Consider the following 56827-nt stretch of genomic DNA (forward strand, 5'->3'; position numbering starts at 1 on the left):
TTCAACCAAAGGATTTTCGTTCCAGAACACCAACCCACAACCAGAAAGGCCATGCAGCCGGCACCCCAGAGACGAGGTAATTGGCATCGATTTTTGACACGCTGTTGAGTTCTCAAGGATCGGACGCGCACCATTCACTCGCCGTTTCCGGCCGGAGTGTTTGGGGCAACCGTTCTAGGTTACTCGCCTCGCAACTTGGGCGTCAAATCCGTTCTCCCTGTGCAGGAAGCCTTGGATCGAGCGCGCTTGGCGTTCGGCGATGACTCAACTGTAGACCATGTTCGGCGAGAGTCCAAAATCGGCCTCGAGGCAGGCTCCTGGAGCCCCCCAGAGGTGCCTCGAGGGGGCCGTTGTCCCACGAGACCCGTTGTGCTGCAACGGATCCCGTGCACCATGCACCGTCACGGGCCCCTGCGAGGCCCTGATTCAGGCGCGAGGACGGCCCCAGGACCAGGCGTACGCACCGTCGTCGACCGCGCGTCCGCCCTCCCCCAGCTCCAGCGGGCGGAAGGTGTCGACCATGACGGCGAGCTCGTCGAAGTACTCGACACCGATGGAGGCCTCGCTCGCCCCCGGCTGGGGACCGTGCGCGTGGCCCCCCGGGTGCACGGAGATGGACCCCTTCCCGATCCCCGAACCCTTGCGGGCCTCGTAGTCGCCGTCGACGTAGAACATGATCTCGTCGCTGTCCACGTTCGAGTGGTAGTACGGCACGGGGATCGACAGCGGGTGGTAGTCCACCTTGCGCGGCACGAAGTTGCAGATGACGAAGTTCCAGCCCTCGAAGACCTGGTGCACCGGCGGCGGCTGGTGCACCCGCCCGGTGATGGGCTCGAAGTCACGGACGTTGAAGACGTACGGGTACAGGCAGCCGTCCCACCCGACCACGTCGAGCGGGTGGAACGGCAGCGTGTGCACCGTCCCCACGATCCCGCCGGGTCCGTTGCCGCGGTGCTTGATGTAGACCTCGGACTCCTCGTCAGCCCTCGCTCCCACGTCCTCGGCCAGCAGCGGCCCCTCCGGACCGCGCAGGTCCCGCTCGCAGTAGGGGGCGTGCTCGAGCAGCTGCCCGTACTTGGACAGGTAGCGCTTGGGCGGTGCGATGTGCGAGTTGGCCTCGATGGCGTACGCCCGCAGCGGGTCCTTCGTCGAGCGCCTCGGGATCCACCGGTGCGTGGTCGCCCTGGGGATGATGACGTAGTCGCCCTCGGCGACGTCGAAGCCGCCGAAGACCGTCTCCACGCGCGCGCGGCCACGCTCGACGTAGACGCACTCGTCACCCACGCCGTTGCGGTACCAGGGGCTCGGGGCGCCGGCCACGGCGTACGAGATGCGCACGTCCCCGTTGCCCAGCACGAGGCGACGGCCGGTCACGACATCGGTGTTCTTGACGTCCTTGGGCGCGAACAGGTCGTGCAGCCTCAGGTGGCGGGGCACCAGCGGGTGGTTGGGAGTCGTGGACAGGTCGCCGATTGACCACTCGCGAGCGCCGACCACGGTCGAGGGTATGTTGCGGTGGTAGAGCAGCGAGGAGTCCGAGGAGAACCCCTCCTCCCCCATGAGCTCCTCGTAGTAGAGCTCCCCGGTCCGGCCACCGCGCGCCGGTCGCCGGTGCTGCGTGTGCCGCTTGGGAGGGATGTCGCCCATGGCCTGGTAGTGCGCCACTGTCCACCTCGTCGTGGTCTCGTCGGCTGGTCCGGACCGGACCGCGGGCCGGGTCCTCGGCCCTTCGCCACCCTAGTAGCCTCGCCGCCATGACACCGACGTCGGAGGCCGCGTCCCAGCGCGTCGCCGACCCCGCCCTCTTCACCGCACTCGTGGACGACGCGGCGGTGTTCCCCCCGGGCAACGCCCCACTCGACGAGGCGGTGCGCCGGCACCGGTTCCACCGCGCCGCCGCGTACGCGCCGATCGTCGGCCCCCTGCTCGTCCCGGTGTCGGATGCAGCTCGCCTCGAGACGGTGGTGGACAGCACCGCCTCGGCGCTCAGCCCCGTCCTGGAGGTCGCGCTGGTCGCACGGCCCGGTGTCCCGACCGCGCAGACGGAAGCAGCCGTGGCAACCCTGTCAGCGGCCCGTGGGGTCGCTCCGGTGGGAGTCGAGACGGCCTGGTCGCCGGCCTGGCGCGACGCGGCGCTCGGCGGGCTCCCCCTGACCCTCGAGGTCCCGCGCAGCGAGGAGCAGCAGTCCTGCCTCGACGACGTACGGAGCGCGGTGCAGGCCGGGACGCGCGTCCAGGCCAAGTTCCGCACCGGCGCCACCCCGACCTGGCCGTGGCCGGACGAGGCGGAGCTCGCCGCGTTCATCGCGGCGGCGGTGGACCGCGAGGTCCCGTTCAAGCTCACCGGCGGCCTGCACCACCTCGTCCGCGGGACCCGGGCGGAGGGTGAGCAGCACGGGCTGCTCAACGTCCTCCTCGCGGTCCACCGGGCCCTGGCCGGCGACGGCCCCGACCTGCTCGTGCCCGTCCTCGCGGACCGGGACAGCGACACCCTCGCCCGCAGCGTCGGCCTCCTTGAGGGAGACGACGTGGGGGCACTGCGCAGGACCTTCACGGCATACGGGTGCTGTGAGGTCACCGACCCGATCAGCGAGCTCATGACGCGCCGCCTCATCCAAGGAGCCTGACCGTGCCCGACCAGACCACCGTGCCCGACCAGACCACGGGCGCCGTCGCGCCCTCGTGGCTGGACGTCCCCGCCGACCACCCCTTCGGCCTGCAGACGCTGGCGTACGGGGTGTTCTCGACCGAGGGCACCGCGCCGCGGGTCGGGGTCCGGGTGGGCGACCTCGTGCTGGACGCCGGCGCCTGTGCCGAGCGCGCCGGCATGGAGTCCGGTGAGGTGTGGCTCGCCCCGACCCTCAACCCGTTCCTGGCACAGGGTCGCCAGGCGTGGGGGGCGGCGCGCGCGTGGCTGACCGAGGTGCTCACCCAGGACACCCACCGCGACTGCGTCGAGCCCCACCTGCTGCCCCTCGAGCAGGTCCGCATGCACCTGCCCCTCGACGTGGCCGACTACGTCGACTTCTACGCCAGCGAGCAGCACGCCACCAACGTGGGCCGCCTGTTCCGTCCGGACTCCGAGCCCCTCACTCCGAACTGGAAGCACCTGCCCATCGGCTACCACGGCAGGGCCGGCACGGTCGTGGTCTCCGGCACGGACGTGGTGCGCCCGAGCGGGCAGCGCAAGGCCCCCACCCAGTCGGCCCCCACCTACGGCCCGAGCACCCGCCTCGACATCGAGGCCGAGCTCGGGTTCGTCGTCGGGGGCTCGACCGAGCTGGGGCAGCGCGTGTCCGTCGACGATGCCGACGAGCACCTCTTCGGGGTCGTGCTGCTCAACGACTGGAGCGCGCGCGACATCCAGGCCTGGGAGTACGTGCCCCTGGGGCCCTTCCTCGGCAAGTCGTTCGCCACGAGCATCTCCGCCTGGGTCGTGCCCATGGACGCCCTGGCCGCGGCGCGAGTCCCCGTCCCCCGCCAGGACCCCGAGCCGCTGCCGTACCTCGTCGGCGCGGGCGCGGCGTACGGGCTCGACATCCACTACGAGGTGGAGCTCAACGGCACCGTGGTCTCCCGCCCCGAGTACCGCGACCAGTACTGGTCCCCCGCCCAGATGCTCGCCCACCTCAGCGTCAACGGCGCCTCGGTGCGGCCGGGCGACCTCTTCGGCTCCGGGACCATCTCCGGCAAGGACCCGGGGACCCGGGGCAGCCTGCTCGAGCTGTCGTGGAACGGCGCCGAGCCCGTGGCGCTGTCCGACGGCTCCACGCGGTCGTTCCTCGAGGACGGTGACGAGGTCGTGCTGCGCGCCTGGGCCCCCGGACCGGGCGGCAGCACGGTCGGGCTGGGCGAGGTGCGGGGCACCATCCTCCCCGCGCGGCCCTGACGGCCTCGACCTAGCGGCGAGGAGCGCGACCCACGACGACGTTGGTGCGACCGACCTTGTCGTGCAGGGCCTGCTTCTGCGGGTCCCAGGACGCCCACAGCAGGTCGAGCACACGCGCCAGCAGGGCGAGCAGGCCCAGCACCGGCACGATCTGCCCGACGAACAGCGCCATCGGCAGGGCGACGCGACGCAGCGCCTCCGCCGTGGACAGGCGGCCCGGCCGGTCGCGCAGGCGCACGCTGATGCCGACGGCGAGCTTGCCGGGCGTCGCCCCCAGCCGCGTGAGGAAGAAGGTCTGGTAGGCGACGAACACCGCGATCGCGACCACGCTGTAGGCCAGCAGGGCGCTGGTGTCGATGCTGTTGGTGAGCGCCGTGAGGTCAGGCTGCTGGCCGTTCTCGGCGTTGCGCATCATCGTGTTGAACTGGTCGACGTAGTCGCCCATCGCCTTGGCCAGGAAGTAGTAGCCGACGATCGCGGCGATGACGCCCTGGATCACCCAGTCGAGGATGAAGGCGCCGACGCGCTGCCAGTACGACGCGAGGGGCTGGCCGTCGGGGGTGCTCGGCTGGGCCGTGGGGAGGCCGCCGTAGGCCGGGGGCGTCCACTGGCCGTGCTGCGGCGTCCCGGGGAACTGCTGGTTGGGGTGCTGCCACGGCGTCGGCGCGGGAGGCTGCACCGGTCCGGACGTGGGGCTGCCCGACGACCCTTGTTGGGGTCCGGGCCCTGACCCCGGCTGTGCCGCCCGGGGCGGGGTGACCTGCCCGGGGTACTGGGGCGGGTGCCCCTGCCCGGGGAACTGCTGCTGCCCTGGCAGGACGGGGGTCGACGCCGCCCGACGGGTCGAGCGCGGGGTGGTGTGCTTGGTCCAGACGACACCATCGAAGTAGCGCAGCTGCTCGGCGTCCTCCGGGTCGTCGAACCAGCCGGCGTGCGTGGGCGTCTGCATGGGGCCAGCCTCTCACGCGTGCTGGGGCGTCCCGCACACGCGCGGGCTGGCCGGCGCGTGTGCGGGACCGGGCGGGCTGGACCGGGCGGGCTGGACCGGGCGCAGTGCAGCGGCGCCGTGCTCGCCGGGCGGCGGCGTGCGGCCGACCCTAGGGTGGATGGCCATGAGCAGCCCCAGCAACTCAGTCCTGCGCACCAAACCCGTCGAGGACGTCCTCGCCCAGGCCGACGACGCCGGCACCGAGGCCGGCGGTGAGGTCACCCACCTGCGGAGGCGGCTCGGCGCCGTCGACCTCATGGGCTTCGGCATCGGCATCGTCATCGGCACCGGCATCTTCACGCTGACCGGCATCGAGGCCAAGAACCACGCCGGACCCGGGGTGGTGTTCTCCTTCGCCATCGCCGGGCTCGTGAGCCTGCTGGCCGCGCTCTGCTACGCCGAGATGGCGGCAGCCGTCCCCACTGCCGGCAGCGCCTACACCTACGCCTACGCCACGATCGGCGAGGTCTTCGCGTGGATCATCGGCTGGGACCTCATCCTCGAGTTCGCACTCGGCGCCGCGGTGGTCGCCCGTGGGTGGTCCGGCTACATGCAGGAGCTGTTCGGCCTGCCCACAGGGCTCTTCGGCGAGAAGGCGCCGGTCAACGTCGGCGCCGTCGCCATCGTCCTGGTCCTCGGCGTCGTCGCCATCATCGGCATCCGCGAGAGCGCCCGGGTCACCAACGCGCTTGTGGCCGTCAAGGTCGCCATCTGCGTGTTCGTCATCGTGGCCGGCGCGTTCTTCGTCAAGGCCGCCAACCTGACGCCGTTCGTGCCCCCCTCGCGGCCCGTGGCCGCCAACACCTCGGGCCTCAAGCAGCCGCTCAGCCAGGCGGTGTTCGGTATCGAGCCGACGGCGTTCGGCTTCGCCGGCGTCCTCACCGCCGCTGCCGTCGTGTTCTTCGCCTACACCGGCTTCGAGGCCGTGGCGAACCTCGGCGAGGAGACCCGCAAGCCCAGCCGCGACCTCCCGCTCGGCCTGCTGGGCACGCTCGGCATCTGCACGGTCCTCTACATCGGCGTCTCGCTCGTCATCACCGGCATGGTGCCGTTCAGCCAGCTCAACGAGGGCGCCCCGATCGCCAGCGCGTTCGAGTCGGTGGGGGCGGGTTGGGCCGCCAAGCTCATCTCCGTGGCAGCGGTCGCCGGCCTGACCTCGGTCATCCTCGTGGACATCGTCGCGATGGGCCGGATCGGCTTCTCCATGGGGCGCGACCGGCTCCTGCCGCCCGCGGTGGCCAAGATCCACCCCAGGTGGGGCACGCCGTACCGGATCACGATGGGCACCATCGTGCTGGTGGCCCTGCTGGCCGCGCTCGTCCCGCTCAAGGCCCTGGCCGACCTCGTCAGCATCGGCACGCTGTTCGCGTTCGTGGTGGTCTCGCTGGCGGTGCCCATCCTGCGGCGCACCCGCCCCGACATGAAGCGGCCGTTCCGCGTGCCGTTCAACCCGGTGATCCCGGTGCTGTCCGCCCTGGCGTGCCTCTACCTCATGACCAACCTGTCCCTCGAGACCTGGTCACGGTTCCTGGTGTGGATGCTCGTGGGCTTCCTCGTCTACTTCCTCTACGGCCGCCGCAACGCACGGCTGGCCCAGCGCGACTGACGCGGTCCACGACCCCACCGACACGAGTTGGGGGCCGGAGCGCTCGCGTCTGCGAGCGCTCCGGCCCCCAAGCTCGTTGTGGCGGGAGACCAGCCGGGCGGTCAGAGGTTGCCGCGGGCGTCCTGCTCGCGCTCGATGGCCTCGAACAGCGCCTTGAAGTTGCCCTTGCCGAACCCGAGCGAGCCATGCCGCTCGATGATCTCGAAGAACACGGTGGGGCGGTCACCGAGGGGCTTGGTGAAGATCTGCAGCAGGTAGCCGTCCTCGTCGCGGTCGACGAGGATCTTGCGCTTCTGCAGCTCCTCGATCGGCACGCGGACGTTGCCGATGCGGGCGCGCAGCTCGGCGTCCTCGTAGTAGCTGTCGGGGGTGTCGAGGAACTCCACACCCTCCTTGCGGAGCTCGTCGACGGTGCGCAGGATGTCGTTGGTCGCCAGGGCCAGGTGCTGGGCGCCGGGACCGTCGTAGAACTCGAGGTACTCGTCGATCTGGCTCTTCTTCTTCGCGATGGCCGGCTCGTTGAGCGGGAACTTCACGCGGTGGTTGCCGTTGGCGACGACCTTGGACATCAGTGCGGAGTAGTCGGTGGCGATGTCGTCACCGATGAACTCGGCCATGTTCACGAAGCCCATGACCTTGTTGTAGAAGGTGACCCACTCCTCCATCTTCCCCAGCTCGACGTTGCCGACGATGTGGTCGAGGGCCTGGAAGAGGCGCTTGGGCGCACCGTCGCGCTTCTCGAAGGTGGAGGTCTTCGCGACGTAGCCCGGCAGGTAGGGCCCGGTGTAGCGGGACCGGTCGACGAGGCTGTGCACCGTCTCGCCGTAGGTCGCGATCGACGCGATGCGCACCGTGCCGTGCTCGTCGGTGATGTCCTCGGCCTCGCGGACCACGCGGGCGCCGGCGGCCTTGGCCTGCGCGACGCACTTGTCGACGTCCGGGACCTCGAGGGCGATGTCGACGACACCGTCGCCGTGCTTGGCGTGGTGGGCGATGAGCGGGCTGTCGGGGGTGACCGCACCGTTGACGACGAAGCGGATCGAGCCGGACTTCAGCACGAACGACTTGTGGTCGCGCTGGCCGTTCTCGGGGCCGGAGTAGGCCACGAGCTCCATGCCCCACGCGGACATGTAGTAGTGCGCGGTCTGGGTCGCGTTGCCGACGACGAAGACGATGGAGTCCCAGCCCGTGACCGGGAACGGGTCCTTCGACTCGTCGTACTCGACGAGGCCGACGAGCTGCTTGAGCTGCTCGATGTCGAGGTTGGCCTCGCGCTCCTGCGGGGTCAGGTCAAGGGTGGTGTCCGTCATGGCTGCAGCGTGGCGGCTGCGAGGGATGTGGGCAACCGTACGCCGCGGGACTGAGCAGAGTGCGCAGAGTGCCTGCCATGGGGTTGCCATGGGTGGACAATGTGACCATGATCCTCGACGACCTCGACCGTCGCGTGCTCGCCCTGTTCGCCGACCAGCCCCAGGTGGGGGTGCTGGGGGCCTCGCGGGCGCTCGGCGTCGCGCGCGGCACCGTACAGGCGCGCCTCGACCGCCTGGTGTCCCGCGGGGTGATCAGGTCGTGGGCTCCCCAGCTCGACCCGGCCGCGATGGGCTACCCCGTGTCGGCGTTCTGCACTCTCGAGATCCGCCAGGGCCGCGGCCACTCCCCCGTCGTCGAGCACCTGCAGGGGATCCCCGAGGTGCTCGAGGCCCACACCATCACCGGCTCGGGTGACGTGTTCATCCACATCGTCGCCCGTGACAACGCCGACCTCCAGCGCGTCATCGACGCCGTGGTCGACGACCAGCACGTGGTGCGCGCCAACACGACGATCTCGCTGGCCACCAGGATCCCGCTGCGGACGCTGCCGCTCGTCCAGTCCGGCGGCTGAGGCGGCTAGCCCCGCCGCGGCACGCTGCCCGAAGTCCCAGACTTCGGGTCACCTTGGGGCGCGGAGGGCCGAAGTCCCGGACTTCGGGTCACCCGGGGTTGCAATGACCCGAAGTCCCGGACTTCGGGTCACCCGGGGGCGCGGTGGACCGAAGTCCCAGACTTCGGGGCATGGGCGTCGGCGGCGCGGGTGGTGACGGGCCGGTTGGGGTCAGGTGGCGTTGCCGAGGGCGAAGGACACCACGACCGAGGCAGCGACGACCACTGCGCCCCAGGCCATCGCCGCGCCACCGGACCCACCCTCGGTCGACGATCGCCGACGGCTGCCCACGAGGACGAGCGCGACGCCGACGGCGTTCATGGGCAGGGCCGCCCACCACCCCGGCTCGGGCACCGCGACGGCTCCCCAGGTGAACAGGCCGCTGACGAGGACCGCCAGCGTGACGATCATCGCCCGGGCGATGCTGATCCTGGTCTCGACGTAGGCGTTGGCCATGGCGTGGCCCTCAGCGGCGGCCGACGAACCAGGCGCGGATCTTCTCGATCCGGGCGGTCACCTGGTCGGAGGTGGCCTCCTCCAGGGAGGGTCCGCCGCAGGCGCGACGCAGGTCGTTGTGGACGACGCCGTGGGGGGCGTTGTTCTTGCGCGCGTAGGCAGCGACGAGCTTGTTCAGCTCCTTGCGCTGTGCGGCGAGCGCCCGGTGCGCGGACACCGGCGCCTCGGCCACCTTGGGCCGTCGCCCGTGCTGGGCGGTCTGCCGCTCGTGGAGCAGCACCGCCATCTGGTCGGGCTCGAGCAGCCCTGGCAGGCCGAGGTACTCCTGCTCCTCCTCGGACCCGACGACGGCGTTGAGCCCGAACTGCTTCGCGTCGAACAGCACGTGGTCGAACTCGGCGTCCGACTCCAGGGCCTCGAAGGTGAGCTGGTCGATGTCGGGGGTGCGGGTGGTGCGGTTGGCCGCCTCGAGCAGCGCGTCCTCCTCGGCCCACATAGCCGCGGCGCTGCCGTCGTCCTTCTGCGGCCGGTCGAGGGCGTGGTCGCGCTCGTCCTCCAGGCGGGCCGCGTGCTCGAGGATCACCGGCACGGACGGCAGGAACACCGAGGCGGTCTCACCACGGCGGCGGGCGCGGACGAAGCGGCCCACGGCCTGGGCGAAGAACAGGGGCGTCGAGGTCGACGTCGCGTAGACCCCGACGCACAGCCGGGGCACGTCCACGCCCTCGGACACCATGCGCACGGCCACCATCCACCGCGAGTCGCCCGCGGCGTACTCCTCGATGCGCTCGGAGGACCCGGCGTCGTCGGAGAGCACCGTGGTGACCTTCTCGCCGGTGATCGACTCGAGGATCCTCGCGTAGGCGCGGGCCGAGGTCTGGTTGGAGGCGATGACGAGGCCACCGGCGTCCGGGACCCCGCGGCGTACCTCGGTGAGGCGCTTGTCAGCGGCGGCCAGGACCGACGGGATCCACTCGCCCTTGGGGTCGAGCGCCGTGCGCCAGGCGTGGGCCATGGCGTCCTTGGTCAGCATCTCGCCGAGGCGGGCTGCGATCTCGTCACCGGCCTTGGTGCGCCAGCGCATGGCCCCGCCGTACGCGAGGAAGAGCACCGGTCGGACGACGCCGTCGCGCAGCGCCTCGGCGTATCCGTAGGTGTAGTCCGCGGACGAGCGACGGATCCCGTCACGGTCCTCGGCGTAGGTCACGAACGGGATCGGCGAGGTGTCCGAGCGGAACGGGGTGCCGGTGAGCGCCAGGCGCCGCGCCGCCGGCTCGAACGCCTCGCGGATGGCGTCACCCCACGAGAGGTTGTCGCCGCCGTGGTGGATCTCGTCGAGGATGACAAGCGTCGGCGCGGACTCCGTGCGCGTGCGGTGCAGCGAGGGACGGCTGGCGACCTGGGCGTAGGTCAGGGCCACCCCGTGGTACTCGCTGGAGTGCCGCGCCGAGGAGTTGGAGAACTTCGGGTCGATGTGGATGCCGACGCGGGCAGCCGCCTCGGCCCACTGGGTCTTGAGGTGCTCGGTGGGCGCCACGATGGTGACGGCCGAGATGGTGCCGCGGCCGAGGAGCTCGGTGGCCAGGCGCAGCGCGTAGGTGGTCTTGCCGGCGCCCGGGGTCGCGACCGCGAGGAAGTCGCGGGGGTCGGACTGCAGGTAGCTGCTCAGCGCGGCCTGCTGCCACGCGCGCAGCTTGGACGCAGTCCCCCAGGCCGCCCGCTCCGGGAAGGCTGGTGACAGGTGCGAAGCGGCGGCGGTACTCATAGGCGAGCCACGGTAGCCGCTGTCGCGAAACGACATGCCGAGGCCCCGGCATCGCTGCCGGGGCCTCGGGGTGTGCTAGGTCGGTGCTGCCTTCTCACCGGGACGGCGCGGCGCCGTCGGAGGTGCTGCCGCGCGGCTACCTGCCCTGGCGGTAGGTCACCCAGGAGTTCTGCATCCGGGTGGTCTGGCCGGTGGTGAAGGTGTTCATGCAGGCGTCGTCGGTGTAGTCCATGAAGTTCTTGATGGGGTCCAGGCCGGAGGACGAGGCGCAGCTGTCGCGACCGGTCGGGCAGCCGTAGGCGGGGGACGCCTCGGCCGGGGTGTCGGAGACGTAGTCGCCCTGACCGGTGCAGCCGCCCTGGAACGTGTGGTAGAGCCCGGCCCAGTGGCCGATCTCGTGGGTGGCGGTGTCACCGAGGTTGTAGGGGGACGCCGTACCGCCCGGCACGCTCTGGTCGAGGATGACGACGCCGTCCATGGCGTCGTAGCTCGACTTGGGGAAGGTGGCCCAGCCGAGCAGTCCGCCGGAGAGGTTGGCCGTGTAGATGTTGAGGTCGGCCATGGTGCCCTTGCGCAGCGTCGTCTTCATCGACCGCTCGGCGCTGCTGCCCTGCGACAGGTTGTACCAGCTGCTGTTGTTCGTCGTGTCCGTCCCGGCGAGCGTGAAGCTGAAGCCCGAAGAGGCGTAGGCGTTGTTGAGGACCGAGAGCTGGTTGCTGATCTGGCTGGAGCTGATCGCGCCCGCGGAGCCGCTGGTGATGACGTGCACGTAGACCCGCACGGTGGTCGCGGCGAACGCCCCGCCACCCCCGGGCTTGCGGGCCGAGCCGTTGGCCGCCTTGGTGTAGCCCTTGGCCGCCATCGCCTTGGCGAGGCCGGCCTCCATCGACTTGGCCTGGGCCGGGGACAGCTCGTTGCCGTCCTGGCGGTTGCCGCCCTGGGCGGACCTGGCCGCGTTCACCGAGTCGTGGTGGGTGGAGCACTCGGCGGCGACGGTGCTCTCGCCGGCCATCGGCTGCGCGGTGGCGCTGCCCTGGCCGAGGCCGAGCGCCGCGGCACCCAGCAGGAGGGACGAGAGTGCGATGCGGGATCGAAGCTTCATGGGCGTCCTTTCACAGGGCACCCGGCCTGCGGTGACCGGGGCCGACGCCGCGACGCTACGTTTCCGGCGCCGGACCTGGCCTCAACGGCAGGTAAAGACTCGTTCGCAAAAGGGCAGGTCAGGGAACCTGCGAGGGGTGAGTGTGCTCCTGGGTCGCCTGTGGCGACGGCGACCCGAGCGGTGTCAGCGGCGCGCGGCGCCGCTCACTCCCCGCCGTCCTGGGGGGCGCGGAGGCCTTCGTAGATCTCCTTGCAGGTGGGGCACACGGGGAACTTCTTGGGGTCGCGGCCGGGTACCCAGACCTTGCCGCACAGCGCCACCACCGGCTCCCCCGACATCGCGCTCTCGAGGATCTTCTCCTTGCGCACGTAGTGGGAGAAGCGCTCGTGGTCGCCGGGCTCCTGCAGCTGCTCCTCGACCTGCTCGCGCTCCAGCACGGCGGTCTGGGTGGAGGGCTGGGCCGACGGGGCCAGCGGGTCGTCCAGCGGGATCTGGGGCTCGCTCATGCCCACGAGTGTATGCCGCGGTCCCGCGCCCGCCGCCCCTGCGCGGGCGGCGTCCGCGGCCCGGCTGCCCCGCCCGGAGGCGTCAGTTCAGCTCGGGGTCGGCCGGGAACGTGGCGACGAAGGCGAGGTGGTCGCGCTGGCGCCGCAGCACACGTACCCAGAGCTGCTCGGGCTCTGCGTCGAAGGCGTCGCGGCCCTCGGACTCCACGACGTACCAGCTGCCCGAACGCACCTCGTCCTCGAGCTGGCCGGGCGACCACCCGGAGTACCCGGCGAAGATCCGCAGGCCCGCGACCTCGGGGACCACGATCGCCGGAGGGGCGTCGAGGTCCACCAGGCCCAGCCCGCGGAAGAGGCGCTTGACCCCCATGGGCTCGACGTCGCCGGGCACCGTCACCAGCCCGAGGGCGCTGTCGAGGCCCACCGGGCCACCCTCGAACAGGACCGCTGGCGCCGTGACGTGGGGCTGCCAGTCCGGGAGGACGGCGTCGACCCGGGCCTCCATCGGCCGGTTGAGCACGACGCCCTGGGCGCCCTCGGTGTCGTGGTGGAGCAGGAGCACGACGCTGCGGCAGAACACCCCTTCCTCGATCTGGGGTGTCGCGACGAGCAGGCTGCCCGACAGGTCGGTGTCCACGTCACCATCATGCCCACACACGCCGCAGCCCCGGTCGCCGGGACCGGGGCTGTGGCTGTTCGGTTGATGTCACGCCCGGGTGATCGGGCGCAGACGGTGGGGCGTCAGCCTCGCGAGTAGCTGCCGCGCTCGCGCTGGCCGCCGGGGCGGTCGCCGTAGGAGCGGTTGCCGCCCTGGCGCGGGCCACGGGGACCGCCACCGCGGGGGCCGCCGCCACGCGGGCCACCGTGTCCACCGGGACGACGGCCACCACGCTTCTCACCCTCGAGGACGCGACGGACCTGGTCCTCGGGGACCGGGATGCCGCTCGGGGTCACGGCGCCGGTCGCCGCGAGGCGCTCGTCGCCGGGAACCGCCTTGGTCGGGACCGCGTCGATGCCGGCCTCGCGAGCCATGCGCTCCATGGTGCGGCGCTGGTGCGGGAGGGCCAGGGTGACGACGGTGCCCTTGTCACCGGCGCGGGCGGTGCGGCCCGAGCGGTGCAGGTAGTCCTTGTGGTCGGCCGGCGGGTCGACCTGCAGGACGACGGAGACGTCGTCGACGTGGATGCCGCGGGCGGCGACGTCGGTGGCGACGAGCACCGGCAGGCTCCCGTCACGGAAGGCACCGAGGACGCGGTTGCGGGCGCCTTGGTTGAGGCCGCCGTGCAGCGCGGCCGCGAAGACGCCCTGCTCGCGCAGCTGGAGGGCGACGCGGTCGGCCCCGAGCTTGGTGCGGACGAAGACGACCGTGCGACCGGAGCGGTTGGCGACCTCGGCGGTGATGGTCTTCTTGTGCATCGGGTCGATGAGCAGCACGTGGTGCTCCATCGTCGTCACCGAGGCCTTGGCGTCGTCGGTGGAGTGCGTCACCGGGTCGGTGAGGTAGCCCTCGACGAGCTTGTCGACACCCTTGTCCAGCGTCGCGGAGAACAGCATGCGCTGGCCCCCGGCGGGCATCTGGTCGAGGATCGCGGTCACCTCGGGCATGAAGCCCATGTCGGCCATGTGGTCGGCCTCGTCGAGGACGGCGATCTCGATGGCGTCGAGGATGACGGCCTCACGCTCGACCAGGTCCTTGAGCCGGCCCGGGGTGGCGATGAGCAGGTCGACACCGCGGTTGAGGGCGTTGATCTGCGTCGTGTACGACAGGCCACCGGCGACGAGCTTGTGGCGCAGTCCGAGGACGTGCACGAGGGGCTCGAGCGCGTCGGACACCTGCATGGCCAGCTCGCGGGTGGGCACCAGGACCAGGGCGCGGGGGCGGCGCGGGGACGCCTTCTGGCCGTTGTCGAGGCGCGACAGCGCGGGAAGGCCGAACGCCAGCGTCTTGCCGGAGCCGGTCTGGCCGCGGCCGAGGACGTCCTTGCCGGCCAGCGCGTCGGGGATGGTGGCGGCCTGGATCGGGAACGGCGTGGTGATGCCGTCGCGGGCCAGTCGCTCGACGAGGCGGTCCGAGAGCCCGAGGGCGCTGAAGCCGTTGTCCTCGGCGACGGTCACGGGGCCGTCGACGCTCTTGCGGGTCGCCTTGACCCAGGTGTCGGCCTCCATGCGCTCGGCCTCGGGGTCGACCTGGTCCTCGAAGCGCGGGGCGCGGTCGAAGCGGTCGTTGCGGTTGAAGGAGCGCTGAGGACGGTCGTCACGGTTGAACTCGCGGCGCGGGCCACGGTTGTCGTCGCGGTCGAACGAACGGGCCGGGCGGTCGTCGCGGTTGAACTCGCGGCGCGGGCCACGGTTGTCGTCACGGTCGAACGAACGGGCCGGGCGGTCGTCACGGTTGAACTCGCGGCGCGGGCCACGGTTGTCGTCACGGTCGAACGAACGCTGGGGGCGGTCGTCGTTGGAGAAGCGGGTCACGGGGCGGTCCTCACGGGAGTAGGTGCTGCGCTGGGGGCGCTCGTCGCGGGAGAACTCGCGGCGCGGGCCACGGTTGTCGTCACGGTCGAAGCGACGGACCGGGCGGTCGTCGCGGGAGAAGTCACGGCGCTGGGGCCGCTGGTCACGGTCGAACTCGCGGCGCGGGCCACGGTTGTCGTCGCGGTCGAACGAACGCTGGGGGCGGTCGTCACGGTTGAACGAGCGCTGCGGGCGGTCGTCGCGGTTGAACTCGCGGCGCGGGCCACGGTTGTCGTCGCGGTTGAACGAGCGCTGCGGGCGGTCGTCGCGGTTGAACTCGCGGCGCGGGCCACGGTTGTCGTCGCGGTTGAACGAGCGCTGCGGGCGCTCGTCGCGGTTGAACTCGCGGCGCGGGCCACGGTTGTCGTCGCGGTTGAACGAGCGCTGCGGGCGCTCGTCACGGGAGTCGCGGCGCTGCGGCCGGTCGTCACGGTCGAACTCACGGCGGGCGAGGCGGTCCGCGTCGCGGGCCGGGCGGCTGCCGTACGAGGACTTGCCGGCGCCACCGGCAGCCGACTGTCCGCGGTGGGCCTTCTTGGGGCCCTTCTTCGCGGCAGCCTTCTGGTCAGGGGTCCAACGAGCCTTTTTGGGCGCGCCGGATCGCAGGTTCTTGGGCACAGATGTTCAACTCACTTCAGGTGCTCGAGGTAGACACGTCTCGAGCCACCTGGCGAGGGAAGCGATGAAGACGAGCCTCAGGCGCGTCAGCGCCCGCTGGACCGGACCAACAGTTGTCATCCGGTGGGGCTCAGTCGGAGTCGGGAAAACGTGGTGAGGCCACTGTGCCTCCGGTGGCGCTGCCAGGCGCCTGCCGAACTGAGCACCTTCATCCTACCAGCGCCAGCGACGCCTTCCGACCACGGCGAGGGTGACGCCGAGCACCACTCCCCCGAGGTCCGCCACCGCGTCCCACGGGTCCCCCGACCGGTGCGGCAGCAGGTAGTGCTGCAGCAGCTCGCTCACGGGTGCGTGCAGCGCGAGCGCACCGACGACCAGCGCGGGGTGCAGGCGCGTCGGCCGGGCCACCAGCAGCAGGACGGTCGGCACCCCGAAGAGCAGCACGTGCACGACCTTGTCGGTCCAGGGCACCGGTCCCACCACGTCGACCCGCGGCCAGTAGATCGCGGCGAGGTGGACCAGGACCGCGAGGACCGCGACGACCCGGACCGTGGAACGGCCGCTTCCCGTCGTGCCCGCGGGCAGGAGGGTGTGGTCGGTCCGCTGGGTCACCCGACCAGCGTAGGCGGCGTGGCTGGTGGCCGAGGAATCGGTCACCGGTCGACGGTGTTGGCCCCGAGGTGACCGTGACGACAGCACCGACGACAGCACCGACGACAGAACCGCAGACCAGTGAGCCCGACACCGAGCCGACCGCACCGCGTACCCGGCCGCTGTCCCTCCTCGACTTCGTGGACGTGCCCGCGGGGCTGAGCGCCCAGGACGCGATCGCGCGGAGCACGCGGGTGGCCCAGGCTGCCGACCGGCTCGGCTACTCGCGGTACTGGATCAGCGAGCACCACAGCTTCGCCGGCCTCGCGAGCAGCTCTCCCGAGATCCTCATCGCCCACCTCGCCGGCCAGACCACGGGGATCCGCGTCGGCGCGGCGGGGATCATGCTCCCCAACCACTCGCCGCTGAAGGTGGCCGAGTGGTTCAAGACCCTGGAGATGCTCCACCCGGGACGGATCGACCTCGGGCTCGGACGGGCGCCCGGCACGGACCAGCTCACGGCGTTCGCCCTGCGCCGCTCGCGCGAGGCGCTGACCGCCGACGACTTCCCGCAGCAGGCGGCAGAGCTGCTCGCGTTCCTGTCGGACAGCTGGCCCGGCGACCACCCCTTCAAGGCCGTCCTCGCGACCCCGGTGGTGGACACCTCACCGGAGCTGCTGATGCTCGGGTCGAGCGGGTGGGGGTCGGCCTTCGCCGCCGCGAACGGGATGACGACGGTCTTCGCCCACCACATGGCGCCGGAGCTGGCGGTCGACGCCCTGCGGGCCTACCGGCGCGACTTCCGCCCCGGCCTCGTGGGTGACACCCCGCGCGTCATCATCTCGGTGCTCGCGCTGGCGACCGAGGACGAGGAGGTGGCGGCCGACTTCCGTGCCGGCTGGGCACTGCAGATGCGGCGCATCCGCAGCGGCGACACCACCCGCCCGAGCGCCGCGGACATCCGCGCGTTCCGGCTGTCCGACGACTACGCCCGCCTGGCCCCGAGCCTCGAGGGCCGGGTGTTCGCAGGACCCGCGGCCGACGTGGCGAAGGAGCTGTCGGCGCTGGCGGACGAGGCCGGTGCCGACGAGGTCACCCTCGTGACCCCGACGCCCGACCTCGACGCCAAGCTGCGCAGCCTGGAGCTGCTAGCCGATGAGCTCGGCCTCGTCGCGCGAGGGTGAGGCCGCCTCGGCGACGGCTGCGCGCTCGGCCGCTTCCGGGCTCTGACCCAGCACCGCGGCCTTGACGGCCGCGGCGACCACCTTCGAGACGTCGGGGTGGAAGACGCTCGGGATGATGTAGGCCGGGTTGAGCTCGTCGGGGTGGACGACCTCGGAGAGCGCCTTCGCGGCTGCGAGCATCACGTCGAGGTCGATCGAGGTCGACGCCGCGTCGAGCAGGCCGCGGAAGACTCCGGGGAAGACCAGGACGTTGTTGATCTGGTTGGCGAAGTCGGAGCGGCCCGTCGCGACGACGGCAGCGTGCTGCGCCGCGGCGATGGGGTCGACCTCGGGCTCGGGGTTGGCCATGGCGAAGACGATCGCGTCGTCGTTCATGGTCGCGATGTCGTCACCGGTGAGGATGCCGGGGGCCGAGACGCCGATGAAGACGTCGGCACCGGCCACGGCCTCCTTGAGCGTCCCGGTCAGGCCGCGCCGGTTGGTGTTGGCCGCGACCCACCGCAGGTTGTGCTGGCCCTCGGCGGCGAGGTCCTCGCGCGCCGCGTGCACCACGCCGTACTGGTCGGCGACGACGACGTCGCGCGCGCCGGCCTTGAGGAGCAGCTTGAGGATCGCGGTGCCGGCTGCGCCTGCCCCGCTCAGCACGACCCGCGACTCGCTGAGGTCCTTGCGGACCACGCGCAGGGCGTTGCGCAGCGCCGCGAGGGTGACGATCGCGGTGCCGTGCTGGTCGTCGTGGAAGACCGGGATGTCGAGCTCCTCGCGCAGCCGCGCCTCGATCTCGAAGCAGCGCGGGGCCGAGATGTCCTCGAGGTTGATGCCGGCGAACACCGGGCTGATCGCCTTGACGGCGGTGATGATCTCCTCGGTGTCCTGGGTGTCGAGGCAGATCGGGAAGGCGTCGATGTCGGCGAACCGCTTGAACAGCGCCGCCTTGCCCTCCATCACCGGCAGCGCGCCGAGCGGGCCGATGTTGCCGAGCCCGAGGACCGCCGAGCCGTCGGTCACGACGGCGACCGTGTTGCGCTTGATCGTCAGCCGGCGGGCATCCGCGGGGTTCTCCGCGATCGCCATGCACACGCGGGCCACCCCGGGGGTGTAGATCAGCGAGAGGTCGTCACGGTTGCGGATCGGGACCTTGGACTCGATCTTCAGCTTGCCGCCGAGGTGCACGAGGAAGGTGCGGTCGGACACCTTGCCGATCTCGACGCCGTGGACGCCCCGCATCTGCTCGACGATCTCGTCGGCGTGCGAGGTGTCGCGGGCGGCGGCGGTGACGTCGACCCGGAGCCGGTCCGCCCCGGACGCGGTGACGTCCAGACCGGTGACCAGTCCCCCGCTCTTCTCGATGACCCCCGTGAGCTCGGAGACCGCGGTGGCGCGGGCCGGGAGCGTGAGGCGGACGGTGATGGAGTTGGACACGGAGGGCACGGCGGTCATGCCGTGCATTGTCCCGATTACCGCGCGGTACGCCGAACCGAGGTCCCGGCGGTCTCGCCGACCGAACCCTCCGAGCCGGTGCGCGGGCCGTCGCTCGTCGCGCGACCGCGGCCGCGGGCCACGCCGATGGCGAGGATGACCGCGGCGAGCGCGAGGCTCAGCCCCAGCTCGAGGCGGTGCCCCTCGCGCACGAGCATGAGGACGAGCACGGCGACGATGAACGCGATGGTGGCGTAGGTCAGGCCCGGGTAGAACCACATGCGCACGGCCGGACGGGCGCCCTCGGCGTCGAGCTGGCGACGCATCCGCAGCTGCGACAGCGCGATGACAAGGTAGACGAACAGGGCGATGGCGCCCGAGCTCGCCAGCAGGTAGCCGAAGATCTTCTCGGGCAGCAGGTAGTTGCCGACGACGCCCAGGAAGCCGACCACCGAGCTCGCGATGATCGCGTTGGCCGGCACGCCACGGGCGGTGACGCGCGACCACGCGGCCGGGGCGTCCCCCCGCGTGGAGAGCGAGAACGCCATGCGGGACGCGGTGTACAGGGCGGAGTTGAGGCAGCTGGCCACGGCCGTCAGGATGACCAGCTCCAGCACGGTGCTGAACCCGCCGAGCCCCATCCGCTCGAGGGTCACCTGGTAGGAGCCGGAGTTCGCGTCCACGAGGGCCGGGTCGTTCCACCGCACCAGGGCGACGACGACGAAGATCGAGCCGAGGTAGAAGAGGCTGATGCGCCAGATCACCGAGTTCACGGCGCGACGGATACCGGACTCCGGGTTGGGCGACTCCGCTGCGGCGATGGTGACGATCTCCGTGCCCATGAACGTGAACATCGTGACGAGCATCGCCGAGAGCACGGCGCCGAAGCCGTGGGGCATGAAGCCGCCGTCCTGCCACAGGTGGCCGACGCCGGAGGTGTGCGAGCCGGGCAGGACGCCGAGGATGGCGAGCACACCGGCCCCGATGAAGGCCACGATCGCGACGACCTTGACCAGCGCGAACCAGAACTCGAACTCGCCGTAGTTGCCGACGCTGAAAAGGTTGGTCACGACGAGCAGCCCGGTGATCACCAGGGCGAAGGCCCACTGGGGCACTGGGGGGAACCAGTCGCCCAGGATCAGGGCGCCTGCGGTCGCCTCGACGGGGATGACGATGACCCAGAACCACCAGTACAGCCAACCGATGGAGAACCCGGCCCAGCGGCCGAGCGCCCGGTCGGCGTAGGTCGAGAACGAGCCCGTGTCCGGCTGCGCGGTGGCCATCTCGCCCAGCATCCGCATGACGAGGACGACCAGCGCACCGGCGAGCGCGTAGGCGACGAGCACCGCCGGGCCGGCGGTCGCGATGGCCTTCGCAGACCCGACGAACAGGCCCGCCCCGATGACCCCGGCGATGGAGATCATGGTCACGTGGCGCGGCTTGAGACCCGCCTGCAGCTGGGTGGCGCCGGCGTCCGGGGAGCCGGGGTCGGCCGGGCCTTCGGTCGGGTGGGTCGCGGTGCGGCTGGTGGGTTCGCTCACCCGAGGAGGGTGACGGCTCAGGAGCGGGGGCGCAAACCGGGACGTCTCCCCCAGTGTCGGCGAAGGCGGCGGATGACGAGCTGGTGGCCGGTCACGGACAGCCACAGGCAGACGCCCGCGAGGGGCAGCTCCACGACCACCGCCATGGCGATCGCGACCCACCGCTCGTGCGCCGTCGGCGACATCACGACGTCGAACCAGGCGTCGGTGAGCAGCAACGTCCCGGTGACGGCGGCCAGCGGGGGAAGCGTGGTGTGCAGGCGCAGGGCGGACCAGGCGGTCGCGGCCAGCGACACGAGCATGGCTGCGTCGAACCCGCCCCAGGCCAGGTCGTAGTGGGAGGCGAAGTGGTGTCGGGGCAGGTTGACCGAGAGGTAGACCGTCCACGGGACCATGAGGCCCGCGAGGACGACGAAGACCCAGCCCACGACCTGCACGGCCCGGCTCGCCGAGCCCTCCGGCGCCGTACCGGGCCCTGTCGGCGCCGTACCGGGTGGTGTCGAGGGGCGTCCGGCGCCTGCCGCACCGTCCCGGACGGCCTCGTCAGCCATGGTGGGCGCTCACGGGGCGTCCGCCTGCCGGGCGGTCAACCGGGCGGTCAGCAGGTAGCGCTCGTGCTCGATCTCCTTGCCCCAGTAGAGGGAGTCGGTGAGCTGCACCACCGCAGGCTCCCCGACGAGGTCGCGCACTGCCGCGGCCAGCTCCTGCGAGGGGACCCCGGCGCGCCAGGGGGCCGGCGGCTTGCCGTCGGCACCCTCCAGTCCCCACCGTCCCTCGACGAGGACCAGCCTGCCGCCGGGCCGCAGGAGGCCCACCCATCGGCGCAGTGCCGCCAACGGGTCCGGCAGCGTCCACAGCACGTGCCTGGCGAGGACGACGTCGACGCTCCCCGGCTCCAGGGGCGGCTGTCCGGCGTCGCCGTGGAGCACCTCGACCGCCCGGCCGAACGGCGCGGACTTGGCCCGGGCGAGGGCCACCATCTGCTCGGAGAGGTCGACGCCGGTGACCTCGTGGCCCAGCTCGGCGGCGAGCACCGACAGCGTGCCGGTGCCACAGGCGAGGTCGGCCAGCCGGCTGGGTGTGGCCGGCAGCCACGTGCGCAGCAGGTCCTTCCAGGCGGCGCGCATGTCGGGGTCGAGCAGGCCGTGGTCGGGGTAGTCGTCGTACTCCGAGGCGAACTCGTCCCAGTAGCGGCGAACCTGCTCGAGGTCGATGTCCGCCGGGGACGGCGAGCGGCTCGCGGTGGCTGAGGGGGCCGAGGTCTCGACGTGCTGGGTCATGCGGTGGTTCCTGTCCTCTCCGACGGTGCGACACCAGCCAACCACGTCCACCCGACAAGAGAGGCCCGGTCGGCTCCCCCACGACCTAGGCTGGACCGGTGAGCAGCCACATCGAGGTGAGCGGCAGCGGTCGGGCCTCCGCGGTCCCGGACGTGGTGCGCCTGCGGGTCGGGGTCCGCTGCGAGGGCGACGACGTCTCGTCGGCACTGTCCGACGCGACCGGCAGGGCGGCTGCCCTGGCCCAGGCCGCACGGGACCACGGCGTCGAGCCCAGGGACCTGGCCACGACCGACACCGGCGTGCACCCGAGGCACGACCGTGAGGGGGTCGCGGTGGTCGGGTACACGGCGTACCAGAACCTCTCGGTCACCGTGCGCGACCCCTCACGTGCGGGGAGCCTGGTCTCGGCGTTCGCGGGGGCGGCCGGCGATGCCCTGACGATCGACCACCTCGGGCTCGAGGTGGCCGACCCACGCCCCCTGCTCGCGAGCGCCCGCGAGGCCGCCTTCGGCGACGCGAGGGCCAAGGCGGAGCAGTACGCCGCGCTCGCCGGACGCACGCTCGGGAAGGTCCGCACCGTCACCGACGTTGTCGACAACGGACCCCAGCCGCGGATGGCCCTGATGGCCGCGCGCACGACGGACGGCTTCGTCGAGCTGGGCGAGAACACCGTGACCACGACCGTCGTGGTCCGCTGGGACTGGAAGTAGGCACATGGCCAGCACGACCCTGACTGCGCAGAACTTCGAGAAGACCATCCTCGAGGAGGACACCGTCCTCGTGGACTTCTGGGCCGAGTGGTGCGGTCCGTGCAAGCGCTTCGGACCGGTCTACGAGGCCGCCTCCGAGCAGCACCCGGACATCGTCTTCGGCAAGGTCGACACCGAGGCCGAGCAGGCCCTGGCTGCCGCTGCCAACATCACCTCGATCCCGATGCTCATGGCCTTCCGCGACGGCATCCTCGTCTTCGCCCAGGCCGGGGCCCTCCCCGCGCCGATGCTCGAGGACGTCATCAGCAAGGTGCAGGGCCTGGACATGGAGGCCGTGAAGGCCGACGTCGAGGCCCAGCGCGCCGGCGCGGCGCAGCCGGGCAGCTGACCTGCGGGGCGCACCGTTGGGGCACGTTCCCGGCGGTGCGCCACACTGCACCCATGACATCGTGGTGGGTGCAGGTCCTCGGCTGGGTGGGTTCGTCCCTGCTCGTCTTCTCCCTGCTGCAGGCCCGCGTGCTGCGCTTCCGGCTGCTCAACCTCGTCGCGAGCTGCACGCTCACCGTCTTCAACTCGCTCCTGCACGTCTGGCCGATGGTCGCGATGAACGTCGTCATCGCCGGGATCAACGTCGTGTTCATCACCCGGCTGCTGCGCGAGCGCGGGGACGACAAGGTCTACGAGGTGGTGGCGGTCGGTCCGGACGAGGCCTACCTCCAGCACTTCCTCAAGGTGCAGGCCGCCGACATCCGCAGGTACTTCCCGCGGTTCGAGACCGTCGCGGCCAACGGCAGCCCGGCCCTGGGCGAGGGCCGCAGCGCCTACCTCGTCGAGCGCGGCAACGAGACCGTCGGGGTCGTCGTCGTGCGCGACGCAGGCGACGGGGTCGCGCAGGTCGAGCTCGACTACGTCACGCCCCGGTTCCGGGACTTCTCACCCGGCGAGTTCGTGTACCGCAGCAGCGGCCTGTTCCGCGGCAAGGGGATCCGGCGCATCGTGACGCCGCCCGGGATGCTCGACCCGTACTACGCCCGGCTCGGCTTCCGCGCCGAGGGCGATCACTGGGTGGCGGACCTGGCCTGAACCGCCGGGGCGGACTCGTGCACGTCCTTGCGCACGGTGAGGCGCAGCCGGTGGGCCGTCACCACCACGGCGACCCAGGCAAGGCCGAGCGCCCAGCCGGCCACCACGTCGGTCAGCCAGTGGTGGCCGAGGAAGACCCGGCTCAGGCCCATGGTCAGGACGAAGGCGACGCCGGCAGCCACGACGGCGACGCGCCCCCGCCGGGACTCGACGCGACGCAGGACGAGGTAGACCGCCACCCCGGTGAGGACCGTGGCGTTGAGGGTGTGCCCACTGGGGAACGACGGGGACGTCTCGAAGGGCGGCACCGCCAGTGCCTGCGGCGGCCTGGCCCGGGCGACGAGGTCCTTGCCCGCGATGGTCATCGCCAGCGACCCAGCAGCCGCGATCACCATGAGGACGACCGGGGTCCGTGAGCGCCACCGGATGACCATGACCAGCGTCGCCAAGAGGGCCAGCACCGGCATGCCCACCGGACCGCCCACGTCCGTGTAGAGCGTGACGGCGTGGTCGAGACCGCTGCTGCGCAGGCCGACCGCGGCGTCGAGCACGGGGCGGTCGAGGCCCGCGAGCCCGTCGGCCTCGACCACCGACTCGTAGACCTGGGCCGTGAGCGCGACCATGCCGACGACCACAAGGCCGCCCGCGAGCGCGGTCAGGACGAGGACGAGGTTGGCGGCTCCCCACGAGCCGAGGCGTGCCGCTCCCCGGCCGGCGACCACCGCGGTCCGGGCGAGCGCGCGGCCCACCGGGGTGGGCCAGGCGGTCAGGTCGCGGGGACCGATCCGCTCCTCGGGTGGGGTGTCGTCGTGCAGCACCACGCCATCCTCGCAGGTCACGCCGGGGGTGCACGGGACGCCGCGTGGCGCGGGGACGACGAGGGACCCGTGGCCGGCGACGGACGCGGGGACGACGAAGGGCCCGGCGCCTGAGCCGGGCCCTCCTGACAGCTGGTGCGCGTGTGTTGGCACGATGGTGGAGGTGGCGGGAATTGAACCCGCGTCCATTGACGGGAAACCAGGGCTTCTCCGGGTGCAGTGCGCTGTGGATTTTCTCGGCCCCAGCGCTCGCGCGCACACGTCCGCTGACGGGCCCAGTCGAGTGAGAGTCCCGCGCAGCCCCCCGACATGGCTGCGCAGCAAGTTCTCTAGCTGACGCCAGACACTGAGTCGAGAACTAGCTCAGGCTGACGGACTTCGTGGCTCGCTCAGGCGGCGAGGGCGAAGTCGGTGCGCTTGGAATTGGCACCTATTGGTTTGCCGGGAGCGTTTACGAGATAACCAGGCATCCTCGACCCGCTTCCCCTGACATGCCGACCAATGTCGAAACCGATCACCCCCATGCTCCGGTGCTGCTCTGGCGCACGGGGTGCTCACACACACGCTGTTCAGTTGTCTCGTCGATCGTAGCGTCCAACGCCGGCACCTCCTGCATCTATTTCCCGTCGAGGAGGTTGTCCAAGGTTTGTCCAATCCGGTTCCCGACCCGCTCCGAAACACGGCTGCAGGGTCCGGACCGTGGCGACGCGGTGACCGCTGTCCGGGTCAGTCCACACCGCAGTGGATCAAGGAGACACGCATGTCCGTACGACGCATCACCACCTCCGTGGCCGCCCTCGGCCTCGCCGTGGCCAGTGCCCTGGCCGTCGCCCCTTCCGCCTCCGCCCACGACGCGGACCACGGACCGAGCGGAACCCGCAGCCTGGCGGCCGTCCTCGCCAAGGACGGCTCGGGTTTCGACCGCAACTGGGACGACTTCGACATCGTCGACAACGCCGTGCACGCCGTGCTCGCCGCCAAGCCGGACTCCCCGGTGGCGGTGCTGGCCGACGGCACGGTGCCGTTGACGGCGTTCCTGCCCACCGACCGAGCCTTCCGCCGGCTCGCCTCGGACCTCACGGGCAAGACGTACACCTCGGAGTCCGCGGTGTTCGCCGACGTGGCCTCGCTGGGCATCCCCACGGTCGAGGCCGTGCTGCTCTACCACGTGGTGCCCGGCGCCACGGTCACCTACCGTCAGGCCCTGCGCTCTGACGGGGCCACCCTGACCACCGCCGGTGGCGGGACCCTGACGGTGAAGGTCGTCTCGAAGCACGAGGTCCGACTCAAGGACGCCGACCCCAACGACCTCAACGCCCGCGTCGTCGCCCCGGACATCAACAAGGGCAACGTCCAGATCGCCCACGGGGTCTCCGAGGTGCTGCGCCCGCTCGACCTCTGACCTGCGGTGACAGGCCGACCGCACGGCCGTGGTGCTTCCTGCCACGGCCGTGCGGCCGCGTCGTGCCACCACCGGGACGACACCACGGCTGGCGCCATGGACCCTCCCGCGGCCTTGTCCGGGTGGTGGTGTGGCGCATCCCACCTCCCACCCCGAACGGGAACAGGTCCACGGGAGGGCAGGTTGCGACCAAGGGCCTGTTTCCTCGGCCCTCCCCCTCGTGAAAGGCACTTCTCCGTGACGACCAGCACCCAGTGGCACCTCGTCCGCCGCCCCCACGGCGAGCCCGTCGACGCCGACTTCTCCCTCGTGGAGGCGGAGCTCGGCGCCCCGGCACCCGGCCAGGTCCTCGTGCGCAACACCTTCCTGTCCGTCGACCCGTACATGCGCGGCCGGATGAACGACGCGAAGTCCTACGTGGCCCCCTTCGAGCTGGGCCAGCCCATGACCGGTGACGCCGTCGGTGTGGTCGAGGCGGTCGAGGGCGACGTCGCGGACGCGACCGGCCGCTCGGTCCAGGTGGGCGACACGGTGCTGCACCCGTACGGCTGGCGCACCCGCGCCCTCGTCGAGGGCCGCCACGCACGCGTCGTCGACACGAGCCTCGCCTCGCCGTCGGCCTACCTCGGCGTGATGGGCATGACCGGCCGCACGGCGTACGCCGGCCTGCTCCGCACCGCCGAGCTGCGGGAGGGCGACCGCGTCTTCGTGTCGGCCGCCGCGGGCGCGGTCGGGTCCCTCGTCGGCCAGATCGCGCGGCTCAAGGGCGCCTCGCTCGTCGTCGGCTCGGCCGGCGGCCCGGAGAAGGTGCGCTGGGCGGTCGACGAGGCCGGGTTCGACCGCGTCGTCGACTACAAGGCCCAGCCGATCGCGCAGGGGCTGCGCGAGGCTGCTCCCGACGGCATCGACGTCTACTTCGACAACGTGGGAGGCGACCACCTCGAGGCCGCCATCTCCTCCCTTCGCCCGCAGGGTCGGGTCGCCATGTGCGGCGCCATCTCGGCCTACAACGCCACCGAGCCGGCCCCGGGCCCGCGCAACCTCTTCCAGGCCATCGGCAAGCGGCTCACCCTGCGCGGCTTCCTGGTCAACGACCACGAGGACCTGCGCCCGGAGTTCGAGCGCGAGATGGCGGCGTGGCTCGCCGACGGCCGGATCGCGTGGCGCGAGACCGCCGTCGAGGGCATCGAGAGCGCCGTCGAGGGTTTCCGCAGCCTGCTCAGCGGCGGAAACACCGGGAAGATGGTCGTCCGCCTCTGACCCTCGGCCGGGCGGGGCCACCGCGCCCCGGCCCGCTCAGGGCCGGCCGGTGGCAGCCTCGAAGCGGTCCCTCGCGGCGAGGATGTCGGCCACGTGGGTCTCCGCCCAGTCGGTCAGGGTGGCGATGGGCGCCCCCAGCGACCGGCCCAGGTCCGTGAGCTCGTAGTCGACCCTCGGGGGCACCTGGGCGCGGACGGTCCGCGTGACCAGCCCGTCGCGCTCGAGGGCCCGCAGCGTCTGGGTGAGCACCTTCGGCGCGACCCCGCCCACCGCGGCGCGCAGCTCGGAGAACCGGAGCACGCCACCGGACAGCGCCCCGATCACCAGCGCGGTCCACTTGTCGCCGATCCGGTCGAGCACCACGCGGGTCGGGCACTCGGGGTCGAAGGCGTCGCCGCGCCCCCGCACCCCGGCTGTGGGGTCCGGTCGCAGCGTAGTCTTGGTAACCATGAGGTACTTATAGCACGTTGAAGTACTCAGTAACTACTGGTTACCGTCGGAGTCTCCACCCTCTCGCGACCACAGGAGCAGCACCCATGAAGATCGCCCTCTTCGGAGCCACCGGCACCATCGGCACCCGCATCGCCCGCGAGGCGGTCGCGCGCGGCCACCACGTCACCGCGCTTTCCCGGCGCGGAGCCGACACCGGCATCGAGGGTGTCGAGTCCGCGGCCGGTGACCTCGGCGACCCTGTCTCGGTCGGCGAGGCCGCCGCGTCCCACGACGTCATCGTTTCCGCGACAGGACCGAGCCGCACCGGCGGCAGCCACGAGCCCTGGCTGGCCGCCACCCAGAACCTCATCGAGCACGCCGGCGGCGCCCGGGTGGTGTTCGTGGGCGGCGCCGGGTCGCTCCTGCTGCCCGACGGCACGCGGCTGCTGGACAGCGACGGCTTCCCGGCCGAGTACCTCGCCGAGGCGCGTTCGGGCGCGGCGGCCCTCGACCTGTTCCTCGCGGCCCCCGAGGACCTCGACTGGACGTTCTTCTCCCCCGCCCCGGTGATCGCGCCCGGCGAGCGCACGGGCACCTTCACCCTGGGGCTGGACAACCCGGTAGGCGACCACATCAGCGCCGAGGACTACGCCGTGGCCCTCGTGGACGAGCTGGAGCAGCCGCGGCACCGGCGTCGTCGCTTCACCGCAGCGAGCTGACCGCACGGCGCACAGGCGCCGCGCCAAGACCCGCCGAGGGCGGACCGGACACCCGGTCCGCCCTCGGCGCGTCCGCATAGCGGTCAGTCGATCTCACCAGCCGGGCGCTCAATAGACTCCTCGTGCACGCTCGTCCCAGTGGTCTTCCCCGCAGCTCCCGCAGGAGGTCTCGTGTTCAGCAAGGTGCTCGTCGCCAACCGAGGTGAGATCGCGGTCCGGGCCTTCCGGGCGGCCACCGAGCTCGGGGCGAAGACCGTCGCGGTCTTCCCCTACGAGGACCGCAAGTCCGAGCACGTGCTCAAGGCCGACGAGGCCTACGAGATCGGCGAGCCCGGCCACCCCGTCCGGGCCTACCTCGACCCCGAGGGCATCGTGCGGACCGCGGTCGAGGCCGGCGCCGACGCCGTCTACCCGGGCTACGGCTTCCTGTCGGAGAACCCCGACCTGGCCGAGGCCTGCGCCGCTGCGGGGGTCACCTTCGTCGGGCCCCCGGCCTCGGTGCTCCACCTGACGGGCAACAAGGCGCGAGCCATCGCCGCGGCCAAGAAGGCCGGCCTGCCCACCCTGCGCAGCGCTCCCCCGAGCACCGACGTCGACGAGCTGGTCGCGGGCGCCGAGGAGATCGGCTTCCCCGTCTTCGCCAAGGCCGTGGCCGGCGGTGGCGGACGCGGTATGCGGCGCGTGGAGCGCCGCGAGGACCTGCGCGACGCGCTCGAGGCGTGCATGCGCGAGGCGGAGTCCGCGTTCGGCGACCCCACCGTGTTCCTCGAGGAGGCCGTGGTCAGCCCGCGCCACATCGAGGTGCAGGTCCTCGCCGACGCCGAGGGCAACGTCATCCACCTCTTCGAGCGCGACTGCTCGGTCCAGCGGCGGCACCAGAAGGTCGTCGAGATCGCCCCGGCGCCCAACCTCGACCCGGCCCTGCGCGAGCAGATGTGCGCGCACGCCGTCGCGTTCGCCCGCGAGATCGGCTACGTCAACGCGGGCACGGTGGAGTTCCTCCTCGCCCCCGACGGCCGCTACGTCTTCATCGAGATGAACCCTCGCATCCAGGTCGAGCACACCGTCACCGAGGAGATCACCGACGTCGACCTCGTGAGCTCCCAGCTGCGCATCGCCAGCGGCGAGACCCTCGCCGACCTCGGCCTCTCGCAGGAGTCGCTGCAGATCCGCGGCGCCGCGCTGCAGTGCCGCATCACCACCGAGGACCCCGCCAACGAGTTCCGCCCGGACACCGGCCGCATCACGACCTACCGCTCGGCCGGCGGCGCCGGCGTGCGCCTCGACGGCGGCACGGTCTTCGTCGGCGCGGAGATCGGTGCCCACTTCGACTCGATGCTCGTCAAGCTCACCTGCCGGGGCCGCGACTTCCCCACGGCCGTACGGCGCGCCCGCCGGGCGCTCGCGGAGTTCCGCATCCGTGGCGTCTCCACCAACATCCCCTTCCTGCAGGCGCTGCTGGAGGAGCCGGACTTCCAGGCCGGTCGCCTGTCGACGGCCTTCATCGACGAGCGCCCCGAGCTGCGGACCGCGCGCATCTCCGCCGACCGGGGCACCAAGCTGCTCACCTACCTCGCCGAGGTCACGGTCAACCAGCCGCACGGGCCGGGTCGGACCCGCATCTCCCCGCGCTCCAAACTGCCCGCCATCGACGCCACGGCACCGCTGCCGCCGGGTGCCAGGGACCGCCTGCTGCGTGAGGGGCCGCAGGCCTTCGCCGACGCCCTGCGCGCACAGGAGGCCGTCGCCGTCACCGAGACGACCTTCCGCGACGCCCACCAGTCGCTGCTCGCGACGCGCGTGCGCACCCGCGACCTCATGCACGTGGCACCCCACGTCGCCCGGCTTACCCCCCAGCTGTTCAGCGTCGAGGCCTGGGGTGGCGCGACGTACGACGTGGCCCTGCGCTTCCTCGCCGAGGACCCGTGGGACCGCCTCGCCCAGCTGCGCGAGGCGATGCCCAACCTGCCGCTGCAGATGCTGCTGCGCGGGCGCAACACGGTCGGCTACACGCCGTACCCCACCGCGGTCACGGACGCGTTCGTCACCGAGGCCGCGGCCACCGGCATCGACGTGTTCCGCATCTTCGACGCGCTCAACGACGTCAACCAGATGCGCCCCGCCATCGACGCCGTGCGCGCGACCGGCACCGCCGTCGCCGAGGTCGCGCTCTGCTACACCGGTGACCTCACCAGCCCGGGCGAGAAGCTCTACACCCTGGACTACTACCTTCGCCTCGCCGAGCAGATCGCGGAGGCCGGCGCGCACATCATCGCCATCAAGGACATGGCGGGCCTCCTGCGGGCTCCGGCTGCGCGCACCTTGGTCACCGCCCTGCGCGAGCGGTTCGACCAGCCCGTGCACCTGCACACGCACGACACCGCGGGCGGCCAGCTCGGCACCCTCCTCGCGGCGATCGACGCAGGGGTCGACGCGGTCGACGCCGCGAGCGCGGCGATGTCCGGCACGACCAGCCAGCCGTCGCTGTCCTCCCTCGTGGCGGCGACCGACGGGACCCCGCGCGCCACCGGCCTGGACCTGACGGCGGTCAACGACCTCGAGCCCTACTGGGAGGCCGTGCGGCAGGTCTACGCGCCCTTCGAGTCGGGCCTGCTCGCCCCGACCGGTCGGGTCTACACGCACGAGATCCCCGGCGGCCAGCTGTCCAACCTGCGCCAGCAGGCCATCGCCCTCGGGCTCGGCGACCGCTTCGAGGCCGTCGAGGACACCTACGCCGCGGCCAACCGCATCCTCGGCAACATCGTCAAGGTGACCCCGAGCAGCAAGGTCGTCGGCGACCTGGCCCTCGCCCTCGTGGGCGCCAAGGCCGACCCCGACGACTTCGAGGCCAACCCCACGAAGTACGACATCCCCGACTCGGTCATCGGCTTCCTGTCCGGCGAGCTCGGCGACCCGCCCGGTGGCTGGCCGGAGCCCTTCCGCACCAAGGCGCTGGAGGGCCGCAACCCCAAGCCGCGGGTGACCGAGCTGTCGCCCGAGGACGCCGAGGCGCTGCGGGCCGCGCCGCGCCAGACCCTCAACCGCCTGCTGTTCCCCGGGCCCACCAAGGACTTCGAGAAGTCCAGGGACGCCTACTCCGACCTCGCCGTGCTGGGCACCCGCGAGTTCCTGCACGGCATCGAGGTCGGCCACGAGCACGAGATCGACCTCGAGCCCGGCAAGCGGCTGCTCATCGGCCTGCAGTCGGTCTCCGACGCCGACGACCGGGGCATGCGCACGGTCATGTTCACCATGGGTGGCCAGCTGCGCCCGATCCAGGTCCGTGACGAGAAGGTCGCGGTGGACGTCAAGGCAGCCGAGAAGGCCGACCCGTCCGACCACCGGCAGGTCGCGGCCCCGTTCGCGGGTGTGGTGAGCCTGGCGGTCGAGGAGGGCGACGCCGTCGAGGCCGGCGCGGTGGTGGCCACCATCGAGGCCATGAAGATGGAGGCCAACATCACCGCAGCCGTGGCGGGGACGGTCTCCCGGTTGGCCATCGGTTCCCAGCAGCAGGTGGAGGGCGGCGACCTGCTCCTCGTCCTCGGGTCGTAGCCCTCGGGTCGTAGTCCTCGGGTCGCAGCCTTCGGGCCCCAGCCCACCACCGCTGACCTGCGGTTTCGTGGGGTTCGGGTTACGGTCGAAGGGCACGGGGGTCAAGAAGCGGCCGTTGACCGTGCTGTCCGAGAGCACCACAGGCCCGACGAACGGAGTGCAGTCATGGGACTCACCGACAAGCTGGACAACAGCAAGGACGACGCCATGGGCAAGGCCAAGGAGGCGGCCGGCAAGGCCACCGACAACGAGCGCCTCGAAGCCGAGGGCCGTGCCGACCAGGCCGAGGCCGACGTCAAGCAGGCCGGGGAGAAGGTCAAGGACGCCTTCAAGCACTGACGGCGCGCCACCGCACCGCGGGGGTCGTCCAGCACCTCGGATCCGTCAGGGTCCCGGGTCGCCGGACGGCCCCCGTCGTGCTGTGCGGCCGTCGGTGCGTGGGGCGGCGGACCTACCAGGAGCCGCCTGACGAGCCGCCGCCACCGCCGCCCGAGAACCCGCCACCGGCGGAGAAGCCCGAGCCGCCGGAGCTGCCCGGGGTGCTGGTGAAGGTGCCGCCCGCGGTCGTCGCGAACGAGTCCATGCCGTCGGCGATGCCGCTGAACGAGCCGAAGTTGCCGCCGAGGTACCACAGGGGTGGGGTCACCACGTGGCCGGCGGCGGCCGCGGCCTCGGCGACCTTCTCGAAGGTCGCCGCCCACTGGGACGCCACCCCGAACACGATCGCGTAGGGCAGGTAGCGGCTGAAGACGTCCTGCGCCTCCTCCCAGCGGATCTGGGCGGCTTCGGCCGTCACGAGGTACTGCTTGAAGCCCTCGGACTGGGCCAGCACGGCGCTGCCGGCCGCGGTGCGCGCCGCCATCCGGCGCCCGAGGAACACCACGATCGCGCCGGCGAGGGCACAGCCGCCGGCCAGGGCGAACCCGGGCGGCACCGGGGAGCCGCTGCCGGCCCCGAGGCGCGAGACCGCTCCCCCGAGCCACACCGAGGCGAAGATCGGCCCGAAGATCATCAGGCTGCCCAAGGTCGTCCAGGCACCGCGCTGGGCGGCGGGCGAGCGGCGGAACCAGCCGCGTCGCACGACCTCGTCGTACATCAGCCCCTGCACGCGGCTCAGGGTGGGCTTGAAGTGGTTCTTCAGGGAGGACAGCCGCACCGACGAGGCCGTCGAGAACACCCCGTTCAGCAGGGCCTCCTCGTAGGGCTGCAGGGGCGTGCGCGCCTGCTCGGCCGTCGGGGCGGTGCGGGTGAGCTGCCAGTCCTTGCTGCGGAACGCGCCCTTCTCGGTCTCCTCGATGGTGAGGTAGCCGCGGACGGCGAGGTCGACCAGCGTCGCCGAGACGTCGACCGTGTTGGCCGTCTCGTCGATGACGGTGCCGACCAGCCCCGGTTGCACGCCCTGGGGAGGGGTGAACTGCACGGCGGTGACGCGCTTGCCCCCGCGCACCACCGGGGCGCTCTCCCCCGCGCCGGGGGCCAGGCCGGGGGTGAGGCCGGCGTACTGCTCGTCACGGCCCCGCGTGTAGACCAGCGTCCCCATGAGGCCGGCCGCGAGGAGCGGCAGCGCGGCGCCGGTGCCGAGGGCCAGTGCCCCCAGCGCCCTCGAGGTCTGCGTGGTGACGACCCCTCCGTCGCTGCTGACCTCGCCCTCGTGCAGCACCGGCTCGAGCGCCCCGAACCCGTCACGCGGCAGGGACGCGAGGATGGAGACGCCCTGGCCGGGCTCGACCCGAGGAGCGCTGAACTGCGCCGTCGCCCCGGGTGTGGCGGTGCAGCGGTCGGTCGACCCGAGCTCGCCGTAGAAGCACTCGGCCCGGTCGGCCGGGCCGGGCCCGGTGACCGAGGCGCTGACGTTCTCGTAGAGGGCGTCGTTCGCGGAGCCCACGAGGTTGTAGTAGAGCTCGGCGTGGTCGGGAAATCCGTTGACGATCGCCTCGAGGGTGTAGCGCACGACGTAGCGCTGGGTGCCGGACACCGTCTGGTCGGGGTTGCCGACGCGGATCCGCACCGAGGCGCCGTCGGCCGCGTCGCTCACGGACACGTCGCTGGGTGCACCCGAGGGGGACGACGCCGACACCTTGCTGATCGGGTACTCGCGGTAGGTGTTCTCGCGGTCCTGGTAGCCGGCGCGGACCACGACGTAGCGCTCGATACCGTGCCGGGCCTCCCCGTCCGGGAAGTGCCAGGCGATCGTCTCGGCGACGTCGACCGAGCCGTCCTGCTTGATGGTGAAGTCGACGTGGAAGGAGCTCGCGTAGTCGTCCGACGACGCCGCGGTCGCGCTCGCGCCCCCCAGGACGAGCGCGGCCAGTGCCAGCACGAGTGCCGCGACCGCCGCCGGTTCCCGACGTCGCCCGCCACGTCGGACCGTCCCCCCGAGCTGGCTCATGCCTGCGCGCGCCCCTTGCTGCTCAGCGCGCGCTGCGCCTCGCGGTTGTCCTGGCGCTCACGCAGGGCGTGGCGCTTGTCGTACTGCCGCTTGCCCTTGGCCACGGCGATCTCCACCTTGGCGAGCCCGTCCTTGAAGTAGAGCTGGAGCGGCACGATCGTGTGCCCGCTCTCGGAGGACTTGCGCTCGATCTTGGCCAGCTCGGAGCGGTGCAGGAGCAGCTTGCGGCGCCGGCGCGGCGTGTGGTTGGTCCAGGTGCCCTGGATGTACTCCGGGATGTGCACGCCCTCGAGCCACAGCTCGTTCCCCCGCCACGCGGCGTACCCGTCGATCAGCGAGGCGCGGCCCATGCGCAGGGACTTCACCTCGGTGCCCATGAGCGCGATCCCCGCCTCGTAGGTGTCCTCGATGATGTAGTCGTGGCGCGCCTTGCGGTTGCTCGCCACCACCTTGCGACCCTGTTCCTTGGCCACTGCCCGTCCTGTCCGTCGTCCTGCGCCGGTCGGGGAAACCGACCCAGCATCCCAACGCTACCTGTTGGACGGGGTGGCCCCGCCAGCGGTTTCGCCTGGTGCCCGGGTTCCGCCGACCCCTGCGTGGACCCGTGGGTCCGGCCCGGGGCGCGTCAGAGCCAGCGGCGCGGGTCCTTCGGGACGCCGTCCTCGTAGGTCTCGAAGTGCAGGTGGCACCCGGTGGACTCCCCGGTGGTGCCGACGTAGCCGATGACCTGCCCACGGCTGACGTGGCCGCTGCGGACCACGATCCGCTCCATGTGGTTGTAGGCGGTCACGAGGTCGACGCCGCGCAGGATGCCGTGGTCGACCTCGACCCGGTTGCCGTACCCGCCGGCCCAGCCCGCCGAGATGACGGTGCCGGGCGCCGCGGCGCGGATGGGGGTGCCGCAGTCGGCGGCGTAGTCGCGCCCGGCGTGCAGGCGCCAGTAGTGCAGGATCGGGTGGAACCGCATGCCGAACTCCGACGAGATCCAGCCGTCCGACGGCGCAGACAGGAACCCGTTGGCGCTGGGTGCGGAGGGTACGTGGCGGCCGGCCCTGCGCGCGGCGGCGGCGCGGCGGGCGGCAGCGGCCTTGGCGGCCCTGGCCCGCGCGACGAGCACTGCCTGCAGGCGGGCCTGCTCCTTCTGGGCGCTGGCGAGCTTGGTCTTCTCCCTCGCCTTCTGCGCCTCCAGGGCCCGGGACTGCGCCGCCTGCTGGCGCGCGAGGGCCTCGAGCTTCGCCTTTGCCGCGGCTGCGTCGGCGCGGGCCGCGGTGGCCTTGGCCAGCGCCGCCTCGGCCTGCTGCTTGGCAGCGTCGACCTGCGCCCGCAGGGCCTTGATGTGCGACTCCTGCGCGGTGGCCGCGGCCCGGGCGGTGGCCAGCTTGGCCAGCGACTGGTTCTGGACGTCCATGACGGTGTCGCTGATGGCGACCCGGTTGGCGAAGTCCTCGGGCGTGGTCGCGCTCAGCGCCACCGACAGCTGCCCCATGCCCTGGTCCTGGTAGAGCTGCGCGGCGAAGCGGGCGACGCGGGTCCGGTTGTCGGCCAGGTCACGGCGCGTGGTCGCCAGCGCGTCGACGGCCCGGTCCTCGTTGGCCTGCGCGACCTCGAGGGCGACGGTCATCTCGTCGTTGTGGGCGTCGGCCTTCGCCTGCACCGCCGTCGCCCTGTCGAGGACGGCCTGGGCGGCGGGGAGGGCGAGCTGGGTGCGCCGCAGCGCGAAGTAGGCGTCCTGGAGGCTGGCCGAGGTGCCCTCGAGCTGCTCCTTGAGCCTCGCGACGTCCTTGTCGGCCTGCTTCTTCGCCGCGTTGGGGTCGCTGGCGGCGGGGGCACCGGCGGGTCGCCCGGAGGTCTGCACGACCGGCGCCGAGGCGATCGACGGGCCGGCCAGGCCGACCGTGCAGGCGACAGCGACACCGAGGGCGGTGAGCCGCAGCGAGTGGGACGCGCGGCGACGCGGCGAAAAGACGCTCATGGGCCTCATTGGTAACACACGCCTCACGGGTTTCGGGGGACGTCGGGCCGGTCAAATCCGGGTCGCCGCGGGTCAGACGCGCAGGTAGCGCCGCAGGGTCGCCCAGCTGGTCAGCACCGCCACCACGAGCATGAGCCCGGCGAGCCATGGTGCGAGCACCCACACCGCGCCCTCACCGATGAGTGGCGCGGCCGGGAGGACGCGCGCGACCCGGGGCAGGAGGTAGCCGGTGGCGCCCCACAGGCCTCCCACGGCCAGGCCCACGCCGATCAGGGCGGCGAGCACCGTCTCCAGGACGAACGGCAGCCGGATGGTCAGGTTGGAGGCGCCGACGAGCTTCATGATCCCGGTCTCGCGGCGCCGGCTGAAGGCGGCCTGGCGGATCGTCGTGGCCATGAGCAGCACCGAGCACAGGACCATGAGCCCCGCGAGCACCAGAGACCCCACGGTGACGACGTTCATGACCTTGAACAGCTTGTCGAGCGTCTTCTTCTGGTCCTGGACGCTGGCCACGCCGGGGGCACCCTCGACCGCACTGGCCACCACCGCGAACTTCGTCGGGTCGGACAGCTGCACGCGGTAGTTCTGGGGGATGTCCCCCACCTGGAGGTAGTCCGAGATCGGCGAGTTCTTGTACTGCTCCTTGAAGCGGTCGAACGCCTGCTGCTCGGACTCGTAGTAGACGTTCTTGACCAGCGGCTTCATCTCACCGAGCTGGGTCTTGATGGACTCGCGCTGCTCGGGGGTCACCGTGCCGCTCGCGCAGGCCTTCTCCGGGGAGTTCGGGCCGCACATGAAGACCGTCACCTGGACCCGGTCGTACCAGAAGCCCTTGAGGGTGTCGACCTGCTGCTGGACGAGCAGGCCGATGCCCAGCAGGAAGACCGAGACCATCGTCACCAGCATGACGGAGACGGCGATCGAGAGGTTTCGGCGCAGGCCGATCCAGATCTCGCTGAGCATGAACTGCAGTCGCATGGGGTGGTGTCTCTTCCGGGTTCCGTGGCGTCGGTCGTGGTGGGGCGGGGCGAGGGTCAGCGCCCGCTGCCGTAGACGCCCTTGTTCTCGTCGCGGATCATGTGGCCGTTCTTCAGCTCGACGACCCGCTTGCGCAGCTGGTCGACGATGTCGTCGTCGTGGGTGGCCATGACGATCGTGGTGCCGGTGCGGTTGATCCGGTCGAGCAGCCGCACGATGTCCAGGCTCGTCGTCGGGTCGAGGTTTCCGGTGGGCTCGTCGCAGAGCAGGATCGGCGGCTTGTTGACGAACGCGCGGGCGATGGCGACCCGCTGCTGCTCACCACCGGAGAGCTCGTGCGGCAGGCGCTTCTCCTTGCCGTCGAGGCCGACCATCTCCAGGGTCTCGGGGACGACCTGGCGGATGGCGTGGCCGGAGCGGCCGAGAACCTGCAGGGCGAAGGCGACGTTCTGGTAGACGGTCTTGTTGGGCAGCAGCCGGAAGTCCTGGAAGACCGTTCCGATCTCGCGGCGCAGGCGCGGGACCTTGCGCGACGGCAGCCGGCCGACGTCCTGCCCGGCCACGAGCACGTTGCCCTTGGTGGCGCCCTCCTCCTTGAGCACGAGCCGCAGGAGGGTGGACTTGCCCGAGCCCGAGGAGCCGACGACGAAGACGAACTCGCCGCGCTCGACGTCGAGGTCGATGTCACTCAGCGCAGGGCGGGTCGACCGGGGGTAGACCTTGCTGACGTTCTCGAAACGGATCATGCGCGGGTGCTGAGCCTTACCGGGGGGCGGATGGGACGGCGTACGCGTGCCCGGGGGCGGTCACGCACGACCACCCGAGAATAGGTCGCCGACCCCGCGATGCCGCGCAGCAGCGCCCGCTCGGCGTTGCGTCCTGCTCGGCGTTGCGTCCTACTCGGCAGCCTTCTGCTGCTCCTTGCGCCAGCGCACGCCTGCTTCGATGAAGCCGTCGATGTCACCGTCGAAGACCGCCGAGGGGTTGCCCACCTCGTACTCGGTCCGCAGGTCCTTGACCATCTGGTAGGGCTGGAGCACGTAGGAGCGCATCTGGTCGCCCCAGCTCGCCTTGACGTCGCCGGCCATCTCCTTCTTGGCGGCGGCCTCCTCGGCCTGGCGCTGGAGGAGCAGGCGCGACTGCAGCACGCGCAGGGCCGCTGCACGGTTCTGGATCTGCGACTTCTCGTTCTGCATCGACACGACGATGCCCGTGGGGATGTGGGTCATGCGGACGGCGGAGTCGGTGGTGTTGACGCTCTGGCCACCCGGACCGCTGGAACGGAAGACGTCGACCTTGATCTCGTTCTCGGGGATCTCGACGTGGTCGGTCGACTCGATGAGCGGGATGACCTCGACGGCCGCGAAGCTCGTCTGGCGCCGGCCCTGGTTGTCGAACGGGCTGATGCGCACCAGCCGGTGGGTGCCCGCCTCGACGGACAGGTTGCCGAACGCGTACGGCACGTTGATCTCGAAGGTGGCCGACTTCAGCCCGGCCTCCTCGGCGTAGGAGGTGTCCATGACCTGCGCGGGGTACCCGTGGCGCTCGGCCCAGCGCAGGTACATGCGCATGAGCATCTCGGCGAAGTCGGCGGCGTCGACGCCACCGGCGCCGGCGCGGATCGTGATGACGGCCGCGCGCTCGTCGTACTCCCCCGACAGCAGGGTGCGGACCTCGAGCTCGCCGACGGCCTTCTGGAGCGAGGCCAGCTCGCGCTCGGCCTCGGCCATCGTCTCGGCGTCGCCGCCGTCCTCGGTGCCCATCTCGACGAGCACCTCGAGGTCGTCGATGCGCGAGTCCATGCCCGTGACCCGCTCGTACTCGGAGTTGGCCCGGCTGAGCGCGGACGTCACCTGCTGCGCCGCCTCCGGGTCGTCCCAGAGGTCGGGGGCGGAGGCCTTGGCCTCGAGGTCGGCGATCTGCACCTTGAGGGCGGCCAGGTCGGTCACCTCACGCACGGAGTCCATGGTGGTGCGGAGGTTCTTGATCTCTTGCTGGAAGTCGACGGCCACGAAGGTCAACTGTATGGCACGGCCCGACGCGCGCCGACCGCCCCCGGACGCGGGTGTGCCGCGCGGCGAGGCCGCGCGGCACACCCCTCGGTTCGACGGCTTCCGCCGTGCCGGGTCAGACGACCAGGCCGAGCAGGAGCACGAACACGAGCCCCGAGACCGACAGCAGCGTCTCCATCAGGGACCACGACTTGATGGTCTGGCCGACCGAGAGGCCGAAGTACTCCTTGACCAGCCAGAAGCCCGCGTCGTTGACGTGGGAGAAGAACACCGAGCCGGCCCCGATCGCGAGCACGAGCAGCGACACCTCGGAGGTGCTCATGCCGGAGGCCAGCGGGGCGAGGATGCCCGACGCGGTCACCGTCGCCACGGTCGCCGAGCCGGTGGCCAGGCGGATCAGCACGGCGACGATCCAGGCCAGCAGCAGCACCGACAGGCCGCTGCTCTTCACCCAGTCGGCGACGAGGGTGCCGATGCCGGTGTCGACGAGCGTCTGCTTGAAGCCGCCACCGGCGGCGACGATGAGCAGGATGCCCGCGATCGGGGGCAGCGACCGCTCGAGGGAGGTGGCGAGCTCCTTGCTGCCCATCCCGGCACCACGACCCAGCGTGAACATGCCGACCACGACGGCGATGAGCAGCGCGATCAGGGGCGTGCCGAGGAAGTCGAGCACCACGCGTACGGGGTTGCCCTCCGCCGCGAAGATGTCGGCCAGCGCCTTGCCCATCATGAGGACGACGGGGGTCAGCACGGCGAAGAGGGTGACCCCGAAGGACGGACGGCGCACCCGCGCCTGCGCCTGCTCGTCCGCGGCGTACAGCTCGGGGGCCGGCACGTCCACCCACCGGCCGGCGACCCGGGCGAAGAGCGGGCCGGCGATGGCGATCGTCGGGAGCGCGACGAGCACGCCGAACGCGAGGGTGATGCCGAGGTTCGCCTTGAGGGCGTCGATGGCCACGAGCGGGCCGGGGTGCGGCGGCACCAGGCCGTGCATCGCGGACAGACCGGCGAGGGCGGGGATGCCCACCTTGATCACGGACAGGCCCGAGCGCCGGGCCACCAGGAAGATGACCGGCATCAGCAGGACGAGGCCGATCTCGAAGAACATCGGCAGGCCGATGATCGCGCCGACCCCCGCCATGGCCCAGGGCAGCGTCCGCGCCGAGGAGCGGCCGACGATGGTGTCGACGATCTCGTCGGCACCACCGGAGTCGGCGAGGAGCTTGCCGAACATCGCGCCGAGCGCGATCAGCGTGCCGACGCCGGCGGCCGTGGAGCCGAAGCCCTTGGTGAAGCTGTCGAGGACGTCGCTCATCGGCACGCCCGCGATGGCGCCCACCGTGAGCGAGCCCAGGGTCAGGCCCAGGAACGGGTGCAGCTTGAACCGTGTGATGAGCACGACGATGACGGCGATGCCCACGAGGGCGGCCGGCACGAGCCTCGAGGCAGGGATGTCCGGGGTGTCGGCCGCGGCCAGCGCCGGGTGCAGCAGCGAGAAGAGGTCAGTGGTCATGCGAGCGACGCACCTTTCTTGGCAAGGACGTCGAGGGACTCCTCGACGAGGGTGTCTACGGGCTGGGCGACGTCGAGGGTCTGGCCGATCTCGTCGTGCTGGAGGGGCTCGAGGGTCGCGAACTGGGAGTCGATGAGCGCTGCCGGCATGAAGTGGCCGGGGCGTCCGGCGACCCGTGCCGCCAGGACGTCGCGGTCGCCGTGCAGGTGGATGAAGACCGTGCCGGGGGCAGCCTGCGTGAGGATGTCGCGGTAGGCGCGCTTGAGGGCCGAACAGCTGGCAACGCCTCCCGTGGCGGCGTGCTCGGCCAGCCACGCGGCGATGGTCCGCAGCCAGGGGCCACGGTCCTCGTCGTCCAGCGGGGTGCCAGCCGCCATCTTGGCGATGTTCTCGGGTGGGTGGAAGTCGTCCGCGTCGGCGAAGGGGACGCGCAGCCGCTGGGCGAGCGCTGCACCCACGGTGGTCTTGCCAGAGCCGGACACCCCCATCATCACGACGAGGGGTGGGTGGTGGGGCGTGGTCATGGTCCGTGACTCCTTTGTCCGGGGCTCGACGGTGAGGCTTCCGCGAACCAGAGTCGCTCATCAGATCCGGTTTGACAAGACGTTGGCGAAAACAAAACAGTTTTAACAACCTTGCGGTGCTCTTTCGGCGCTCCCTGCGCTCTCTCTGGCACCCTTGGCCCATGCCTGCCACCTCCGACCGCCCAGACCGCCCCGGCCGTCCGGACGGCTCGGACCCCGTCGAGCCCGACGACCGCTCCCCCGCCGCCACGGAGGAACCGTCGCGCGGCCTGCACGCGAGCGTGCTCGACGCCCTCGGCCAGGAGATCGTGTCCGGCGCCAACCCGGTGGGGTCGGTGGTGCGCATCGACCAGCTGGACCTGCGCTTCGGGGTGTCCCGGTCGGTGGTGCGCGAGGCAGTGCGGGTGCTCGCGTCGATGGGGCTGGTGGAGACCCGTCGCCGCCTCGGGGTGCGGGTCCGCCCCCGCTCGCAGTGGAACGTGTTCGACCCCCGCGTCATCCGGTGGCGCCTCGACGGCCCCGACCGCGAGGACCAGCTCGTCTCGCTCGGAGAGCTGCGCCGGGGGTTCGAGCCCGTCGCGGCGGAGCTCGCCGCGGCCCGGGCCACCCCCGAGCAGTGCGGCGCGATGGTGGGGGCGGTGATGCAGATGACGGTGCACGCCAAGGCGGGAGACCTCGAGGCCTACCTCGAGGCCGACAAGGTCTTCCACGCGACGATGCTCGAGGCCTCCGGCAACGAGATGCTCGCCGCCCTCTCGACGGTGGTCGCCGAGGTGCTCGCCGGTCGCACCCACCACGACCTCATGCCCGCCAGGCCCAACCCGGTGGCCATCCGCCTCCACGGCGACGTCGCCCAGGCGATCGGGTCCGGCGACGGGCCCGGGGCCGCCGCCGCGATGACTGCGATCATCGCCGAGGCCAGCGACGCCGTACGCGGCACCGCCTCCCCCGACGCCTGACCCGCCGCCGCCTTTGCCGCCCTCGCGCCGAAGTCTGGGACTTCGGCTCAAGAACGCCCGCATGGCCCGAGGTCTGGGACTTCGGCGCCCACGCTTGGTGCCTCGCCCCGTACCCAGCTCACCGAAGTCTGGGACTTCGGCGCCAGAGCGCCCGTATGGCCCGAGGTCTGGGACTTCGGCGGGACGGGGGAAGCCGTGGCGGCTCCCCGAGGGAACCGCCACGGCCAACCAGGTCCCGGCGGGTCGTGACGGCCGGCCCGCCCCTCAGAGGGTGCAGGTGTTGACGATGTCCCCGCCCGCGGGGCGGGCGACGAAGCCGTCCGCCGGCGGTGCCGTACCGCGCTCGACCCACGCCGTGAGGGCGTCGAACGCGCTGCGCGCGCAGGGAAGCAGGGGCCGCAGCCGGTCGGGGTAGGCGGAGTACAGGCCGTCGGTGTGGGTGCCGTCCTCGACCGAGTAGTAGCGGTGCAGCGCGCCGGAGCCCGCCTGGTCGATGAGCCGGTCGTAGACGTCGGCGTCGGTCTTCGCGGGGAGCAACGTGTCGAGCGTGCCCTGGACCGTGAGCATGGGCTTGCCGATCCGACCGGTCAAGGAGACCGACGCGACCGCATCCTTCACGGCCTGGGGGCGCGACGCGTAGTCGTAGTCGGCGTCGCAGCTCGGCGTGCCACTGGCGCAGAACGGCACCCCGGCCTCCAGCGAACCGTCCCACGTGGGGTCGAACTCCTCCCGGTAGATCCGCTGGGTCAGGTCCCAGTAGTAGGAGTAGTGGAACGGCCACAGGAACTCCGACCCCGGTGCGAACCCGGCGGCGATCATCGCGTCGTGCGCACCCTGGTCGCCCGTGGCGGCGTACCGGGGGTAGTTCTTCAGCGCGGTCGGCAGGTAGGTGAAGAGGTTGGGGCCCTCGGCGCGGAACAGCGTGCCCTCCCAGTCGATCCCGCCGTCGTAGAGGTCGGGGCGGTTCTCGAGCTGCCAGCGGGTGAGGTAGCCGCCGTTGGAGATCCCGACCATCCACGTGCGCTGTGGCGCCTTGGCGTAGACCTGCCGCAGGGTCGCCCTCGAGGCGAGGGTCAGCTCGGTGACGCGGGCGTTCCACTCGCGGATCGACCCGCCGGGAGCGCTGCCGTCACGGTAGAACGCGGCGCCGGTGTTGCCCTTGTCGGTCGAGGCGAACGCGTAGCCCTTGCTCAGCACCCAGTCGCTGATGATGAAGTCGTTGGCGTACTGCGCGCGGACGCCTGGCGCACCGCTGACGACGAGGCCGCCGTTCCAGTGGTCCGGGATGCGCAGGACGTACTGGGCGTCGTGGTTCCAGCCGTGGTTGGTGTTGGTCGTCGAGGTGTCGGGGAAGTAGCCGTCCACCTGGATGCCGGGCACCCCGGTGGGGTTCACCGTGCCGGCGGCGTTGAGTCCGGCCCAGTCGTTGGGGTTGGTGTGGCCCGAGGCGACCGTGCCCGCGGTGGTGAGGTCGTCCAGGCAGGCGACCTCCTGCACCTGAGCGCCCGGCACCCGGATCTTGGACTGGCGGGCGCAGTGACCGCCCTGGGGCTTGTCCGCCGAGGCGGGCGAAGCCGTTGCGAGCCCGCCGAGGAGGGCGAGCGTGGCCGTGGTGGCGAGGGCGGCGAGCCGCTGGCGTGACGTCGTTGTCGGGCGCATGCGCCTCATGGTTCGCCCGGCCGACGGCCCTGCTCAATGTGGGTGCGGCACACAAACTGGACGAACGGCGTGTGCGGGACAGGCTCCCGCGGCTCAGGGGGTGGTGCGGTCGGCCCCGGCCAGCAACACGTCCCGGGTGAGCTCGAGCTGCCCGCGGTGCTGGGCGAGCTCCTCGTAGACGTGCATGAGGACCCCACCCTGGGTCGCGGCGTACCAGTCCTCGCGGTCGTGGGTGGGGCTTGCCGGCGGCTCGTCAAGCACGGAACGGGACACCCAGTCCTGCAACGACATCCGCGTGCGGTCGGTGTCGGTCGCCAAGTCGGCCACGGCGCCGGAGGCGGTGAACTCGGCGTCGCGGTCGCGCGGCACGACCTCGCCGAGGTTGACGGTGGACGCCCAGCGGGCCGTGACGCCGAGGCAGTGCGTGAGGATCGCGAAGGGGGTGTTGGCGCCGGGGAGGTCGGGCCGCCGGTTGGCGAGGTCGTCGCCGAGCTCGACCACGATGTCCCGCATGGCCACGAGGGCCTCGTCGCAGAAGCGCAGGTAGGTGCGCGCGTCGATCACGGCTGCCCCGTCTCGAGCAGCCGGCGGAAGCCGGCCTCGTCGAGGATCGGGCGGCCCAGCTCACGGGCCTTGTCCTCCTTGGAGCCGGCGTTCTCCCCCACGACGACGTAGTCGGTCTTCTTCGACACCGACCCCGAGGCCTTGCCGCCGCGGGCGAGGATCGCCTCCTTCGCCTCGTCGCGGGAGAAGCCCTCAAGCGACCCCGTCACCACGATGGTCATCCCCGCGAGGGTGGGCTCGACGGACTCGTCCCGTTCGTCCTCCATGCGGACGCCGTCCGCGGCCCAGCGGTCGACGATCCGCGTGTGCCAGTCCCCGGCCGGGCCGTCGAACCACTCGCGCACCGCCTCGGCGATGACGCCACCGACACCCTCGACGCCGGCGAGCTCCTCGAGGGTCGCGGCGCGAATGCGGTCCATGGAGCCGAAGTGCTGGGCGAGGGCGCGAGCTGCGGTGGGCCCGACGTGGCGGATCGACAGGGCCACGACGACGCGCCACAGCGGCTGGTCGCGGGCCGTCCGGAGGTTGTCGACGAGGCGTCGACCGTTGGCCGACAGGACGCGGCCGTCGACGACGTCGCCCTCGGCGTCGGTCTTCTTCGCCGCCCGGGTGAACAACGGGACCCGGGCGATCTCCTTCTCCCCCAACGAGAACAGCCCCGACTCGTCCTCGAGCACACCCGACTCGAGCAGGGCGACAGAGCCCTCCCAACCCAGCGCCTCGATGTCGAACGCTCCCCGGCCGGCCAGGCCCGACAGGCGTTCGCGCAGCTGGGACGGGCAGGTCCGCGCGTTGGGGCAGCGGATGTCCTTGTCGCCCTCCTTCTCCGGCTTCAGCTCGGTGCCGCAGGACGGGCAGTGCGTGGGCATGACGAACTCGCGCTCGGTGCCGTCACGCAGCTCCACCACGGGTCCGAGGATCTCGGGGATGACGTCACCGGCCTTGCGCAGCACCACGGTGTCGCCGATGCGCACGCCCTTGCGGTGCACCTCGTCGCCGTTGTGGAGGGTGGCCCGCTCGACCGTGGAGCCGGCGACGAGCACGGGCTCCATGACGCCGAAGGGGGTCACCCGGCCGGTGCGGCCGACGTTGACCTGGATGTCGAGGAGCTTGGTGTTGACCTCCTCGGGCGGGTACTTGTAGGCGATCGCCCAGCGGGGCGCCCGGGACGTGGAGCCCAGCTGCCGCTGGACGGCCACCTCGTCGACCTTGACGACGATGCCGTCGAGCTCGTGCTCGACGCTGTGCCGGTGCTCGCCGAAGTGGACGACGAACTGCTGCACCTCCTCGAGGGTGTCGAGCACCTTGTAGTGGCTCGAGATCGGCAGCCCCCACTCGCGCAGCAGCTCGTAGGCCTGCGACTGCCGAGTGAGCTCCAGCCCCTCACGGAAGCCGATGCCGTGGACGAGCATGTGCAGCGGGCGGCTGGCGGTGACCCGGGGGTCCTTCTGCCGCAGCGACCCCGCGGCGGAGTTGCGCGGGTTGGCGAACGGCGCCTTGCCCGCCTCGACGAGCGAGGCGTTGAGGTCGGCGAACGCCTCGACCGGGAAGAACACCTCGCCCCTGATCTCGACGCGCGCCGGGTGCCCGCTGCCCGCGAGCTGGTGGGGTATGCCGTCGATCGTGCGCACGTTGTTGGTGACGTCCTCGCCCGTGCGCCCGTCGCCGCGGGTCAGCGCCCGCACGAGCCGCCCCTTCTCGTAGAGGAGGTTGACGGCCAGGCCGTCGATCTTCAGCTCGCAGAGGAAGTGCAGGTCGTCGGTGCCCGCGTCGCGCGTCACCCGGGCGGCCCAGGCCGCCAGCTCCTCGGGCGAGAAGCAGTTGTCGAGCGAGAGCATCCGCTCGAGGTGGTCGACCGCCTGGAAGTCCGTGGAGAACACCGCGCCGCCGACCTGCTGGGTCGGGCTCTCGGGGGTGCGCAGCTCGGGGTACTCGTCCTCGAGCTCGTTGAGCCTGCGGACCAGCGCGTCGTACTCCCCGTCGCTGATCGTCGGCGCGTCCTTGACGTGGTAGGCGAACTGCGCCGCCGTCGCCTGGTCGGCCAGGTCGGCCCACTCGTGCCGGGCCTGGTCGGGGACGGTGCTCGAGACGATCTCACTCACGTCGGCCATCCTGCCGCAACCCACCGACGACCGGGTGCCGACGGCACTCCCCCGCAGTGTCCGGCGTTGCCCGGGTAGCCGCACCACGCCCTACCGACGCGTAGCCAAACCCGTCGTGACGGGCGAGGATGTGCACGACCCGTTCCCCGACGATGCGGAGCCACCGATGACGAACCTCGCCACCAACCTGGTCACGACCGCCACCAAGCAGCCGGACCAGCCCGCCATCAAGTTCAGGGGCAACGACCTGAGCTACGCCCAGCTGCACGCCATGGCCGCCAAGGTAGCCGGCTCGCTGCGGGCGGCGGGGGTCGAGCCCGGCGACCGCGTGGCGATCATCCTGCCCAACGTCCCGGCCTTCCCGGTCGTGTTCTTCGGCTCGCTGCTCGCCGGCGCCATCGTCGTGCCGATGAACCCGCTGCTCAAGGCCGGCGAGATCGACTTCTTCTTCAGCAACTCCGGGGCCAAGGTCGCGTTCGTGTGGCCGGACTTCGTCGGTGAGGCCACCGAGGGTGCCAAGAGGTCCGGCACCCGCATCGTGGAGTGCGGGCCGCTCGGGCCGGCCGAGGGCGCCCTCGAGGAGGGCGAGCCGATCACCGAGCCTGTCGAGCGGGCGGACGACGACACCGCCATCGTGCTCTACACCTCGGGCACCACGGGTCGCCCCAAGGGCGCCGAGCTCACCCACAGCAACATCCACCTCAACGCCCACCGCAGCGCCGTGGACATCCAGGAGACCAAGCCCGACGACGTGGTCATGGGCTGCCTGCCCCTGTTCCACGTGTTCGGGCTCGTCGTCGGGCTCAACGCCGCCGTCATCGCGGGCGCCGCCCTCGCCCTCATCCCCCGGTTCGACCCCGCCGAGGCCATCAAGGTCATCAACGACGAGAAGGTCACGATCATGATGGGCGTGCCCACCATGTACGCGGCCATCCTCAACCACCCCGACTCCGACGCCATGGACGCGACGTCGCTGCGGACGTGCTGCTCCGGTGGGTCCGCCATGCCGCACGAGGTGATGAAGGCGTTCGAGGAGAAGTTCGGCTGCGTCATCCTCGAGGGCTACGGGTTGTCGGAGACCTCCCCGGTCGCGTCGTTCAACATGCCGACCCGCGAGCGGAAGCCGGGCACCATCGGCGTCGCGATCCCCGGGTGCGAGATGAAGCTCGTTGACCTCGAGGGCAACGACGTCCCGCCCGGCGACGGCGTCGGCGAGATCGCGATCCGGGGCGACAACGTCATGAAGGGGTACTGGCAGAACCCCGAGGCGACGGCCGAGGCGATCCCCGACGGCTGGTTCCGAACCGGCGACCTCGCCACGATGGACGAGGAGGGCTACTTCACCATCGTCGACCGCAAGAAGGACATGATCCTGCGCGGTGGCATGAACGTGTACCCGCGCGAGGTGGAGGAGGTGCTGTACGAGCACCCCGACGTCCTCGAGGCCGCCGTGGTGGCCGTGCCGGACGACCTGCTCGGCGAGGAGGTCGGCGCGGCGGTCGCCCTGCGCCCCGGGGCAGAGGCGACGCTGGAGGACGTGCAGGCGTTCGTGAAGTCGAAGATCGCGGCGTACAAGTACCCGCGGCACCTCTGGGCGGTCGACGAGCTGCCCAAGGGGCCCACCGGCAAGATCCTGCGGCGTGAGGTGCACCAGCCCTCCGCGTGAGGCGTGGAGGGGCGACCGTCGCCGGTCGCCCTGCACCAGCCCTCCGCTGGAGGAGCGATGACGGTCAGGCGGGCTGCCCGCCCGGTGCCCGACGGCGCCGGCCGGGCATCCCGACGACGACGGCCGACACCAGCACGATGGCGGCCCCGACCAGCTGCGGCCAGGCGAGGTGCTCGTCCAGCACGAGCACGCCGAGCACGACGCTCACGACCGGGATGAGGTAGGTGACGGTCGTGCTGACCGTGGCGCCCGCGCCGCGCACGACGTCGAACTGGAGCATGTAGGCGAGCCCCGTGCCCACGATGCCCAGCGTGAGGACGCACAGCAGGGGCGTCAGCCCGGCACCCCCGGTCGGGTCGGCGTGGCCGCTCCACGGCGCGGGATACGTGTCGCGGTGCAGGGCCCACCAGACGAGGATCACGGGGACCATGAGCACCGAGCCCACCACGAGCAGGGCCGTGGGCATGGACAGGCCACCGAGGTCGGCGCCGCCGAGGTGGCGACGGTTGTAGGTCCAGCCCAGGCCGTAGCAGGCGCCGGCCACCAGGGTCATGCCGAACCCGAGCAGGTCGGGGCGGCCGGTGGCCTCCCACGGCTGGAGGATGACCACGACGCCGACGAACCCGATGAGCACGGCGGCGACCTTGCGCGGCGAGAGCCGGTCGCTGGGCAGGAGCAGGAGGGCGAAGAACAGCGCGGCGATGGGCGTCGTGGCGTTGCCGATGCCGGCGAGCGCGGAGGACACCCGCTCCTCCCCCAGCGCGAACAGGCTGAACGGCAGGACGGTGAGGAAGATGCCGGAGACGGTCAGGTGGCCCCAGGTGCGTCGCTCGCGCGGCAGCCGGCCGCCGGTGGCGGCGAGCAGGGCGAGCAACGTCGCGGTGCCGGCGTAGATCCGCAGCCCCGAGATCTGCAGGGGTGCGAGGGTGCGCAACCCGACCTTCATGAGCAGGAAGCTCGAGCCCCAGATCAGGGCCAGCACGAGGTACTTCGCCTGCCAGGGCACCCGGGTGGTGCGCACCCCGGTCGGCTCGGGTGCGCCCGCGCGCACGGAGGCCCCGGGCGCGGTGCGCGCGGAGCTGCCGTGGGCGGCGCTGTTGGTGGTGTCGGTGCTGCTCATGCGGTTCAGCCCTCAGCTCGTTCGGTCCACTCGGCGGCCACCTCGACCGCCTTCCGTTGAACGCTCCAGGCCCCCTGGGGTGTGAGTCCGGCGAGTCCGCACGTGGGGGTGGCGACGAGGTCGGCGAGCCCCTTCGCGGACAGCCCGGCGTCGGACCAGCCCCGCTCGACGAGGGATGCCGCGGCCTTGCTCGTGCCGGAGCCGTCGGTCGCGAGGCACCCTGCCCAGAGCGCGACCCCCTGCTCGGTGGTCGCGGCGACCGACTCCCAGCGCTGGGGCGTGAGGTCGGTGACGTCCATCGCCACCGCGCCGACCCCGGTGGCACGCAGGAGGGGCAGGGGTACGGCGCGGTCGCAGCAGTGCACGACCGTGGCCCGCTCACTTGCGGCGGCGAGGACGTCGCGCAGCCCGTTCATGGCGCGCTGGGGGTCGACCGCCCGCAGGGAGCCGTAGCCGGACGCGGTCGGCAGGTGTCCCGCCAGGACCGCGGGCAGGGAGGGCTCGTCGACCTGCAGGACCAGGCGCGCCCCGGGCACGAGCCGCTGGACGGTGTCGAGGTGGACGCGGATGCCCTCGGCCAGCGAACCGGTGAGGTCACGGACCGCGCCGGGGTCGGCCAGGACCTTCTCCCCACGGGTCAGCTCGAGGCTCGCAGCGAGGGTCCACGGCCCGGTGCACTGCAGCTTGAGCTCGCCCTCCCACCCGTCGAAGGCCTCGGCCAGCTCGTCGAGGTCCTGACGCCACAGCGCGGCCGTGCGCCCCGCGTCGTGGCCCGGCCGCTCGACAAGGCGCCAGCCCGCGGGCTGGAGGTCGACGTGGAGGTCGACGAGCAGGCTCGCAGCCCGGCCGACCATGTCGGCACCGGGTCCGCGGGCGGGCAGCTCCGGCAGGTAGGGCAGGTGGTCGTCCACCGCCAGGATCTCGCGGACACCGCGCAGGGCCTCGCGGATGTCGGTGCCGGGAAGGGAGCCGATACCGGTTGCGCGAGCCACGGCCCGACTCTAGTCCGGGCCACCGACAGCCCCCGACCACCGCCGCTGGACGCTCTCCCCCTCGTGGCGGCACCGCCACCCCTCAGCCGTCGTCGTATTCGGCGACCAGTCGCCGTGGGGCGACCTGCCGCCACGCGTCCTCGATGACGCCCTCGACCCGGTCCCAGTCGACGTCCTCGATGTCGAGGTGGACGCCCACCCAGCCACGGCTGCCGACGTAGGGCGGCCGGAAGTACCGCGCCGGCTCGGCCGCCACCAGCACCCCCTGGACACCCTCGGGCGCCGCCGCCCAGAACCCCACCCGGTCGTCGTGGTGGTGCTGGGAGGTGACGACGAACATCTTGCGACCGCCGGCCCACCAGCAGGGCTCGCCGTGGGAGACCCGCTCCTGGGTCCCCGGGAACGCCAGGCACAGGGCCCGGACCCGGGCCAGCGGCGTCCCCTCACGGATCTCCCGCCCGGGGAGGACCTCACCGACGCGGGCCGCCGGGACCCCACGTGCGGCGTCCTGCGGCGGCATGCCCCTCAGCGCTCCAGCCAGCTCGACGCGATCGTGGCCGACCCGACGACGCGCGTGCCGTCGTAGAGCACCACGGACTGGCCCGGCGCCACCCCCCGGAGCCTGGACGACAACCGGACCTCGACGTCGGCACCGGACGCCCACGCCTGCGCGGGCACCTCCTCGCCGTGGGCCCGGACCTGGGCCCCCACCTGCACCACGCCCTCGGGGGCAGTCCCGCACCAGCGGGCGTGGTCACCGCGAATCGCGTTGACCCCCAACAGGTCCGAGGTGCCGATGGTCACGGTGTTGGTCGCGGCGTCGACCCCCACGACGTAGCGCGCCTCGCCGTCCTGGCGGGAACGGGGCAGGCCCAGACCGCGCCGCTGGCCGACCGTGTAGCCGTAGGAGCCGGAGTGCGAACCGACCACCTCCCCGCTCGCGGCGTCGACGATGTCGCCGGGCTGCTCCCCCAGCCGCTGCGCCAGCCAGCCGCGGGTGTCGCCGTCCGCGATGAAGCAGATGTCGTAGGAGTCGGGCTTGGACGCGACGTAGAAGCCGCGTTCCCTTGCCTCCGCACGGATCTCGGGCTTCCGGGTGTCGCCGAGCGGGAAGAACGCGCGGGCCAGCTGGTCGGCGTCGAGGACGCCCAGGACGTAGGACTGGTCCTTGTCGGCGTCCACGGCCCGGTGCAGCTCACGCACCCCGTCAGGGCGCTCGACCACCTGGGCGTAGTGGCCCGTGGCGACCGCGTCGAACCCCAGGGCGACCGCCTTGTCCAGCAGCGCCGAGAACTTGATCTTCTCGTTGCACCGCAGGCACGGGTTGGGGGTGCGCCCGGCTGAGTACTCCGCGACGAAGTCCTCCATGACGTCGCGCTTGAACCGCGCGGCCATGTCCCAGACGTAGAAGGGGATCCCGAGCATGTCGGCGACCCGGCGCGCGTCGCCGGCGTCCTCGATCGTGCAGCACCCCCGGGCCGACTCGCGCAGCGTCGCGGCGCTCTGCGACAGGGCCAGGTGGACCCCGACGACCTCGTGCCCGGCGTCGAGCATCCGCGCGGCGGCCACGGCCGAGTCGACGCCGCCCGACATCGCGGCGACGACGCGCATCAGCTCACCCCGCTGGCCCGTCGGGCCCGCTCGACGGCAGCCGGGAGGGCGGCCAGGAAGGCGTCGACGTCCGCGTCGGTGGAGGTGTGCCCGAGCGTGAGCCGTAGTGCGCCGCGCGCGCAGCTCTCGGGGATGCCCATGGCGAGCAGCACGTGCGAGGGCTGGGGCACCCCCGCCTGGCACGCGGACCCGGTCGAGCACTCCACGCCCGCGGCATCGAGCAGGTAGAGCAGGGAGTCGCCCTCGCAGCCCGGGACGAGGAGGTGGGCGTTGCCGGGCAGGCGGCGTGCGGCGTCGCCGGCCTCCCACGCGCCGGTCACCGTGGCGTCGTAACCCATCGCCAGCGCGGAGGTGATGAGCCGGTCGCGTAGGGCGACCAGCCGCGGGGTCTCGGTGTCGAGGCTGCCGACCGACTCCTCCATGGCGACCGCGAGGGCGCGGATGGCCGGCACGTCGAGCGTGCCGCTGCGTACCTGCCGCTCCTGGCCACCGCCGAAGGTCTGGGGCACCAGGACCGCGTCACGGCGGACCACGAGCGCCCCGACGCCGAGCGGGCCGCCGACCTTGTGCCCGGTCACGGTCATGAGGTCGAGCCCGGTCTCGGCGAAGTGCACCGGCACGTGGCCGGCCGCCTGGACCGCGTCGCTGTGGAAGGGCACGCCGTACTCGTGGGCCAGGGCGGCGAGCGCCGCGACGGGCTGGATGGTGCCCACCTCGTTGTTGGCCCACATCACCGTCACGAGGGCGACAGAACCCGGGTCCTCCTCGATCGCGGCACGCACGGCGTCCACGGTGACCACGCCGGAGGCGTCGGGCTCGACCCAGGAGACCTTCGCACCCTCGTGGCTGACCAGGTGGTCGACGCAGTCGAGCACGGCGTGGTGCTCGATGGCGCTGGCGACGATGCGGATGCGTGCGGGGTCCGCGTCGCGGCGGGCGGTCCACGTCCCGGCGACGGCGAGGTTGTCGGACTCGGTGCCACCTGAGGTGAAGACGACCTCGGAGGGCCGGGCACCCAGGGCCCTGGCGATGCGCTCGCGGGACTCCTCCACGACCCTGCGCGCGAGGCGGCCACTGGTGTGCAACGAGGACGCGTTGCCGGTGACGGCCAGCTGCTCGGTCATCGCCGCAGCGGCCGAAGGGAGCAGCGGCGTGGTCGCGGCGTGGTCGAGGTAGGCGGGCACCAGCCGAGTTTACGCGCCCGGAGTTCCTGACCAGCCCCTTACCCACGAGCGCGTAACGCCGCCCGGTGAGCCTCGTTGGACCGGGTACGGCCGACCACCACAGACGCTGGTCGCTCCTCGAAGGGAACTGCATGCGCACCGTGAAGAGATCCAGAGCCGCCCTCGCCGCCGCCGCACTGGCGACCGTAGCCCTCGCCGCCCCCGCCTCCGCCGGGCTGCTGCCCGCAGGCCAGGCCCTGGCCCCCGTCCAACCGTGGCTGTCGTCACAGCTCGGCGTGCTCAAGGCCGCCACCCCCACCACCGTGCTCGTGCACGGGACGGACACCGCCGCCGCACAGCGGGCCGTCTCCGCTGCGGGCCTGCGGAAGGTCACGACGTTCGACAAGATCGGCGTCGTCGTCGCGACCGGGCTGCCCGCCCAGGTCCAGGCCGTGCGCGCCCAGCCCGGCGTCACGTACGTCGAGGGCAACCAGCCGATCCAGATGACCCTCGCCACGTCCAACGTCGCCACCCGGGGCGAGGAGGCGCGCAACACCCTGACCGGCGCCGACGGCACCAGCCTCGACGGCAAGGGTGTCTCCGTCGCGGTCATCGACTCCGGCGTCGACCCGAGCCACCCGTTCCTCAAGAACCCCGACGGCTCCTCGGCCGTGGTGAAGAACCTCAAGATGGTCTGCGAGCCGCTCACCGAGAGCACGTGCGCCCCGGTGGACGCGGGCTCGCTCGACACCGACCTGCTGTCGGTCGGCGGCCACGGGATGCACGTCAACGGCATCGTCGCCGGTCGCGACGTGACCCTGTCGGACGGCACGAAGATGCACGGCGCGGCCCCCGGCTCGAGCCTGGTGAGCATCAGCACCGGCGCGGTGCTGTTCATCGTCGGCGCCGACGCCGCCCTCAACTGGGTGCTCGAGAACCACACCGCCCCGTGTGGCGCAGGTGTGTCCGCGGCGAAGTGCCCGCCGATCAAGGTCACGAGCAACTCCTACGGCCCCACCGGTGGTGGGGCGTTCGACCCGAACTCGGCGACCGTCAAGCTCCAGCGCCAGCTCGTCAAGGAGGGCGTGGTGACGGTCTGGGCCAACGGCAACGACGGCGGCGACGGCTCGACCTCGCTGTCCAACCCGCCCGGCATGGACCCGACCCCCGGCATCCTGTCGGTGGCGTCCTACTTCGACCAGAACACCGGCACCCGCAACGGGACCGTCTCCGACTTCTCGAGCCGTGGCAAGGCCGGCGACCAGTCCACCTACCCCGACATCTCCGCGCCGGGCGAGGACATCACCAGCTCCTGCCGCATCTACCTCCCGATCTGCAGCACCGGCATGGACCCGAAGGAGGCCGGTGACTACAACACGATCAGCGGCACCTCGATGGCCACGCCGCACATCTCCGGCATCGTCGCCCAGCTGTTCCAGGCGAACCCGTCGGCGACGCCGGCGCAGATCGAGGCGGCCATCGAGTCGACGGCGTACAAGTACACCGACGGCGCCCCCTACGAGAACGGCACCAACGGCACGACGAGCTTCGACAAGGGCCACGGCCTGGTCGACGTCGTCGCGGCCGCCAACGCCCTCCGCTGACCACCAACCCGGCGGAGTACGCCGGACGCCCCGGATCGCGCGTGGTCCGGGGCGTCCGTGCGCCCGGGGATCCGGTGCCGGTGGCTCGAGAGCCCGGGTAGCTCGTCCCTTCGGCGGAGCCCACCGTCGCGTCGCCGACCTACAGTGCCTGCTGAGCGCCGCGCGCGAGGAGGAACCATGGACGAGGGCACGCCGGCCACGTCGGCCACTGCGGCGTTCGGGGACGCGGAGACCGCCGAGGCGGAGTTCATGTTCGCGCTCGAGTCCGGCGCGCCGAGCGAGGTCAAGAAGGCGCTCGGCATCTCGACGACACGGGTGGCGGGAGGGGTCGCGCTGGCCATGCGTGACGACCCGGCCGGCGGCTACTGGAACAAGGCCCTCGGACTCGGGGTCACCGAGCCGGTCACGGCGCAGGTGCTCGACACCGTCCTCGACTTCTACCGCGACAGCGGGAGCGGCGTCGCGTGCATCCAGGTCGCGCCGCAGGCCCTGCCCGAGGACTGGGACGACCTCTGCGCGACGCGTGGGATCACCGCGGGGAACAGCTGGGTCAAGCTCGGCCGGGACGCCTCCCCCGCACCCGCTGCGACGACCGACCTGCGCATCGGACCGGTCACACCCGCGGCAGCCCGGGCCTGGGGCGAGGTGTACTGCGTGGGCTTCGGGATGCCCGTCGGCCCCCTCGCCGACATGGTCGCCGCCGTGCTCGACGACCCGGCCTTCCACCCGCTGGCCGCGTGGGACGGCGAGGAGGTCGTCGCGGGGGCCAACCTGTACCTCGTCGACGGCCTCGCCTCGTTCTGCGGCGCCGCCACGTTGGAGCGGGCGCGGGGCCGCGGCGCCCAGTCCACGTTCTTCCACCGCCGCGTCGAGCTGGCCCGGGAGGCGGGAGTGCGCCTCATGGTGGCCGAGACCTGGGCCGAGGGTGAGGGCCAGCACAACCCCTCCCTGCACAACATGCGCCGAGCGGGCTTCCGGGACCTCTACACCCGCCGGAACTGGGTGTGGCGAGCACCTGGGTGAGCGCAGGCGTACGGCGCCCACGCGCCGTACGCCGAAGGGCCCCCGACCGCTGTGGTCGGGGGCCCTTCGCACGGGTGGTGCGAGCCGGTCAGCCCTTCGCGGCCTGGACCTTCTCGGTGGCCTGCGGCAGCACGGTGAACAGGTCGCCGACGACGCCGAAGTCGACGAGCTCGAAGATCGGCGCCTCCTCGTCCTTGTTGACGGCGACGATGGTCTTCGACGTCTGCATGCCCGCCCGGTGCTGGATGGCACCGGAGATGCCGCACGCGACGTAGAGCTGCGGCGAGACCTGCTTGCCGGTCTGGCCCACCTGGGAGGTGTGCGGGTACCAGCCGGCGTCGACCGCGGCGCGGGAGGCGCCGACTGCGGCACCGAGGGAGTCGGCGAACTCCTCGACCTTGGAGAAGTCGCCGCCGGTGCCACGGCCACCGGAGACCACGATCGCGGCCTCGGTCAGCTCGGGACGGCCGGTGGCCTCCTTGGGCTTGGACTCGGTGATCTTCGCGGCCTTCGCGGCCTCGGAGACCTCGATCGAGACGACCTCGTCGGCAGCGGCGCCGGCGTGCTCCTCGGGAGCCGCCGAGTTGGGCTTCACGGTGACGATCGGCGTGCCCTTGGTGACCGTCGAGGTGACCGAGTAGGAGCCGGCGAAGACGGACTGCGTGGTCCGCACGCCACCGCCCTCCCCTGCCTGCACGTCGACGGCGTCGGTGATCAGACCGGACTCGGTCTTGATGGCGAGGCGCGCGGCGATCTCCTTGCCTGCCGAGTTGCTCGGGATGAGCACCGCGGCGGGCGAGGCGGAGGCCACGAGCTGCGCTAGCACCTCGGCCTGCGGGGCGACCAGGTGGTCGGTGACGTCCGCGGACTCGACGCGGTACACCTTCTCCGCACCGTACTTCGCGAGCGCCTCCTTGGCGGCGTCGAAGCCCTCGCCGACGAAGACGGCGGAGGGCTCGCCGAGGCGGCGGGCGATGGTCAGGAGCTCAGCGGTGGTCTTGCGGACGGTGCCGTTCGCGTGGTCGACCAGGACGAGTACTTCAGCCATGGGTGTTCCTTTCCTTCTCTGGCCGGCTCAGACGAACTTCTGCGCGGACAGGAACTCCGCGAGCCTGGTGCCGCCGTCACCCTCGTCGGTGACGATCTGGCCCTGCTCGCGCGGGGGGCGCTTGGTGAACGACTCGACCTTGGTCCAGGCGGCCTCCAGGCCGACGAGCGAGGGGTCGACACCGAGGTCGGACAGCGACCAGGTCTGCACGGGCTTCTTCTTCGCGGCCATGATCCCCTTGAAGGAGGGGTAGCGCGGCTCGTTGATCTGGTCGGTCACGGAGACGAGCGCGGGCAGCGAGGCGACGATGGTCTCGGACGCGGCGTCGCCGTCACGGCGGATGGTCACGGTGGACCCGTCGACGGTCAGCTCGGAGGCGAACGTCACCTGCGGCAGGCCGAGTCGCTCGGCGAGCATCGCCGGGACCACGCTCATGGTGCCGTCGGTGGACGCCATGCCGGTCATGACCAGGTCGGGGGTGCCGATCTTCTTGACGGCCTCGGCGAGGACGAGCGAGGTGGCCACGGAGTCGGAGCCGTGGATCGCCGGGTCGTTGACGTGGACGGCCTGGTGCG

51 protein-coding genes and 1 other RNA gene (1 of these 52 cut by a window edge) are annotated in these 56827 nt (G+C 71.9%); 17 read left to right on the plus strand and 35 right to left on the minus strand.

The annotated features are described in order from the left end of the window. Nucleotides 1–426: 426 nt before the first annotated feature. Nucleotides 427–1665: a homogentisate 1,2-dioxygenase gene (locus tag ABEA42_RS11050; RefSeq protein ID WP_345503297.1), complete on the minus strand. Its 1239-nt coding sequence runs from the start codon at nucleotides 1663–1665 to the stop codon at nucleotides 427–429. An 89-nt stretch (nucleotides 1666–1754) separates the two neighbouring features. Between ABEA42_RS11050 and ABEA42_RS11055 the strand changes: the two genes are divergently transcribed. Both ABEA42_RS11055 and fahA read left to right on the plus strand, forming a co-directional pair. Continuing rightward, nucleotides 1755–2627, plus strand: coding sequence for a hypothetical protein (locus ABEA42_RS11055; RefSeq protein WP_345503298.1), 873 nt, complete (start codon nucleotides 1755–1757; stop codon nucleotides 2625–2627). 2 nt (nucleotides 2628–2629) lie between these two features. Then, nucleotides 2630–3889: a fumarylacetoacetase gene (gene fahA / locus ABEA42_RS11060; protein WP_345503299.1), complete on the plus strand. Its 1260-nt coding sequence runs from the start codon at nucleotides 2630–2632 to the stop codon at nucleotides 3887–3889. A gap of 10 nt (nucleotides 3890–3899) precedes the next feature. Here the strand turns inward: fahA and ABEA42_RS11065 are convergent, their stop codons facing one another. Further along, the gene (locus tag ABEA42_RS11065) at nucleotides 3900–4838 is read right to left on the minus strand and encodes an RDD family protein (protein ID WP_345503300.1); all 939 of its coding nucleotides are present in this window, start codon (nucleotides 4836–4838) and stop codon (nucleotides 3900–3902) included. Nucleotides 4839–5001: 163 nt separating this feature from the next. Between ABEA42_RS11065 and ABEA42_RS11070 the strand changes: the two genes are divergently transcribed. Next, a complete protein-coding gene (locus tag ABEA42_RS11070) occupies nucleotides 5002–6483 on the plus strand; it encodes an APC family permease (RefSeq protein WP_345503302.1) in 1482 nt (493 codons plus the stop codon). A gap of 101 nt (nucleotides 6484–6584) precedes the next feature. Here ABEA42_RS11070 and hppD read toward each other — a convergent pair whose 3' ends face one another. Next, nucleotides 6585–7793, minus strand: coding sequence for a 4-hydroxyphenylpyruvate dioxygenase (gene hppD, locus ABEA42_RS11075; RefSeq protein WP_345503303.1), 1209 nt, complete (start codon nucleotides 7791–7793; stop codon nucleotides 6585–6587). A 107-nt stretch (nucleotides 7794–7900) separates the two neighbouring features. Between hppD and ABEA42_RS11080 the strand changes: the two genes are divergently transcribed. Further along, entirely contained in the window at nucleotides 7901–8365 is a 465-nt protein-coding gene (locus ABEA42_RS11080; RefSeq protein ID WP_345503304.1) for an Lrp/AsnC family transcriptional regulator, read from the plus strand. 210 nt (nucleotides 8366–8575) lie between these two features. Here the strand turns inward: ABEA42_RS11080 and ABEA42_RS11085 are convergent, their stop codons facing one another. From ABEA42_RS11085 to ABEA42_RS11115, 7 genes are all read right to left on the minus strand, one after another. Beyond that, complete coding sequence (locus ABEA42_RS11085) at nucleotides 8576–8860, minus strand: hypothetical protein (protein ID WP_345503305.1); 285 nt, start codon at nucleotides 8858–8860, stop codon at nucleotides 8576–8578. Nucleotides 8861–8870: 10 nt separating this feature from the next. Next, on the minus strand, nucleotides 8871–10625 hold the full coding sequence (locus tag ABEA42_RS11090; RefSeq protein ID WP_345503307.1) for a DEAD/DEAH box helicase: 1755 nt from the start codon (nucleotides 10623–10625) through the stop codon (nucleotides 8871–8873). Between the two features lie 136 nt (nucleotides 10626–10761). Beyond that, nucleotides 10762–11727 carry a zinc metalloprotease gene (locus ABEA42_RS11095; protein WP_345503309.1) on the minus strand — a complete coding sequence of 322 codons (966 nt, stop codon included), beginning with the start codon at nucleotides 11725–11727 and terminating at the stop codon, nucleotides 10762–10764. Nucleotides 11728–11930: 203 nt separating this feature from the next. After that, nucleotides 11931–12233 (minus strand): DUF3039 domain-containing protein, encoded by a 303-nt coding sequence (locus ABEA42_RS11100; RefSeq protein ID WP_345503310.1) that lies wholly within the window; start codon nucleotides 12231–12233, stop codon nucleotides 11931–11933. 82 nt (nucleotides 12234–12315) lie between these two features. Next, entirely contained in the window at nucleotides 12316–12870 is a 555-nt protein-coding gene (locus ABEA42_RS11105) for a YqgE/AlgH family protein (RefSeq protein WP_345503311.1), read from the minus strand. A 104-nt stretch (nucleotides 12871–12974) separates the two neighbouring features. After that, entirely contained in the window at nucleotides 12975–15362 is a 2388-nt protein-coding gene (locus ABEA42_RS11110; protein ID WP_345503313.1) for a DEAD/DEAH box helicase, read from the minus strand. A gap of 213 nt (nucleotides 15363–15575) precedes the next feature. Next, complete coding sequence (locus tag ABEA42_RS11115) at nucleotides 15576–15974, minus strand: VanZ family protein (RefSeq protein WP_345503315.1); 399 nt, start codon at nucleotides 15972–15974, stop codon at nucleotides 15576–15578. Between the two features lie 74 nt (nucleotides 15975–16048). Between ABEA42_RS11115 and ABEA42_RS11120 the strand changes: the two genes are divergently transcribed. Continuing rightward, a complete protein-coding gene (locus ABEA42_RS11120; RefSeq protein ID WP_345503317.1) occupies nucleotides 16049–17137 on the plus strand; it encodes an LLM class flavin-dependent oxidoreductase in 1089 nt (362 codons plus the stop codon). Here the strand turns inward: ABEA42_RS11120 and ABEA42_RS11125 are convergent. The 4 genes from ABEA42_RS11125 to ABEA42_RS11140 are packed head-to-tail and all read right to left on the minus strand — an operon-like array spanning nucleotide 17102 to nucleotide 21377. Beyond that, nucleotides 17102–18577 carry an NAD-dependent malic enzyme gene (locus ABEA42_RS11125; RefSeq protein ID WP_345503319.1) on the minus strand — a complete coding sequence of 492 codons (1476 nt, stop codon included), beginning with the start codon at nucleotides 18575–18577 and terminating at the stop codon, nucleotides 17102–17104. The genes ABEA42_RS11120 and ABEA42_RS11125 overlap by 36 nt on opposite strands. Before the next feature lie 17 nt (nucleotides 18578–18594). Then, the gene (locus ABEA42_RS11130; RefSeq protein ID WP_345503321.1) at nucleotides 18595–20097 is read right to left on the minus strand and encodes an amino acid permease; all 1503 of its coding nucleotides are present in this window, start codon (nucleotides 20095–20097) and stop codon (nucleotides 18595–18597) included. A 17-nt stretch (nucleotides 20098–20114) separates the two neighbouring features. Next, entirely contained in the window at nucleotides 20115–20648 is a 534-nt protein-coding gene (locus ABEA42_RS11135; RefSeq protein ID WP_345503323.1) for a hypothetical protein, read from the minus strand. A 9-nt stretch (nucleotides 20649–20657) separates the two neighbouring features. Next, complete coding sequence (locus ABEA42_RS11140; RefSeq protein WP_345503324.1) at nucleotides 20658–21377, minus strand: class I SAM-dependent methyltransferase; 720 nt, start codon at nucleotides 21375–21377, stop codon at nucleotides 20658–20660. Nucleotides 21378–21475: 98 nt separating this feature from the next. On the opposite strand from ABEA42_RS11140, the gene ABEA42_RS11145 reads away from it, so the two are divergent. Genes ABEA42_RS11145 through ABEA42_RS11155 form a run of 3 tightly spaced genes read left to right on the plus strand, consistent with a single transcriptional unit; the run spans nucleotide 21476 to nucleotide 23170 of the window. Further along, complete coding sequence (locus ABEA42_RS11145) at nucleotides 21476–22087, plus strand: SIMPL domain-containing protein (RefSeq protein ID WP_345503325.1); 612 nt, start codon at nucleotides 21476–21478, stop codon at nucleotides 22085–22087. Nucleotides 22088–22091: 4 nt separating this feature from the next. Then, entirely contained in the window at nucleotides 22092–22475 is a 384-nt protein-coding gene (gene trxA / locus ABEA42_RS11150) for a thioredoxin (RefSeq protein WP_345503326.1), read from the plus strand. A gap of 53 nt (nucleotides 22476–22528) precedes the next feature. Then, a complete protein-coding gene (locus tag ABEA42_RS11155; protein ID WP_345503327.1) occupies nucleotides 22529–23170 on the plus strand; it encodes a hypothetical protein in 642 nt (213 codons plus the stop codon). Here ABEA42_RS11155 and ABEA42_RS11160 read toward each other — a convergent pair. Both ABEA42_RS11160 and ssrA read right to left on the minus strand, forming a co-directional pair. Next, entirely contained in the window at nucleotides 23146–23988 is an 843-nt protein-coding gene (locus ABEA42_RS11160) for a phosphatase PAP2 family protein (RefSeq protein WP_345503328.1), read from the minus strand. The genes ABEA42_RS11155 and ABEA42_RS11160 overlap by 25 nt on opposite strands. A gap of 155 nt (nucleotides 23989–24143) precedes the next feature. Further along, nucleotides 24144–24510, minus strand: a transfer-messenger RNA (tmRNA) gene (gene ssrA / locus ABEA42_RS11165). Nucleotides 24511–24748: 238 nt separating this feature from the next. On the opposite strand from ssrA, the gene ABEA42_RS11170 reads away from it, so the two are divergent. Next, nucleotides 24749–25390: a fasciclin domain-containing protein gene (locus ABEA42_RS11170; RefSeq protein WP_345503330.1), complete on the plus strand. Its 642-nt coding sequence runs from the start codon at nucleotides 24749–24751 to the stop codon at nucleotides 25388–25390. A 237-nt stretch (nucleotides 25391–25627) separates the two neighbouring features. Continuing rightward, nucleotides 25628–26650, plus strand: coding sequence for an NADP-dependent oxidoreductase (locus tag ABEA42_RS11175; RefSeq protein WP_345503331.1), 1023 nt, complete (start codon nucleotides 25628–25630; stop codon nucleotides 26648–26650). Between the two features lie 36 nt (nucleotides 26651–26686). Here the strand turns inward: ABEA42_RS11175 and ABEA42_RS11180 are convergent, their stop codons facing one another. Continuing rightward, nucleotides 26687–27100, minus strand: coding sequence for a winged helix-turn-helix transcriptional regulator (locus tag ABEA42_RS11180; protein WP_345503333.1), 414 nt, complete (start codon nucleotides 27098–27100; stop codon nucleotides 26687–26689). A gap of 86 nt (nucleotides 27101–27186) precedes the next feature. On the opposite strand from ABEA42_RS11180, the gene ABEA42_RS11185 reads away from it, so the two are divergent. The 3 genes from ABEA42_RS11185 to ABEA42_RS11195 all read left to right on the plus strand — a co-directional run bounded on the left by ABEA42_RS11185 (nucleotide 27187) and on the right by ABEA42_RS11195 (nucleotide 31692). Continuing rightward, nucleotides 27187–27801, plus strand: a complete 615-nt coding sequence (locus tag ABEA42_RS11185; protein WP_345503334.1) for an NAD(P)-dependent oxidoreductase — start codon at nucleotides 27187–27189, stop codon at nucleotides 27799–27801. Between the two features lie 171 nt (nucleotides 27802–27972). Beyond that, nucleotides 27973–31353, plus strand: coding sequence for a pyruvate carboxylase (locus ABEA42_RS11190; RefSeq protein ID WP_345503336.1), 3381 nt, complete (start codon nucleotides 27973–27975; stop codon nucleotides 31351–31353). 165 nt (nucleotides 31354–31518) lie between these two features. After that, nucleotides 31519–31692 carry a CsbD family protein gene (locus ABEA42_RS11195; RefSeq protein ID WP_345503338.1) on the plus strand — a complete coding sequence of 58 codons (174 nt, stop codon included), beginning with the start codon at nucleotides 31519–31521 and terminating at the stop codon, nucleotides 31690–31692. Between the two features lie 112 nt (nucleotides 31693–31804). Here ABEA42_RS11195 and ABEA42_RS11200 read toward each other — a convergent pair whose 3' ends face one another. The 8 genes from ABEA42_RS11200 to ABEA42_RS11235 form a co-directional block, all read right to left on the minus strand. Beyond that, nucleotides 31805–33742, minus strand: a complete 1938-nt coding sequence (locus tag ABEA42_RS11200) for a DUF2207 domain-containing protein (RefSeq protein ID WP_345503340.1) — start codon at nucleotides 33740–33742, stop codon at nucleotides 31805–31807. Continuing rightward, nucleotides 33739–34215: an SsrA-binding protein SmpB gene (gene smpB / locus ABEA42_RS11205; RefSeq protein WP_345503341.1), complete on the minus strand. Its 477-nt coding sequence runs from the start codon at nucleotides 34213–34215 to the stop codon at nucleotides 33739–33741. The genes ABEA42_RS11200 and smpB overlap by 4 nt, the downstream gene beginning before the upstream one ends. 152 nt (nucleotides 34216–34367) lie before the next feature. Next, entirely contained in the window at nucleotides 34368–35714 is a 1347-nt protein-coding gene (locus ABEA42_RS11210) for a peptidoglycan DD-metalloendopeptidase family protein (RefSeq protein WP_345503342.1), read from the minus strand. A gap of 72 nt (nucleotides 35715–35786) precedes the next feature. Next, a complete protein-coding gene (ftsX, locus tag ABEA42_RS11215; protein ID WP_345503343.1) occupies nucleotides 35787–36692 on the minus strand; it encodes a permease-like cell division protein FtsX in 906 nt (301 codons plus the stop codon). 56 nt (nucleotides 36693–36748) lie between these two features. Further along, on the minus strand, nucleotides 36749–37438 hold the full coding sequence (ftsE, locus tag ABEA42_RS11220) for a cell division ATP-binding protein FtsE (protein WP_345503344.1): 690 nt from the start codon (nucleotides 37436–37438) through the stop codon (nucleotides 36749–36751). Between the two features lie 150 nt (nucleotides 37439–37588). After that, nucleotides 37589–38704, minus strand: a complete 1116-nt coding sequence (prfB, locus tag ABEA42_RS11225; protein ID WP_345503346.1) for a peptide chain release factor 2 — start codon at nucleotides 38702–38704, stop codon at nucleotides 37589–37591. 115 nt (nucleotides 38705–38819) lie between these two features. After that, a complete protein-coding gene (locus ABEA42_RS11230) occupies nucleotides 38820–40217 on the minus strand; it encodes a GntP family permease (protein ID WP_345503348.1) in 1398 nt (465 codons plus the stop codon). After that, on the minus strand, nucleotides 40214–40741 hold the full coding sequence (locus ABEA42_RS11235) for a gluconokinase (RefSeq protein WP_345503349.1): 528 nt from the start codon (nucleotides 40739–40741) through the stop codon (nucleotides 40214–40216). Before ABEA42_RS11235 ends, ABEA42_RS11230 begins: the two co-directional genes overlap by 4 nt. Nucleotides 40742–40902: 161 nt before the next feature. Here ABEA42_RS11235 and ABEA42_RS11240 point away from each other — a divergent pair, with 161 nt between their 5' ends. Further along, the gene (locus ABEA42_RS11240; protein ID WP_345503350.1) at nucleotides 40903–41700 is read left to right on the plus strand and encodes a FadR/GntR family transcriptional regulator; all 798 of its coding nucleotides are present in this window, start codon (nucleotides 40903–40905) and stop codon (nucleotides 41698–41700) included. A 264-nt stretch (nucleotides 41701–41964) separates the two neighbouring features. Here ABEA42_RS11240 and ABEA42_RS11245 read toward each other — a convergent pair whose 3' ends face one another. The 3 genes from ABEA42_RS11245 to ligA all read right to left on the minus strand — a co-directional run bounded on the left by ABEA42_RS11245 (nucleotide 41965) and on the right by ligA (nucleotide 46034). After that, on the minus strand, nucleotides 41965–43359 hold the full coding sequence (locus ABEA42_RS11245) for a 3-hydroxybutyrate oligomer hydrolase family protein (protein ID WP_345503351.1): 1395 nt from the start codon (nucleotides 43357–43359) through the stop codon (nucleotides 41965–41967). Nucleotides 43360–43452: 93 nt separating this feature from the next. Continuing rightward, entirely contained in the window at nucleotides 43453–43923 is a 471-nt protein-coding gene (locus tag ABEA42_RS11250; protein WP_345503353.1) for a mycothiol transferase, read from the minus strand. Then, nucleotides 43920–46034 (minus strand): NAD-dependent DNA ligase LigA, encoded by a 2115-nt coding sequence (gene ligA, locus ABEA42_RS11255; RefSeq protein WP_345503354.1) that lies wholly within the window; start codon nucleotides 46032–46034, stop codon nucleotides 43920–43922. The genes ABEA42_RS11250 and ligA overlap by 4 nt, the downstream gene beginning before the upstream one ends. 157 nt (nucleotides 46035–46191) lie before the next feature. Between ligA and ABEA42_RS11260 the strand changes: the two genes are divergently transcribed. After that, nucleotides 46192–47691 (plus strand): long-chain-fatty-acid--CoA ligase, encoded by a 1500-nt coding sequence (locus ABEA42_RS11260; protein ID WP_345503355.1) that lies wholly within the window; start codon nucleotides 46192–46194, stop codon nucleotides 47689–47691. A gap of 64 nt (nucleotides 47692–47755) precedes the next feature. Here the strand turns inward: ABEA42_RS11260 and ABEA42_RS11265 are convergent, their stop codons facing one another. The 5 genes from ABEA42_RS11265 to ABEA42_RS11285 all read right to left on the minus strand — a co-directional run bounded on the left by ABEA42_RS11265 (nucleotide 47756) and on the right by ABEA42_RS11285 (nucleotide 52598). Next, nucleotides 47756–48811 carry a DMT family transporter gene (locus tag ABEA42_RS11265; RefSeq protein ID WP_345503356.1) on the minus strand — a complete coding sequence of 352 codons (1056 nt, stop codon included), beginning with the start codon at nucleotides 48809–48811 and terminating at the stop codon, nucleotides 47756–47758. Between the two features lie 5 nt (nucleotides 48812–48816). Next, a complete protein-coding gene (locus ABEA42_RS11270) occupies nucleotides 48817–49803 on the minus strand; it encodes a uroporphyrinogen decarboxylase/cobalamine-independent methonine synthase family protein (protein WP_345503357.1) in 987 nt (328 codons plus the stop codon). 82 nt (nucleotides 49804–49885) lie between these two features. Continuing rightward, nucleotides 49886–50323: an MmcQ/YjbR family DNA-binding protein gene (locus tag ABEA42_RS11275; protein WP_345503358.1), complete on the minus strand. Its 438-nt coding sequence runs from the start codon at nucleotides 50321–50323 to the stop codon at nucleotides 49886–49888. 5 nt (nucleotides 50324–50328) lie between these two features. After that, the gene (gene mnmA / locus ABEA42_RS11280) at nucleotides 50329–51414 is read right to left on the minus strand and encodes a tRNA 2-thiouridine(34) synthase MnmA (protein WP_345503359.1); all 1086 of its coding nucleotides are present in this window, start codon (nucleotides 51412–51414) and stop codon (nucleotides 50329–50331) included. After that, nucleotides 51414–52598: a cysteine desulfurase family protein gene (locus ABEA42_RS11285; RefSeq protein WP_345503360.1), complete on the minus strand. Its 1185-nt coding sequence runs from the start codon at nucleotides 52596–52598 to the stop codon at nucleotides 51414–51416. The genes mnmA and ABEA42_RS11285 overlap by 1 nt, the downstream gene beginning before the upstream one ends. Before the next feature lie 140 nt (nucleotides 52599–52738). Between ABEA42_RS11285 and ABEA42_RS11290 the strand changes: the two genes are divergently transcribed. Together ABEA42_RS11290 and ABEA42_RS11295 are read left to right on the plus strand one after the other, a co-directional pair. Further along, nucleotides 52739–54181 carry a S8 family peptidase gene (locus ABEA42_RS11290; protein WP_345503362.1) on the plus strand — a complete coding sequence of 481 codons (1443 nt, stop codon included), beginning with the start codon at nucleotides 52739–52741 and terminating at the stop codon, nucleotides 54179–54181. A gap of 177 nt (nucleotides 54182–54358) precedes the next feature. Further along, complete coding sequence (locus tag ABEA42_RS11295; RefSeq protein ID WP_345503364.1) at nucleotides 54359–55204, plus strand: GNAT family N-acetyltransferase; 846 nt, start codon at nucleotides 54359–54361, stop codon at nucleotides 55202–55204. 88 nt (nucleotides 55205–55292) lie between these two features. On the opposite strand, the gene ABEA42_RS11300 is transcribed toward ABEA42_RS11295, so the two are convergent. After that, nucleotides 55293–56252: an electron transfer flavoprotein subunit alpha/FixB family protein gene (locus ABEA42_RS11300; RefSeq protein WP_345503366.1), complete on the minus strand. Its 960-nt coding sequence runs from the start codon at nucleotides 56250–56252 to the stop codon at nucleotides 55293–55295. Between the two features lie 27 nt (nucleotides 56253–56279). Continuing rightward, nucleotides 56280–56827, minus strand: the 3' portion of a protein-coding gene (locus ABEA42_RS11305) for an electron transfer flavoprotein subunit beta/FixA family protein (protein WP_345503367.1). 235 nt of this gene lie beyond the right edge of the window; only the last 548 of its 783 coding nucleotides appear in the window; its start codon lies beyond the right edge, outside the window — the gene reads right to left on this strand; the stop codon is at nucleotides 56280–56282.

Origin of the sequence: Pedococcus ginsenosidimutans, from assembly GCF_039544395.1 — a bacterium.
Lineage (GTDB): Bacteria > Actinomycetota > Actinomycetes > Actinomycetales > Dermatophilaceae > Pedococcus > Pedococcus ginsenosidimutans.

Coding starts and splice junctions, on each gene's coding strand:
- ABEA42_RS11125 (WP_345503319.1), bottom strand. CDS start 18,577: ATGACCGCCGTGCCCTCCGTGTCCAACTCCATCACCGTCCGCCTCACG.
- ABEA42_RS11055 (WP_345503298.1), top strand. CDS start 1,755: ATGACACCGACGTCGGAGGCCGCGTCCCAGCGCGTCGCCGACCCCGCC.
- ABEA42_RS11235 (WP_345503349.1), bottom strand. CDS start 40,741: ATGACCACGCCCCACCACCCACCCCTCGTCGTGATGATGGGGGTGTCC.
- ABEA42_RS11095 (WP_345503309.1), bottom strand. CDS start 11,727: ATGAAGCTTCGATCCCGCATCGCACTCTCGTCCCTCCTGCTGGGTGCC.
- ABEA42_RS11140 (WP_345503324.1), bottom strand. CDS start 21,377: ATGACCCAGCACGTCGAGACCTCGGCCCCCTCAGCCACCGCGAGCCGC.
- ABEA42_RS11240 (WP_345503350.1), top strand. CDS start 40,903: ATGCCTGCCACCTCCGACCGCCCAGACCGCCCCGGCCGTCCGGACGGC.
- ABEA42_RS11200 (WP_345503340.1), bottom strand. CDS start 33,742: ATGAGCCAGCTCGGGGGGACGGTCCGACGTGGCGGGCGACGTCGGGAA.
- ABEA42_RS11085 (WP_345503305.1), bottom strand. CDS start 8,860: ATGGCCAACGCCTACGTCGAGACCAGGATCAGCATCGCCCGGGCGATG.
- ftsE (WP_345503344.1), bottom strand. CDS start 37,438: ATGATCCGTTTCGAGAACGTCAGCAAGGTCTACCCCCGGTCGACCCGC.
- ABEA42_RS11185 (WP_345503334.1), top strand. CDS start 27,187: ATGAAGATCGCCCTCTTCGGAGCCACCGGCACCATCGGCACCCGCATC.
- ftsX (WP_345503343.1), bottom strand. CDS start 36,692: ATGCGACTGCAGTTCATGCTCAGCGAGATCTGGATCGGCCTGCGCCGA.
- hppD (WP_345503303.1), bottom strand. CDS start 7,793: ATGACGGACACCACCCTTGACCTGACCCCGCAGGAGCGCGAGGCCAAC.
- ABEA42_RS11260 (WP_345503355.1), top strand. CDS start 46,192: ATGACGAACCTCGCCACCAACCTGGTCACGACCGCCACCAAGCAGCCG.
- ABEA42_RS11135 (WP_345503323.1), bottom strand. CDS start 20,648: ATGGCTGACGAGGCCGTCCGGGACGGTGCGGCAGGCGCCGGACGCCCC.
- ligA (WP_345503354.1), bottom strand. CDS start 46,034: ATGGCCGACGTGAGTGAGATCGTCTCGAGCACCGTCCCCGACCAGGCC.
- ABEA42_RS11265 (WP_345503356.1), bottom strand. CDS start 48,811: ATGAGCAGCACCGACACCACCAACAGCGCCGCCCACGGCAGCTCCGCG.
- ABEA42_RS11070 (WP_345503302.1), top strand. CDS start 5,002: ATGAGCAGCCCCAGCAACTCAGTCCTGCGCACCAAACCCGTCGAGGAC.
- ABEA42_RS11300 (WP_345503366.1), bottom strand. CDS start 56,252: ATGGCTGAAGTACTCGTCCTGGTCGACCACGCGAACGGCACCGTCCGC.
- ABEA42_RS11195 (WP_345503338.1), top strand. CDS start 31,519: ATGGGACTCACCGACAAGCTGGACAACAGCAAGGACGACGCCATGGGC.
- ABEA42_RS11100 (WP_345503310.1), bottom strand. CDS start 12,233: ATGAGCGAGCCCCAGATCCCGCTGGACGACCCGCTGGCCCCGTCGGCC.
- mnmA (WP_345503359.1), bottom strand. CDS start 51,414: ATGCGCGTCGTCGCCGCGATGTCGGGCGGCGTCGACTCGGCCGTGGCC.
- trxA (WP_345503326.1), top strand. CDS start 22,092: ATGGCCAGCACGACCCTGACTGCGCAGAACTTCGAGAAGACCATCCTC.
- ABEA42_RS11155 (WP_345503327.1), top strand. CDS start 22,529: ATGACATCGTGGTGGGTGCAGGTCCTCGGCTGGGTGGGTTCGTCCCTG.
- ABEA42_RS11230 (WP_345503348.1), bottom strand. CDS start 40,217: ATGACCACTGACCTCTTCTCGCTGCTGCACCCGGCGCTGGCCGCGGCC.
- ABEA42_RS11275 (WP_345503358.1), bottom strand. CDS start 50,323: ATGCCGCCGCAGGACGCCGCACGTGGGGTCCCGGCGGCCCGCGTCGGT.
- ABEA42_RS11210 (WP_345503342.1), bottom strand. CDS start 35,714: ATGAGCGTCTTTTCGCCGCGTCGCCGCGCGTCCCACTCGCTGCGGCTC.
- ABEA42_RS11245 (WP_345503351.1), bottom strand. CDS start 43,359: ATGCGCCCGACAACGACGTCACGCCAGCGGCTCGCCGCCCTCGCCACC.
- ABEA42_RS11080 (WP_345503304.1), top strand. CDS start 7,901: ATGATCCTCGACGACCTCGACCGTCGCGTGCTCGCCCTGTTCGCCGAC.
- ABEA42_RS11170 (WP_345503330.1), top strand. CDS start 24,749: ATGTCCGTACGACGCATCACCACCTCCGTGGCCGCCCTCGGCCTCGCC.
- ABEA42_RS11180 (WP_345503333.1), bottom strand. CDS start 27,100: ATGGTTACCAAGACTACGCTGCGACCGGACCCCACAGCCGGGGTGCGG.
- ABEA42_RS11295 (WP_345503364.1), top strand. CDS start 54,359: ATGGACGAGGGCACGCCGGCCACGTCGGCCACTGCGGCGTTCGGGGAC.
- ABEA42_RS11065 (WP_345503300.1), bottom strand. CDS start 4,838: ATGCAGACGCCCACGCACGCCGGCTGGTTCGACGACCCGGAGGACGCC.
- ABEA42_RS11090 (WP_345503307.1), bottom strand. CDS start 10,625: ATGAGTACCGCCGCCGCTTCGCACCTGTCACCAGCCTTCCCGGAGCGG.